We start from the raw sequence: 57,671 nt of genomic DNA, 5'->3' as shown, positions 1-57,671 counted from the left end.
GCTACTGCATCACTAATAATCTCGTTAGCCCATAGTGGAGCCATACCAAGACCTGCAACACAGAAAATCAAACCAGCTATGGCAAGACGCTCATCCCACGTAGCATCGTGAAGTTTATAAAACTCTGGATTTGGTACCTTCTGGAATAGAATCTTACCGACAACACGGAGAATATAAACAGCTGTAACTACGATTGAAGTACATGCAATGATGGTACAAACACGATGGAACATGTCTCCATTCTGGAATGCACCAACAAAAATTGTCATCTCTGCTACGAAACCTGAGAAACCTGGAAGACCAAGGTTAGCCAAACCTGCAATCACATAAGAAACTGAGAGGAATGGAATAATCTTCATCAAACCACCAAGCTTACGAACATCACGAGTACCTGCACGATGATAAATCATACCAATACAAGCAAAGAACAAAGCTGTCATCAAACCATGAGAAAGCATCTGAAGAACAGCACCTGTAATGGCAGTCTGAGTCATCATACACAAAGCAAACAATACCATACCACAGTGTGATACAGAAGAGTATGCATTAATATATTTCAAGTCAGTCTGTACACATGCAGAAAGAGCACCATAAACAACAGAGCATGTTGTAAGAATCAAGAAGATCCAGCCCAACTCATGAGCAGCTGCAGGCAGCAAGTACATAGCAATACGGAAACAACCATAACCACCAAGCTTCATCAATACACCTGCGTGCAACATAGATACCGCTGTAGGAGCAGAAGCATGACCGTCAGGTGACCATGTATGGAATGGGAATAAAGCACCTAGTACACCAAAACCAATAAAGAGGAATGGGAAGAAAACTTTCTGAATGTGAACAGGAATGTTATTCATTGCTGCAATTTCGGTTACCTCCATTGTAGTAGCACCACTAAAGTAGTAAATACCAAGGATACCGAAAATCAATAAACCAGAACCTCCCATCAACATCAAAGTCAACTTCATTGCAGAATATTCCTTAGGACCTGTACCCCATACACCAATCAATAAGTACATAGGGATCAACGCAACCTCATAGAACATAAACATGGTGAACATATCGGTAGAAATAAAGAAACCGAACACACCAGAACTCAATAAGGTGAACCAAAGGAAATACTCTTTCTTCATTGGTTGTAACTGCCAAGAAGCAAAAGTTCCTGTAAACACGATAATAGCAGACAAAAGAATCATCACTACAGAGATTCCGTCCACACCAACACTGTATGCGATATTCAATGGCTTAAACCAAGGAATGCTATATGTAAAGAGCATTGCATCAGTATTACCAGCATTTCGCATCTGAATAAATGTGACAGTAAGCCAAATAGCAAATACTAGAAGTACGCTGGAACCAGCTACCATCACGCCACGTACCTGATTGTCGCTCTTAGCGAACCACATGCCCAACAGCATCAGGAGTGGGATTACTACGAATAATGTCAATATACTCATTTTTCTGACTATTCAAATATTAAAGAATACAAAGTAATACCAATGTAAGTGCTACAGTACCCGTTATAAACCAAGCAGCATATTGGCGAACATCACCGCTCTGCCATGGACGTATGGTCTCACCAGCTTCCTGAGCACCCCAAGCCATGAAGTTGAATGTTCCATCAATAACATGGCGATCAAACCACGCAATTGGTTTAGAGAAACATCTGAAGACAACTTTATGGGTAAAGAACTGCCAAGCATTATCGATATAAAAACGATTGAGTGAAGCCTTATGGAGAGTAGGCATCTGACGCTTCAACATATCTGGCACTGGGTTCTCACCACTAGCATACATCCAAGTTGCAAGACCGATACCAATGCAAGCTACTACTATAGAAATCCAAGCTACAGATGGCCAAGTCCAAATAGCAAATGTCTGAATGGCAATATCCTCTGCATGGCCATCAGCTGAAACGAAATGACCAAAAGGTATCAGACCACAGGTACAACCAACAATACAAAGGAATACCAATGGTCCCCACATAGTAGCAGGTACTTCCTGTGGCTTACGACGATGTTCAGGATCCTGCTCATAATAGCTCTTACCCCAGAAGATAACATAGTACAAACGGAACATATAGAATGCTGTCATACCTGAAACCAATGTCATAAACCAACCCAAAGCTGGTGAAAAGTGGAAACAAGCTGCTACAATTTCATCTTTAGAGAAGAAACCTGAGAATGGTGGAATACCAGATATACACAGACATGCCAACAAGAAACACCAGTTTGTGATAGGCATATATTTACGAAGACCACCCATATAATCCTTAAAGTTGCTACCAATTATAACAATAATAGCACCAGAGCAAAGGAATAATAATGCCTTAAACATGGCATGTGTAAACAAGTGGAATAATGCTGCCATATAACCGACAGAACCCTCACCTTCTACAGCAGTACATACACCAAGCGCAACAAGCATATATGCTATCTGCGAAATGGTTGAAAAAGCAAGACCTCGTTTAATATCACGCTGGGTACAAGCAACAGCTGCAGCATAGAATGCTGTAAAAGCTGCAATGTAAGCAATCCAATGCAGCTGCTCAAGAGCACCAAACTCCACATAGATTGGGAAAAGAGAAGCTACCTGATATACACCTGCAACAACCATAGTTGCAGCATGAATCAAAGCTGATACTGGAGTTGGACCCTCCATTGCATCAGGCAACCAAATATGCAATGGGAACATTGCTGACTTACCTGCACCACCTATGAACATTAAGAATAAAGAGGTAGGAATAACCCAAGTTAAAGCTGGATTATTTGCAAGTTCTGCCAAACGACCGCTCAAGCCTGGGGTTACGTTCAAATCATAGTTGAATGTTCCAACATAGAAACTAAAGAACAAAATACCGATCAGGAAGAACAAGTCTGCAAAACGGGTCGTAATGAAGGCCTTCTTAGAAGCATGTACTGCAGCATGCTTTGGATAGTAGAAACCTATCAAAAGATAAGAGCAGACACCCACTAATTCCCAGAACATATACATCTGGAAAATATTAGTAGCAACTACGAGACCAAGCATACTCATGGTAAAGAGAGAGAGAAAAGCGTAAAAACGCTGAAAACCCTTCTCATAACCCTCAACCTCATAGTTCTCGTCACGCTCTGCCATATAGCCAAGTGAGTAAATATGAACCATGAAACTTACTGTAGTAATAACGACAAGCATCATTACACTGATCGGTGTAAGACGGAAACCGATATTAAAGGTAAGCAGTTCGGTAAACTTAAGCCACGTAAAATTGAAAACAGTAACCGTAGGATAGAGTCCATCAGCACCACGACCTATAGCAAAAAAGTATTCATAAGCAGTATATAAAGACATTGCAAACAAAACACCAAGCACGGAGGTACCAATGGTAAAGGCTACCTTTTCTTTCATCTTCATACCGCATAGACCAAGCACTAAGAAGCTCAGGAACGGTAAAAGAAGTATTAAAAATGAATAACTATATTCCATTGTTTTCTTTAGAATTTCATATTTTCAATACTGTTCACCTGATCACTGTGATAGTTGCGGTAAACATTAATAATTATAGCAAGAGCTACAGCTGTTTCAGCAGCACTGACTCCAATAGAGAACAACGTGAAGAAGAGACCTTCAAACTGTCCTGGGAAGAGAATACGATTGAATACTGCAAAGTTCATATCGGCAGAGTTCAACACTAACTCAATAGAGATGAGCATTGCAACAAGGTTACGACGGGTTACGAAACCATATACACCAATAAAGAACAATAATGTACTAAGTACTAAGAAACATTGATATGGAATCATTTCTTATCCTCCTTTCTTGCAATCATAATACCACCGATGATACAAGCCAACAGAAATACAGAGATAAACTCAAAAGGAAGTACGTACTGATACTTCTCACTTCCAAGAAGATGATTGCCGATAACATCCATGCTTACCTCTTTATCAGCCATCTGAGCTGCACAATCGATAAATTTATTTTTCAAAAGAACTACACCTACAGTAGCAATACCTAGAACAGCAACCAAAATGCCATTAATCATACGAGAACCTTTGATTTGCTCTACTAGCCCCTGAAGAGTGCGCTTAGATACCAACTGAATAGCAAAGATATACATCATTGTAATACCTCCAGCATAAATAGATAGCTGAGCTGCACCCAAGAAGGTGTAATCAAGCAGGAAATATATACCTGCGATACCAAAGAGAACGAAGAGCAGGAATGTAGCAGCTCGCATAATTCTCTTGGTCATAACACACATAATAGCTGAGCCGAGAATAACAACAGCCAAAATGCAAAATACAACTAAATTTGCCATTTCTGTTACTTCCTCCTACTTTGTTTTAGTATTAAACTTGCCGATTGTGAGTGGAGCGCCACCATCTATAATGTTTGGTAGACTTCCACCTGTATAAACCTCCTTGTCCAAATGAAGGGCAAGTTTAGAACGGTCGAATACAGAATTCTCAAAATCGTTAGTAAACTCGATTGCATCAAAATTACATGCATTAACACAAAGCTGACAAAACATACAGTCACCCAGGTCATACAGATAATCATCAAGAACCTTCTTCTTTTTACCAGTTTCAGGATCTTCCTGCATATGTGCAGTAATCTTGATAGTTTCATTAGGACATGCCTTTTCACACATAGTACAAGCGGTACATTTGTAGTCACCTACTTTCAAGCCACGCGCTTGAAGTTTTGGATCCTGCAAATCTGCGTCAGTCACACGCTTAAAAACGAGACGACCGCGATGACGCTTGCTCACGTGGAGTGTAGTCAGTCGATTCTCTGGATATTGCTCTGTACTCTTTGGTGTAAAGTACTCCTTAAGAGTAATCTTCAAACCTGTGGCAAGAGTCTTCATACCTGCAGCAATACCCTGAAAATATGATTTATCTTTATTTTCCATTTCTATACCTTATTATATTATTGTATGCACCAACCCAAAGCAACACATACAGTCATCAATACCAAATTAAGCAATGATAGTGGCATAAGATACTTCCACTCCAACTTCAAAATCTGGTCTACGCGCAAGCGTGGGAAAGTCCAACGAATCCACATCAGCAACCATACCACAGCAAAGGTCTTACCCAAGAACCAAACAATACCAGGAATCATATCCATGATACCATTGAAAGCATCAAGACCTGAAATATGGAAAGGCATCCAACCACCAAGGAATACAGTAGAAGCGATACCAGAGATTACAAAGAGATTCAAATACTCAGCCAAGTAATAGAAACCGAATCCCATACCAGAATATTCTGTATGATAACCAGCAGTCAACTCACTCTCAGCCTCAGCCATATCGAAAGGACCACGATTTGCTTCTGCGTTACCTGCTACTAGGAATATAAGAAAAGCAATGATTGCAGGAATAGCAGAAACATGACTTGGGAAAATCAACCAAGCATCATTTTGAGCCTCTACAATACCACTTACCTGCATGGTTCCTGTTAACACTACAGCTGAAATAAGGCTCAAACCTAATGACATTTCATATGAAATCATCTGAAGAGCACCACGCATAGCAGAGATGACAGAATATTTATTGTTACTTGCCCAACCTGCAACAAAGATTCCTAGTACTCCAATAGAAGAAATGGCTGTGATCAGGAATACTCCAACATTAAAGTCAAGTACATGTGCCCCCTTGTTCCAAGGCATGAAAGAGAATGTACCTACAGAAGCTATAATCACTAGGAAAGGAGCAATGCAATACAATAACTTATCTGCTTTATCAACAGCAAAGATCTCCTTAATCAACATCTTTACTACATCGGCAAATACCTGAAAAATACCCCATGGACCTACACGCATAGGACCAAGACGGCATTGGAAATATGCACAAACTTTACGCTCCATGAATATCAATACGATAGCCAATAAAGCATATGCAGTAAGGATGAATACACCTACAAGCACACATTCAATTAAAATCGACAAAAAATCTCCCAAGCCAAATGTTTGGCGAAGAAGTGTGTCGAACCATGTTGTTACTATACTAAAATCAAACATATTCTTTATCTTTTAGTTTTTTCTATTATTTTTTGAATTTAGTATTAACGATCCAAATCAGGAATTACGAAGTCGATAGATGCACCTGTTGCAATTAAGTCAGCAATCTTCTGACCCTTCAACATCTTATCAAATGCACCTGCCAATGAAAGACCCATTGGACGCATCTTGACACGATATGGACTCTTATCGCCACGACTGTCAAGATATACACCGAACTCACCTGCTCCACCCTCTACAGAGAAGAACCACTGCCCTTCAGGAACCTTAATGATAGGTTTCTGCTTGATATAGTATTCACCCTCTGGAATGTTATCTATGAGCTGTTCGATAATATCGAGACTCTGATAAATTTCATTGATGTGAATCATATAACGATCCATGGAGTCGCAGTTACTACCTACAACGTCATTCCATTGTACCTTATCATACATATCATAAGGATGATTCTTACGAACATCATTATGCCAACCTGATGCACGACCTGCAGGACCAGTAACACCATAGTTAATACAGTCTTCCTGATTCATATAACCTACACCTTCAAGACGCTGGTGTGTAATGACATTATCACCAAACACATCCAGATATTCCTTGACCATAGGACGCATATACTTACAGAAAGCTTTAGTATTTTCTACGAAATTAGGATCTATATCATCCTGAAGTCCACCTATTCTGTAATAGTTTTGGATAAGACGACCACCTGTTGTCTCTTCCATTACATTAAGCAGATGTTCACGATCACGCATACAGTACAAGAATGCTGTCAGAGCGCTCAAGTCCTGTGCACAAGTACCAAGGAACAACAAGTGGTTATCAATACGCTGAAGCTCATCCATTATTGTTCGAATGTACTTAATGCGATCATTGAGTTCGATACCCATAGCTTCCTCGATTACTCCTACAAGTGCATGACGATGATGCATCGCACATAGGTAGTTCAGACGATCTGTCAATGCCAAAGTCTGAGGATAAGTCATGTTCTCCATCATCTTCTCGATACCACGGTGAATATAACCTAAATGTGGATATACATTTTTGATAGTTTCACCATCAACGATAGTCTGTAGACGAAGCACACCATGAGTAGATGGGTGGTTAGGACCAAAGTTCATCACGAAATCATCATCATCAAAAAGACGATGCTTGGTCTCAACGAGATTACCATTCTTATCCAAATTCCATTCTGAGGTATAGTCACTCTCTGGCTCATCGGTCATAGGGAACGGATTAGCCTCAGGGCTCATATCGAAGTCTTTACGCAAAGGATAGCCCTGAAAATCGTTACGCATAAAAAGGCGTCGCATATCAGGGTGACCTAAAAACTTAATACCCAAGAAGTCAAAAACCTCACGTTCTAGAAGATCAGCACCATGCCAAAGCTTTAATACAGAAGGGATTACATATTCCTCACCAACCTGCTTTGCCAACTGCTTTACAGAAGTACGCTCATGAGTCTGTGTATTTTCGAGGATATAGATACATCCAAGACCTTCTTCTGCACCAAAATCTTCACCGATAATAGTAACCAGGTAATCGAAATGCTTTTCATTTTTCAATTTTGCCATTTCTGAGGCAAAATTGTCAAAGCCGAATTCTTTATTTTCTAGTTTCATGTTCGCTTACCTTAATTAATTATTTGTTTCAGTAGATTGTTCCTTATTCAACTGGTCGATTTCTTTTGCAAGATTTTCAACCTCTTCCTGGCTTGGCTGACCAGTAACAATGATTGGTTCCTTGTTACCAATTTTAGCATTAGAGAAATTCTCGTTGCTCAAACCGTGAAGACCACCATTACTCAAAGAAGCTTCCTTCTCTTCGCTGGTCATCTTATGGTTAGCACCACCAAAGAATTTTTCGACCTTAATCTTGCGTTGCAATTGCATCATACCATAGATGATTGCCTCTGGACGAGGAGGGCATCCTGGAATATAAACATCAACCGGTACCAACTCGTTGATTCCACGAACTACATTATAGCTCTTCTTAAAAGGTCCACCACTAATGGTACAGCCACCTACAGCAACGACATACTTAGGCTCTGCCATTTCATCGTACAAACGTTTGAAAACAGGTGCCATCTTATTGGTAATAGTACCTGCACACATAATCAAGTCAGCCTGACGTGGAGAGTTACGGGTTACCTCCCAGCCAAAACGTGACATGTCATAGCGAGCACAACCAATAGCCATAAACTCGATACCACAACAAGAAGTACCAAAAGTTAAAGACCAAGGTGAGTTACTACGACCCCAGTTAATTGCAGCATCTAACGATCCCAATACTACATTTGCACCACCCTCATTGAGTTCTGCGGCAATTTTCTCTAACGAGTCATTGTCCTTGAAATCCTCATAAGGCACACTCTTAATAGAGGCTCTTTTTCTTACTTCCATTCCAATGCTCCTTTCCGCCAAGCATAAGCTAAGCCAAATACTAATACGAGCAGGAAGAAGCCAATGCTAACAAGAGCCATTGCTCCAAACTGCTTTACGACTACTGCCCAAGGATAAAGAAAAACGGTCTCGATGTCGAACATCAGGAAAAGGATAGCAAACAAGTAATAACCTACGTGCATTGGTAACCAAGAGCTACCACGCGTAGGAATACCACATTCAAAAGCTTCACCTTTTACCGGATTATAAGAACGAGGACCGATTAACTTAGCAATGACAAATGCTGCCAATACCAAGGTTACAGCCGTCAACAAAACGGTAATAAACAAAGTAAAATACATAAAATTTATAACGTTATTATATTGTATACTGCTTATAGCGAACAGAGGCCAATCTGTCCAAAGCGATGCAAAGGTAACAATATTTTTTTGATTGCTGCCCTATACACTAAAAAAGTTGTCTTCCTAAATGAAAAAAGAAAGAATTATAAGCTGCTTACAATAAGCCAATACCCTTATTTCGGCTATTATTAAGCACCGTGATAGCTTATCAAGCCATCAATTGGACTAGAAATTACTTCTCCCATTTCATAACCTTCTTCACGAGCTACTTTTGAAAGAATATCAACAAAACTTCCAGCAATCCCCCCTACAAACCCGACACGGATTTCATGAATTTGAAGATACGATTTATACTGTATAATATTACGTCTAAAGAAATTTCGAAAGTTTTCTTCTACTAATTCTCTTAGTTCCTGTCTATCAATATGTTTAGCGATAAACTTTGCAATAGAAGCTAAAAAACGATTAGCAAGAGGCTGAGCATAAACACGATTAATAATCTCGGCATAAGTAAGTTTCGAATCATTCAGAAACTCCTCTTTAATTTCTTCCGACAAAAAACCTTTAAAAATACCATTTAAGAATAGTTTACCTAAAACAGCTCCACTGCCCTCATCTCCAAGAATATAACCTAAAGGCGGGGTGTTCATGACAATTTTTTCTCCATCATAACAACAACTATTTGCTCCAGTACCCAAGATACAGGCTATACCCTTTTGATGTCCACAAACTGCACGAGCCGCTGCCAGTAAATCACCATTTACCTCTATATTCATGACATCAGAGAAAACAGTTTGAAGAGCCCTCTTCACTTTTTCTGATTTTTGAGGAGTACACCCACTACCATAAAAGAAGATCTTATCTATTTTCACAGTATGGAGCACAGGAAGTAATTCGTCCTGTAAAACTCGCATAATATTATCTTCATCCTGATGAAAAGGATTAATACCCTGAGTATTTACTTTCTTGAGAACATTGGTTCCATCTATAAGAGCCCAATCTGTCTTAGTACTACCACTATCAGCTATTAAAATCATACTTGATGTTTATTGGTTCGACAAAAGTACAAAGTTTTTTTCAAGTTACAAAAGTTTTTAATTACCTTTGCACACATAATTTAGAGAATTATGAAAAAAAGAATATTTGTAATTTTAATACTTTTAATAGCATTTATATTACCAAGCAATGCCGTCTTGAAAGAAGATAGCATTACGACGACCCTTTACATCTTGCGTTCAGAACTTACCAATGCTCATCTTGAAATGGAGAAACAGGCCAAACAGACCAAAGATTCTCAAAAACAACTCTTTGAGCAGATTACACAAATTTTGAATCAGGCAAATCAGAATGCCTTGATGCTGTATTCTCAGAAAGATGGCTATATTTTCGATCTAGCCTACGCATGTCATGAAGCAACTGAACAGTTTAACAAATTCAAGACACAGAGTAAGCCTTTTCAAAAAATACTTCGCAAAAACAATATCGAAGTTGCAAGATATGATTCTCTCATCAATTACCTTCAAAAAATGCCTAAACAATTTCTTGATGAAAGAAGTCAGATTAACCGAAATGTGTGTCTCACACTAGCTGTTAACATCCGCCGACAACTAAAAGAGACGGAAGAACAGCTTCAACAAGATCAACGCATTTATGATATGATAGAAAGTCGCTTACAAAGCTTAAATGACTATGCAGACATTCGCTATCAAGAAATACAGAATAATATTTTCAATAACCTTGCAGACAATTATTTCAGTATTCTTCGTAGCTTTAACCGAGAAATGTACCAAACTGAAAATACGGTAAAAGAAAAATATAAGCCAACACCAAATTCTATTTCACAATGGGATTCAAAGTATATTGGTTTTCTCTTTATTATACTTATCACCTGGTCATTCATTTCGATATTTATTAATATTATTTTCTTCAGATTTATATTTACCTGGCTAATCAAGAAGAGCAATTTTACCAAGATACGTGATCGTTTCTTAGCCAAGCGAACACCTATCATTATGGCCATGACCGTTGTGACATTCGGAATTTTCCTTGGTATTATCCGAACGTCTCTTGCTCAAAACTTCTTCACCATGGCTAGTGGTTTGCTCATGCAGTATACTTGGCTACTAGGTGTAATTTTGATATCACTTCTTCTCCGAGTCGAGTCTGACAAGATTAAGAGTGCTTTCTTGATATATGCTCCTCTCATAGTTGTAGGCTTCATCGTCATTATTTTCCGTGTGATTTTGATTCCTAACACATTAGTAAACTTGATTTTCCCTCCTATTCTGCTGTTCAATTTAATATGGCAAGCTTACGTTATCTACAAAAAGCACTATAGAGTACCAAGAAGCGATATGTTTTTTTCATATATTTCGCTTACTATTTTTGTTGCATCTGTAATTCTTTCGTGGTCGGGTTATACTCTCGGCTCCGTACAATTACTTATATGGTGGGTGATGATGCTTACGTGTATCCTTACTCTCAACTGCTTGTCTCAATGGCTCAAAAGTTGGGGAGAAGCCAAAGAAATGGAAAAGAAATCCGTTCAAAAGAATTGGTTCTTCCGCTTAATATATAAAGTAGTCTTACCTTGTTGTGGAGTTTTCTCATTCATCGTTTCTTTCTACTGGGCAGCAGAAGTATTCAATTTAAGTGATACAGTATGGGAAATTTTCAAATATCATATTGTTGACTCCAAAGAGATTTCTTTCAGTCTTTATGGCATATGCATGGTTATCAATTTGTGGTTTATCTTTAACTATATCGTCAAGGTAGCCAACGAAATCATGGAAGCGAGATTTAAGGCAAAAGACCCAACGACTGCAGCCAGTCGTACTGTTATGACAAGAAACGTTACTCAGGCATTAGTATGGGCTATATGGCTGCTTGGCAGTTTACATATACTGCATGTCAGTTGGACATGGTTTGTTGTCGTGTCTGGTGGTTTATCAACAGGTATCGGTTTTGCCATGAAAGATATCCTCGAAAATATCTACTATGGTATATCGCTGATGGCTGGTCGTATCAAAATTGGCGACTACATTGTCTGCGATGGTATCCGTGGACGTGTAAGCAGTATTAATTATACCTCTACCATGCTAGAGGCTCTCGATGGTAGTATCATAGCTTTCCAGAACAGTCAACTGTTCACTAAGAACTATAAGAATCTTACTCGTAACCATGGTTATGAGTTGGATACACTTGAGGTTGGTGTAGCGTACGGTTCAAACATTTCAGAGGTTAAGAAACTTTTGAAAGAAAACGTCAGCAAACTTGACTGTGTATACAAGAAAAAGCCTGTTACAGTTCTACTCAAAAGCTTTGATGACAGCTGTATTACACTTAAGATACTCGTATGGGTAAACGTATTGACTAAAGCTCTCGATGATGGTGAAATTATGGAATGTATCTACAAGACACTCAATGACAACAACATAGAGATACCATTCCCACAACGCGAAATTACCATCAAAAGTATTACATCTGCTAACGTAAAAGAATTGGAAGAAAATACAACATCAGAAAACAAATAAAAAAAATGGAAAACGTCTTTATTTGTGGCCCATGTGTCATTGAGTCAATGGAATTACTTGACACCGTGGCTAAAGAATTAGTTAGACTCAACCAAAAATATGGTATAAATATCATATTCAAGGCCTCATTCGACAAAGCTAATCGCACTTCTATTCATTCTTTCAGAGGTCCGGGAATGGAAAAAGGTCTACAGATGCTTAACGAAATAAAGACAAAATATGGACTCCGACTGTTGACCGATATTCACGAAAGTTATCAAGCTGAGCCAGTGGGTAAAGTTGTCGACGTAATACAAATTCCAGCCTTCCTTTGCCGACAGACAGATCTACTGGTAGCAGCTGCCAAAACTGGTAAGATTGTAAATATCAAAAAAGCTCAGTTTCTCAGCGGACAGGACATGAAATATCCAGTAGAAAAGGCTAAGGAAAGTGGTGCTCAAGAAGTATGGCTTACTGAACGAGGCAATACTTTTGGATACAACAATTTGGTTGTGGATTTCCGCAATATTCCTGATATGCTAGAAATAGTTCCAACCGTTATCATGGACTGTACACATAGTGTTCAACGCCCAGGAGCTGGTGACGGAAAAACTTCTGGAGACCGTCGCTTTGTACCATCTATGGCCTTAGCAGCTAAAGCATTTGGAGCAACAGGATATTTCTTTGAAGTGCATCCCAACCCAGATTTGGGTTTGAGCGATGGACCAAATATGCTGCCACTAGACCAACTGGACTCTCTTATCAACAAAATACTTAAAAAGTAGCTTTAAAACGAAGACCCTAAAAGGTAAAGTAAACTTCGTAAAATCAAAGGAAATGGAGAATAAACAAGATAATCAAGAAGTAGAAGAAAGAATTCGTAAATCGCGCCAATATGGCGAACTCTGTTTACGCAATGAAGCCAAGGCCATACTCGATTTGATTCCTCAGATGGATGACGAGTTTGTCAAAGCCGTTGAAATGATGTATCATTGCAATGGCAAAATCATCGTGACAGGTGTAGGTAAGAGTGGTAATGTGGGCGCTAAGATTGCTGCTACATTAGCATCTACAGGAACTCCTGCATTTTTCATTAATCCACTTGATGTATATCACGGTGACCTAGGAGTCATGACTGCAGATGATGTCGTTTTGGCCTTAAGCAACTCTGGCCAAACTGACGAATTATTACGATTTATCCCAATGGTTCTCCACATGAATATACCTATCATATCCATGACTGGCAATAAAAATTCGCTCTTGGCAAAATACAGCAATGCCCATATTATGGTACATGTAGAGCGAGAAGCCTGTCCGCTTAACTTGGCTCCAACAAGTAGCACAACAGCAGCTTTGGCTATGGGCGACGCACTTGCTATCGCCTTGATGGAAGTACGCAACTTCAAACCTAGAGATTTTGCGCAGTTCCACCCAGGTGGCGAACTAGGCAAACGTCTATTGACTACAGCAGGCGATGTCATGAAAACAGATAACCTGCCTATTATTCCACAAGACATGCATTTGGGTGAAGCTATCATTAAAGTCAGTAAAGGACAGTTAGGACTCGGTGTATCCTTAGTAAACGACAAGATCGCAGGAATAATAACCGATGGTGACATTCGTAGAGCAATGGAACGTTGGCAGGCCGAATTCTTTGATCATACTGTCAACGAGATTATGACCATCCATCCGAAACAAGTATATACCTCTACTAAGATATCAGAGGTACAACGAATCATGCAGGAGCATCGTATTCATACCGTTTTGGTTACAGATAAAGAAAAACATCTGCTGGGAATCGTAGATCATTATGCATGCATGATCTAAATACGAAAATGTTTTAGGCGAATAAATTTTCGGAACGAAAAAAACAAAAATGAAGCATATAAAACAAATTATAATTGCGCTCCTCATACTTTGGGTAAACCTCACAGCTCATGCACAATCGTCAGATTCACTGATTGTGGCACAATTAAGATCCAAGGGGATAACCTTTTCTCATGATAATTCAATTACCCTTCTGACTAATGGACAAAGGAAATTTGATGATATGTTCTCGGCTATTCGACAGGCCAAAAGTACAGTGCATCTAGAATATTTCAACTTCAGAAATGATTCGATTACACGTAAATTGATTTCTATTCTTGGCCAAAAGGTAAAAGAAGGAGTTAAAGTTCGTGCCCTCTTTGATGGATTTGGTAACTCTTCTAATAATATGCCACTCAAAGAAAAGCATATTAAAGCCATTCGAGAAATGGGCATCGAGATAAAAGAATTTAATCCTGTTAAATTCCCCTGGATAGACGACATTTTTAATCGTGACCACCGCAAAATAGTTATTATTGATGGCAAGATTGCCTATACAGGTGGAATGAATGTAGCTGATTATTATATAAAAGGAACAGAAGTAGTTGGTGGATGGTATGATATGCACTGCCGTATTGATGGCAGCGAGGTAAACACTCTTCAGAAAATATTCTTGAAGATGTGGAAAAAAGTAACCCATCAAAATATACACTCTACAGAATTCTGGAGAGCCAAAAAAGCTGATTACTTTCAGGGATTACGTCCAGATACAACAGCGACAGCCTACCATAAGATGGTGGGTATCATAAATCGTGAACCACATATCAGCAATGATATTATACGATACTTTTATGTTAATGCTATCAATGACGCTAAAGATAGTATCAAGCTGATTAATCCGTACTTCACTTTAAGTCATAAACTTATCAAGGCTATAAAGAATGCAGCTAAAAGAGGGGTTAAGGTTCAGATTATGCTTTCTACAAAGAGTGATGTACCACTAACTCCTGACTGTGGATTCTATAATGCACATAAATTCATGAAAGCGGGCTGTGAGGTATACATGTTTACCAAAGGTTTTCATCACACCAAGATTATTATGGTAGATGGAAAATTTTGTACCGTAGGCAGTGCTAATCTGAACTCTCGAAGTTTAAGATGGGACTACGAGGAAAATGCTGTTATTATAGACAAGAATACAACCAAAGAGTTAGACACCCTCTTCGAAAACTATAAGAAGGACAGTTTCTTACTTACACCGAAGAGCTGGAAAGAATGGCGCACACCAAGTCAAAGACATCTTGGATGGTGGGCTCACTTACTTGCACCATTCCTCTAATATGAGATTATAAAATAAAACTCTACAATATGGAGCATCAATTTACAGGAAGACCATCAATAGCAATTATTGATAATAATACTTTAGCTAGCATGGGTCTAAAGAAAATCCTTCAAGACGTAATGCCTATCATGACTATCGAAACATATATAAGTTTCGAAGAGATGATTCAGGCTGGCGCTGACCGCTTTTTCCACTATTTCGTTTCCACAAACATTGTACTAGAAAATCGTGATTTCTTTACTCAGCATGCTCATAAAACTATCGTGCTTACATTACAAAGCGATGCCGAAATGAGTGGCTTTAAAACGCTTTGTGTAAACGTACCTGAAAAAGAACTTACTATGAATCTGCTCAGATTAGAGCAAAGAGGACACGCAGGAGGCAAAAATCTGCCAAAAATGCCCAAGGTGTTACGTAAACAGTTGCTATCCGACCGAGAAATAGAAGTTCTGTCTTTAGTGGCGCAAGGGCATATTAACAAAGAAATTGCCGAAAAACTTAATATCGGCCTTACCACAGTAATAACACACCGCAAAAATATTCAGGAGAAATTAGGTATGAAAAGCGTATCTGCACTCACCATATATGCTGTAATGCACGGTTACGTAGATATCAATAAGATATAACAACGCTGTAATCAAATCATATTTGTTTCTTATTGCGTAGTTCTAATACATCTTGAATTTGTATGACATAAACCGTCTTGTAGTTTGCTTTTTGCTGCTTGTAATACTAGAATACCTCAAATATTCTAATTTTGCAGTATTTCATAATTATCTAAATATCAACACTTTACCAAGTCGCAGATTTATTGATTTAATAAATACTTGGCCTTAGTATAGCTTTTACACGTTAAAAACATAGTGTTTATACTGCAAAACCATAATGTTTGGCTGCTCAAATGTATACTATTGCCCACATTTACTATGGTTTTACAGAAAGTAAGGGTAAAAATGTGGTAGCGAAATAACAAATAGTCAGCCTAGAAGTTAAAGATTTCGAGCTAAATGACAATTTTAGAGAGCTATGTTTTTTTGATATTTTATTTAACAAACTACCTATTACAGACCATTAGAGTCTGCTACCATTCAATACTTTTTGCTGCGACAGAACTCTATGCCTCTATATTATTTATCCTTTTAAAAATTAAATTCACATAAAAACATAAAATAAATAATCCCTTGTTTGCTAAGACACAAATAGGGGATTATTTTTTTTAACAGTCGCTAATATGCATTATAAAACAATTTATGTGCATAAAATACCTTGCGACACTATGTACACTATTGGAGACAAAAAAATTACATAGAAAAAAAAAATATATATACATTTGCAAAGTATAACAAAAAGGTATAAACAACGATTTATAAAGGATTTTTCAAAAATCACCAATACAAGTCTTTATAAGAAATAAAATTGACGTCAATAATTATACTGACCTAACAGACCAGAAAGGAATGCAGAATCCGAAAAGCTATAAAAGAAAGTAGGAAAATAATCAAACCCAAAGTAATGAAAAAAATATTAGCAACAGCATTTTTTGCAACACTCTGTTTAGCTTTAAATGCAAAAGAGGTTAACTATGAAATCATAACTTCATGTGGTGATGTTTATGAAATCAGTGAAGTTGGAGACGATATAACAATAGAAGATATCGTAGAATTTGCTATAGAAATTGATAACATTTTCTGTGGAGAATAAATTAGATCAGTCATTCAGAATGATCTGAATGACTGATTATGAATACATAAAATACTGATACAACATATGTAATATAGCATATTAAACACCATCATTACATATTTATCCATTAAAAATGGAAACAATAAGAAAAAGAAACATAATGAGAAAAGGGCTAATTATTTTAATTTATTGTTTTATTGCACTCAAAGGTATAGCTACAAACGAAAAAGCATCATATGAATGCATATATAGATTAACTTACCAAGTTGATACCATTCAAAAAAGATACTCAGAAGCATTAATGAGCCTCAGAGTTGCCGAGAATCAATCTTTCTTTTTTTCTCAATCTGGATATGAAAGAGATTCAAGTACACTCAATATAGAAAATTTTTCGGAATGGAAAGCTATAACAGATAGCATAAAAAGAAAATATGGAAAAATTAATTCAGCTTATTATATTCTGAAAAACTATCAAAAAAATAATCTTGAATATATAATAAACAAATACAAGTATACTGAAAACATCCCTGATTTCAAATGGCATTACACAAATGAAAAGAAAAAAATAGGTGAACACGAATGCCAAAAAGCAACATGTGCCTATATGGGACGAAACTACGAAGTATGGTTTACACCTGATATTCCGATCAGTGATGGACCATGGAAATTTTGTGGATTACCTGGGCTCATCTTGGAGGCCTATGATACCCAACATCACTATGAATTTAATTTTCTTGGCATGAACAAATGTGACGTAGAAATATTCGTCCCTGTTGTAAACTGTACCAAAACAACTAAAAAGAAAGTCATAGAATTAACCCAAAAAAGGATCGATGACCCTAATGCCTTTATGAAATTATTATCTGCAAAAACAGGCATTAAAGGAAAAACTAAATTTCCTAAAAAATTTTCTTATGCCACTATGGAACGTTTAGAGGCCTTTCCTAAATAAAAAAAATGATTAACTACCTAATATGAAGAACAAACTTTTACTAAGTATGGTCGTGATCTTTTGCATACACACAAAACTGTATGCTAATGATACATTACAAGCTACTACAGAAGTAAGATACATCGCAAAATGTACTAAAGATACTGTAAAGAACCTTCTTTGCACGGATACTCTTTGCTTGTGTTTGGCAGGAAACAAAACACTGTTTTATAATCCAGAAAAATATAGAACAGACTCTCTCCGCTATTACGATGCAGAAGCCTATCACCAGGAAATGGCATCTAAAATAATAAAATCTAGAAAACAATCTGCCAAAGCTAAATCGGAATACTATATACTAACAAATCATAAAGACTCTACCTATATCTATGAGGATAAAATAAGTGCATATACATATCAATATAATGAAAAGATACCTAATTTTAATTGGAAAATAGAGCATGTTTTCCATACTATTGCAGGACATCTATGTCAAAAGGCCACCTGTTCCTATATGGGACGAACTTATGTAGCTTGGTACGCCACAGACATTCCTTTAGCTGTGGGACCATGGAAATTCGCAGGTCTACCTGGCCTTATTATGGAAGTTGCAGACACAAAAAAACAATATAGTTTTCATTTTATCGATATGCGTCCATGCAATAAGAATATTTTACTGCTTCCTAAAAAAAAGATGAAGACAAACCTAATAAGTTTCTTAATAGAACAAGAAAAATATATAAAAGATCCCTTTAATTATTTAAGCAAAACTAGTGGAATAAACATTATTATTAAAGGACACGACAAAAAAACAGAGAAGAATCTTATAAAAGATACGCGCTATCGTCCTATGGAAATCGTAGAACAATAACGTCATTAAAATCAGGAAATAGTTGCTTATTGGCCTAGAATAAAAAATAAATGAATTTTTGGTATAATCTAATCGTCATCTTTTTCATGGGCATCATCCCTGCTCATGCTCAGGAAATCGAGTTGAAAGGAATTGTTACTGATCATGTGACTAAAGCTCCTATTAAAGGAGCTATCATCAACATACGCAATAAGAAAAACTCGACAATATTAAGTACAATAGCTGATGCAAATGGCAAATTCAAATTCAGAACAAACCGAGAGAAAATTTTTGGATGTAATATCTTGGTGAGTAGAATGGGATACCAATCTGCATCCTGTGCCATTAACCCAAAAACTATATACACCTTCGAATTAGAACCGAAAGCTTACGTCATTCAAGATGTATACGTGCGACCACAAAAAATTATTCATCATAATGACACAACAAGCTATATGGTATCCAGTTTTGTGACCAACAAGGATCGCACTATCGGTGATGTATTGCGCAACATGCCTGGTATCGACATTAACAATAATGGTACTATATCATATAACGGCAAAACGATAGATAAATTTATGATAGAAGGGCTCGATCTATTTGATGGCCAATATAATATAGCCACTCGCAATATTACGCATAAGATTATCTCTCGTGCTGATATAATAGAAAATTATCATAATGCCAAAGCTCTGAAAAACAGCAAGGAAGAAGGTGGGACTGTACTTAATCTTGCCGTAAAAGATAGTGCCAAAGGGCACTGGAGTGGCAATATCAAAGCTGCTTTAGGACTACCCAAACTATGGGAGAGCGAACTTTTTTGCACCAACCTGTCTGCCAGTAATCAAACGGCACTAACCACCAAAACAAATAATAGCAATAAGGATATCTTGTCTGAAAACAATACGCTTACACTAGAAGATTTGATAAGAAAAAAACAAGTCGAAGCTATAGAACCTTTGCTCAACATGGAACAAAACACGATAGGCATATTGGATAAAGATAGAAAACGAAACGCCACAACACACATAATCAATTTAGGCAATATTCAAAAAATAGGAAGCAATTCCACCTTTCGTTCAAAAATATACTATACTGATGACAGAAATATATCAAATTACGAACAAGGTACATCTTATTACCTTGCTGATAGTATTTTAACCCGATCGACTTCCGAACGGAGTATCCTGCACAGTAAGGCTTTAAGTGCCTCACTCTCTTGGAATAAAGACAGCGAGAAGAGTTCTTTCTCTAATGATCTGAAATACTCTTCTATCTGGCAAAAGAAATGGACATGGACAACTAATGACTATACATATAACTCAGAAAGTGAATATGATATTCACACGCTGGAAAACTACTTGCAATGGATTAAGCCTATAGGGAAAAACTACTTGAAGTTATATTCACAAAACAAATTCACACTGATTCCCGAAAAACTTACCGTTGAGTCAGATGAAGATCTAAGACAACAAAATATCAACAGAAAACAATTTCTATCTTCTACAAGATTATACTACGCACATAATATTAAACGATGGGCACTATCCATTGATGCTGAAGAAGTACTCTCAGCTTCTGATATCAACTGTTCGTATAATGAGAATCTGAACGATACCTGTCGTAAATCAGAATACTTCAACAATTATATCTGCATGAATATTACATCGGGACTCACCTATAAGCACCATGGCTTCAGAGGACAATTAGATCTTCCCTGGAGTTTCTATCACTATTTTGGCGATATATCCAAGACCAAAATCTTTTTTATGCCCAAACTTAGTCTCAGCATGCAACTTAATTCGAGATTTAAAATAAGAGCTAATGCTTCTGCTGGTACCTCACAACCATCAGTAACAAATACCTATAACGCCACGATTCTAACCGATTATCAAACATATCGTACTAATCCCAAACAATTATACGGAAATAAAAAATGCAGCGGTTTAGTGAGCATCAGCTATTCTGACTATATAAATATGCTATTTGCAAATATAAGTGTCAGTCACAGTAAAACAGAAAGACCAAATACCGTTTCCAAACAAATTGACAATAAGTATATTTACTATACAACAATAGAAGGCAAGAACCAATCGGAAAACATAATTGCAAGAGCCAACATGAGTAAACATGTGGATATAATCAATGGAAACATCAATGCCATATGCACATACACATCGAACTCTTCAAATATTCATCAAAACGGTAAAAATACATCATACCAAACCAAGAGTATAGAAAGCTCACTTGGTATCAACTCTAATATCAAAAACTGGTTAGATATAGATTACACACTGTCATATCGAGTAAACTCTCTCACCAATAGTACGTATTATAATTCTAACAAACTGCTGTTTCAAAAAATGGAATTATCTTTTCTACCAACAGAAGCACTAAATTTCTCCATTATAGCAGAACACTATGTGCACTATCTATATCAAGATAACACCAAACGCTCTTTCTTTGGTGACATCAAATGCTCATATAGACATAAAAAAACTGACTATACACTTTCTATTACAAATATATTTAATCAGAAATATTATACAAATACCAGTTATACCGATATCAGCAGTTCATACAATCGTTACACATTACGAGGCAGATGCTTTTTAGCAGGCTTTTCCACCTATTTCTAAGCGAAGCTATTATAACTTCACACTAGAAATATCTATCAGATTATTGACAATAGCATAAATAGTTAAGCCTGCAGGAGAATGAATCTGAAGTTTTTTGGCGATATTACGACGATGAGTAATAACAGTATTGATAGAGATACAAAGATGATCACCTATTTCTTTATTTGTCATACCCTGTACCAATGCCACAATAACATCCTTTTCTCGCTCACTAAGAGCTTCGTCTGAATGGGGAGACTTATTGAGCATATTAGAAATCTGATTGGTTACATTTTCTTGCTTGCTCTGCTTCTCCAATCTTCTAATAGCTGGAATAAAAATTTCATCCTCTACACTGGCATGTAAATTCAACCACTCTTCATTATTGTAAATGTCATAAAGAGTAGCAGCCAACTGGTTATTATGTAGACCGTCGGAAGGTAAATATTTAATAATAATATTTTTCAATTCTTTCAGCTGTGTATCCGTTTGTCCGTGATGCTTTGAGAATGTATCAATATCGTAATTATCATATGTTCTACCTTGCAACAATCCCTCTACATAAGGAAAGACATTCTTTTCCTCATAACGCATATGCTTGGTGATAGAATGAGCATATTCTTCGTACAACTTTAAAATCAAACGCGCAAGATTATCATGTTCATCCAAAGCACCTTCTAACTCTTTACGAATAAATGGTAACTGAAAATCAAGATAATAAGCATGGGAAGCCTTAAGATATTGCAATAAAGTAGGTATGGAAAGTTTATCATAATCATCAAAAAGCTGATAACCGTTGATAGTGAAATTAACAACAGCTAAAAAAGTGTATGTATCCACTTTTTGATTTTCACAAACCTCTCGAACCGTTTTATCTCCAAAGCCCAAGCTTATACCAAAACTACCCAGACTCTGTAATATATTGTAATTATCTCTGATGATAGAAATCATTTTATCATCAGCTTCATATACTTTTTGATTTTTCATATCTTTCAACACATGCCTAAAGGCTACAATTCATCATCACATTATCAAAGCGCAAATATAATATTTATTTTCGACATAGACAATACCTAAAAATAATGATAATCGGAAGAAATTTGATAAAACAATTACCTACCCGTACCTATGCATAGCTATGCATACCTCCTAAAATATAGTTCACTCCAAAATAGGTCATTAGGATACTCAAAAAGGCTAAGACCATAAATATATGATACGACAGTGGCTTTTGCAAAGCTTTCACACTCTTAGAATGGAGTGCTATAGCATAAATCATCAGAGTTATCAGTGCCCATGTCTCTTTAGGATCCCAACTCCAATAGGTACCCCAACTCACATTCGCCCAAATAGCACCTATAAAGATACCAAGCCCTAAAGTCGTAATGGCTGGATATAAGAATATCTGTGACAAAACCTGCAGTACCTTCATTTGCCGTTCGATAGTATTCTTCGTTTCTCGCTTTACCGAAGCTATCACATGCAACAATATGGCAAGTAGCCCACATATACAAATAATAGCAAGAAAAGCATAACTCATCATAATAACACTGACATGAACACTCAATAGCGGAGAATTTAGTACAGGCATCATTTGACCTATAGCCGGATCCATCTGACTGATATGACTAACCAAAAGGAAGAATCCACTAAGCATAAATCCGAATGTCGTTATCAACATGCGAAGAGAATGAAGGCGAATAGCCATCAGCATCGTAATGAGCATCGAAAACCAAGCAATAGATAACATCGACTCATACCCATTGCTCAAAGGCACATTTCCACTAATAATCCATCGCAATACTAAAGAAAAGGTTAATACCATAAAAGATAACCCCAACACGATTATCATACCTGATTCTATCACGGAATAACGTAGACCCAACCAGCACATATTACGAGACAGTAACTGTCTGATTACACCAAACAATCCTAAAAATCCAATAGTAAGATTGAACATAAACAGTATCGTTGCAATAGGTATCTGATTGTATATTCGTTCAGCTTTTACCTGAGTAATAGTAGGAAGACTTGTACCTGCATGATGCTTTTGATAAGCCAAGATTTCATTCACTTGCTGTAAAACATTTGTATTATTACCGATAAGTGCAGAACCATACAAGTGACGAAAACTCTTTCGCATGTAACGATAATCTCGAGAAGATACATATTTAGGATAAGCTATTTCCTGATGCGAGAACCACTCCGTTTTACCATTATGTGTTATAGGATACAACTTCAGAATATTACCCATCTTCAATTCTACGATAAGTTGAACCTTTTCATCTAACTTAATAGCCTGATCATGCAAAGCATCATGATGATTATCTCGGTATGACTCTTCTACCAAACGACGAAGAACATAACCCGAAGAAGGAAATAGATCAGCAATAGAAACATAACTATCCAATCCCAACTCACGTTTCAGTTCTCCACCTTTCACTTTGATAATTTTTTCTTTCTGCCACTGGTCACCCCAAAAAATAAAACCGGTAAATATCTGTTCAGGCGTACATCCCTTATAGGAGCGTTTACCAGATATTTTCTTAGTAAAATCGTAAGCAAACGTCTGCATTTGACACACACGATTATTATACAATACATACATCTCACCTACTCTACTTGCTACCTCTTTAGGAAAAACAGTTGTAGTTGAAGCAGAGCTAGGAAGAATAGAGGCATTTAAAAGGAGAAGCACGAGAAAGGCACCTCTTTGAATAAGTGGACTCCGGAGCAATTCACGAAATCGCCCTTTGGGATCTATTAACATCGCTATTAAAGAAAAAAACAGTAAAGCATAACCTACATAAGTTACAGGTATGCCAAAAGGATCACTATTAACCCGTAAAATACTACCTTTACCATCAGCATCATACGAACTTTGGTATAATCTAACCCCTTGATAGCTCATAATATGATTCATCGATACAGTTCCTGCCACTCTTTCATCTCCATCTATGAGCGTTATTTGAGATGAATAATCTGCTACAGCCGATGTACCATCATGATAAGATATACCAAAGTGATTCAACTGAATGGAAAACGGAAGTTGACGTGCTGATAAGTTATGCATATCATCACCCATAGGAAGATATTCATTTGTAGTTTGACCCAATCTAAGATGCACAGCTCCCTGATAAGAAGTAAGATGAGTGAGTAGTGCACCTAAGAGGATAACAACAAATGAAAGATGAAGCAAAACTATATTCCATTTTCGTAACTTACTTTGAATAATATAAACCAAACCTACTGCTACCAGCATAGCCCATAGCACACTAAACCACCACGAACCATAAATGGATGAAACCACAAAAGGTGTACCTTTATATTTCTCGATTACAGTAGCCATCGCCATGACAAGAATCAAAAGAACATATATACAAAAAAGGATTTTCTTCAATTTCATATTCTCTCAACAAACTATAAACTATCCCTGATTTTCGATTACGAAAACCAGGGATAAAAAACTAGATGGATCTTAAAAATTTAACCACAGCATCTCTATCAGCTTTTGGTAAATTATAGAATTTTAAAGCAGAATTATATGCATGACTATTTTTACTGTAACCATGCCACATAATCGCTTCTATCTCATTACGCGCACGACAGTCGTGCAAACGGTCTTCTGCACCCGTATTAATGAGTGACAAACCTCTACCCCATAAAGGTGTGGTACGACACCAACTGCCATGAATATCATTCTTCATATATAGTTTATGTTGAATCATATCACTATATGGATGAATGGTCTGATGAGGATATCGAGGAAGATCGCGTTCACCTATCAAACCTGGTTTCCAATAGTTATCATCACCTGTTTTCCAAGTAGGACGATGACAATTAGCACAACCGATTTCGTTAAAGACTTCCTTACCACGCTGTACCTCAGCATCATTCAAATTTCGAGCACGAGGTATCGCAAGTCCACGATGCCAAACCATAAAGTTATAAAACTGCTCATCAGTCTGATCTGCTGTAAAATTGTGCCATTGATTATCAAACTGATTAGTCGACGGACTTAACAGATGAAGAACTGCATCTGCAATGCCTTCCTCTGTACCATCTGCATAATAAGGAGATGTTGGGTCTGCTTTAATTTTTGCAATAACCTCCTTATTCTTACTCATAGCACTAGCCCAAGCATCAGTAGTATACAGATAAGGACGATCAGAACGACTTACATTAGTGATGTTCCATATAGCATTAGCACCAGGACCATCCTGCAATGAACCACGAGTCAATGCATATGTAAAGCGCTTCACCAATTTAGCATCTGCAGCAGACGTATTATCCGCATATCTACCTGTAGCAGCTAACTTACCATTAGCCACACTATACCATGCACCAGCTGCAAAATCATCGGCATCAGAATCCCAGAATGAAGCATTCACATACTCAGAAACATCCTTGCCTGTTCGCTTATAATAACTTGCAGTTTTGGCATATTGAGCCTTAATGGAATCATTAGGAATGGCATCGAGCAATCCAGTACCAATTACACCTATAGTCGACTCTAAACGAACTGCATAATTCGTAGGAACGGGATCTGTGTTGAAAGCCGATGAAGCTATCGTCACTTCAGGATAGATCAGATCATACGTCTCACCATCAGGGAATTGCATCGGAATTCCACTTTCCATAGCAGTAACATGATTCCAAGTAATATTAATTCCATCTTCACTGATTGGAGGAAGAAATGGTGTTACGGCTTGTGTCTGAGGCATACCGGTTACCTCTGAGATATACGGTCCATCATTAGAACCTTCTGATGTAGGATGATAAACTACCAAAAGATAGCCATTACCATTGCCATAACCCGTAGTATACTGGGCCATTCGCTTGCCATGGCCATACTCTGGATGACAATCGAAACATGAACTACGAACAGAAGCAGGACCTAAACCTTTGAAAGGAGCAGTAGACTGTGAATAATTACGCTCGAACATCTGCTCTCCTGAAAAAAAGGCATTAAAAAGATCCTGGTCAGCATCAACCGCTGGTGTCTGGTCTGAATAGGCATTTGATCCCGTATTCTCTGTTGTTCCTAGCTGCCCACCTGGATACCACTCGTCAGCAGTAAAGTTGCCTACGGCCTGTCCTACATAACTAGCCTCTGGCTGTTCGTTAGTAGCTATTGTTGTATCATCATCACTACAAGATACAAAATTAGCCGCTAACAAGACACTGGCCAGAGATGGAATAAAATAATGTTTTTGCATATATTGTATAATTAATAAGAATTTTAATCTTCTTATTCAGTAGCCTGCTTCTGCACCCATGCTCCTGCACTATTCAAGGCTTCATCCAAAGCCTGAATCTTGTCGATGCAAGTTTTAACTTGAGCATCACCAGGAGCATCGATAAAGGCCTTTCCACTATTCTTTGCTGTTTCCAAAGAAGCAATAGCTTCATTAAGAGCTGTATTCAAAGTCTCGTAACCTGAATAATTCTTGTTCTTCATGAAAGCCATAAGAGAATTAGATTCAGGAGTAGATGAATTGTCATCACGATTACCATATAGAGAATGCTTGATACTGTAGATATTATCCTGATAATCCTGGAAAGAACGCTTGCTATAAGGAGATTCGATATAATCAGCAGCGTCCTCTGCTTCTCCCTGACCCGTTGCAACGCGATAAGCCTGACCTAACTTCTGAGTGTAAACTTCCTGACAAATTTTTGAACAACCACCAACATAGATATTAGAAAGTGTTTCCTGCCAGGTAGTAAACAAGCCAACTGAGGTAGTAGCACCAATAACAGCCTCGCCATAGCTTACACCCTTACTGGTTAAACCTGCAAAGCGAGTTCCTTCTACTACCCAACTTGCTGTATTGATAACATTAAGAATAGATGAACTAGCACTAGAACCTATCCAACCATATGCCAGTAAAGAAGTCATATTACGAAGGTCACCAGAAATTGCAGCAGCAAAAGCACACTCATCAAGCGTTTTTACTGTTGTCAAACCTGTCTCTGTTTCATAATCAGCTGTCAAAGCTGCCAAAGTACGGTTGGCACCATTACGAAAGAGGATAAATTCCAAACCATGGAAGCCTAACACAGAACCAAAATCTTTATTCTGTTCATATACATACTTATCTGGCTGAGAACCATTAATACCCGCAATTATTGAAGCATTATTCAAAGCTTCAACTAGCTGTGAGTGGTCAAGTGGCCATGAATCGATATGTGGATCGATATCATTATCAGTCGCTGCACCATAGAGGAATGATTCACTCTGCTCCCAATATTTACGGGCGTTCTTAAAAGCTTCACAAGCGGCATCAATATCACTTTGTGTTAATGTTCCGGCCTTACGCTTGGTATAAAGATTCTGACAAGCATCATACAATGTCTGCGTATTTTCTGCAAGATCACTATAAGTTGGTCGAACAATATTATCAACATAATTAGCTACAATAGAGCTCATTACAGTGCTTGTATTGCTACTACCATTCCCATTGGTATCGTCATCGCTACTACATGAAGTGACCCCCAAAGCCAACACACTTGCCATGGCAAAAGCCAAGACATTCTTAAAAGTTTTTTTCATTGTTATACTATTATTGAAGTGATTAAACAGTTACTATTTAAAGGAAAAAGCCCTCATAAGTTACACCAATATTGATACTAGGTTCATCATTATACCCTGATTTTAAATTGCGATAATGATACTCTCCTTTAATACAAATTTGTGGCAGAGGATAATAATTAACACCTGCAGCTATAATGTTACGATTAGTCCACTGTTTGCTGGTAGCATGAACATATGAATCATAATACTCGTAATGACCAAAAATATAAAGTTTTTGCTTATCTGCACGAAGTTTGGCTATCTGAGAAAATATATCATAACCAACTTCTATCATTGAAGCTACTGCATGACTACCAAAATATTTGCCATTACCCGATTCATACGGCTTTACATTCGATGTATTAGGATATACATAACCCGTTATCTTATCTGCATCACTGACATAACCATAGTCTATGTTGCCTCGTGCTATCCAATTATATTTATTATAGGTAAAATCAAAAGCACCTAACCACACATTCCCTTTGATTTTTTTCGCCTCACCATATTCCATATCATGAGGCACAGAATTATGCATAGACTGACCATAATAACCACTAATTCCTAAGCGAAGACCTGGTACTGAATAATTGTCAAGTCTAACAGATACTGCATATTTATTAGCAACATCAAACTCGAATGGAGATTTCGCACCACCTTGAATCCAATTACTACGACTAAAATGATATGCATCTAAACCGGCAAGCAACTGTGTTTCATAACGAAATTTTCCGACTTTACCCCAAAGAGATACACCTGTCTGATGCCAAGTACAAGGTAATATTGTACTTTCACCTTCAGGCCTGTAAACAGTAAAGAAACTTAAAGGTTCATGATGAGCATTCGTTAATCCAAAAGGCACAACTATGTGTCCCATACGAAGATTAAAAGCACGCGAAAAAGTCTTCTGTAACCAGAACTGTTCCAATTCTACTTCTCCACCTCTCTCTGTTTCGTTTTCATATTCTATAGCTTCATCTGCTTCATATTCAATAGAACTGCCAGATCCACCATGCTCAAATTCAATTTCGCTACCAAACTTCCAACCTTTACCAAAGTCATAACTCAAATATATAACAGCATGCGGAATATCAAAACGACCATGACTTGGATCATTTTTATACTTCTCTGGCTGATTGTAACGATTACCATTATCACTATAGTAGTTACGAGAATAAGTTACCTCACCATATCCACCAATGCTGAGCTTGTTTCCACTAACATGATTCATTACAGAATCTGCTGCATTTACCTGAGCATTTGCATGTAAAGAAAAACCGACACACAGAATACTCGAAAAAAGTTTTAATTGATATTTATTCATGATTACTAGCAATAATACCTTTTCTCAAAAAAGTATGAAGTTGATGATTCACATTATCGAATGCAAAGGTACCTTTGCTTAATAAATCTTACAATACTCAAAAATTATGAAATATTTACATATAAAAAATCATCATTTCTAGGTACAGATAAGGAAAAAAATTAATAAATAATGCTATCCTAGCCGTTTGTGATACGTTTACATCCCCTTTTATGAGTAATACAAAAAGATGTAACCATCATTAATAAGGATGACTAAAAATTAACAGAAAAATATTGATTTGCAGGTCAAATTCATTTTTACTAATTTTGCAATAACCAACAAATACGAATAAGTATAAGGTAATAATTCAATAAAAAAATGAATAAGAAAATACAGTTTGTAAATGGTGATGTTGACATCAAAATTTTTGCATTTACAAGTGAGAATGACTTCGATGAATATATGTGTATGTTTACGGTTACAAATACCAAGCTCACATTTAATCAACAAGTTACACAGCTACTAGAAAGTTATAAAAAATTGACGACACAAGGGTATAGTAAGGAATTACCAAACTTACATCAAGCTGAAATCTGTTTCAAAAGATATTACCTCAGTGATATATCCAATCAAATAGATGAATTGAAATCAATTACAGGTCAAGAAGATTTTCCCGTTTCTATCGTTCAACAAGCTCCATTAAAAGGATGCAAAATTTGCATGTGGACATACATGATGACTAATATTCAAAAGGAACAAATCTCTAAAAATACCTACATGATATCACATCATGGATATGATGAAATCTGGACTACTCAAAATACTGCAGAGGGAGCAAATTCCTACATACAAACTAAAAAAATATTTAAGGAATATGCTAAGACTTTGAGAAAACATAAATGCACATTAGCAAACGATTGTATACGTACCTGGCTTTATGTAAATGATATTGATAATCAATATGCAGGAGTAGTGAAAGCAAGAAACGAAGTTTTCGATGAAGAAGGATTAACTGAAAATACTCATTATATCGCTTCTACAGGAATCGGAGGAAGAGATACTTGTTCTGATATATATTGTAAATTAAACGCATTAAGCATTCGAGGGCTGAACCCAAATCAAAAACATTACCTTTATGCACTCGATTATCTTAACCGTACGAGCGAATATGGTGTACGGTTTGAAAGAGGTACGTATATAGATTATTGTCAACGAAGAAAAGTTTTTATCTCAGGAACTGCTAGCATAGACCATCTAGGAAACATACTGCACATTGGTGACATTAAAGGACAAGTGAATAGAATGCTTGAAAACATAAACGCACTATTACATGAAGCTCAATGTAATTTCAATGATATTGCTGAAATGACCGTCTATTTAAGGGATATCGCTGATTACACTGTTGTCAAAGAGATGCTAATCGAAAAACTACCTGACACACCACTTATCATCGTACATGCACCCGTTTGCAGACCTGGTTGGTTAATTGAATCTGAATGCTTAGCATTAAAAAACATATAAAATAAAAAGGAGCCGTTTTTCAATTAGCAAACGGCTCCTTTTCATTTTATATATGTTATAGCAACTTATTTTGCATAAGCAACACTGCGTGTTTCACGAATAACGGTAATTTTTACCTGACCAGGATATGTCATTTCATTCTGAATCTTTGTTGCTATTTCACCAGAAAGCTTTTCGCTCTCTGCGTCATCCATCTTATCAGCACCTACGATAACACGAAGTTCACGACCTGCCTGAATAGCATAAGTCTTCGTTACCCCAGGATAACTCATAGCGATAGCCTCCAGATCATTCAAACGCTTAATATAAGCTTCTACAATTTCACGACGAGCACCAGGACGAGCACCTGAAATAGCATCACAAACCTGAACTATCGGTGCCAATAATGTCTTCATTTCGACCTCGTCATGATGGGCTGCAATCGCATTACAGATATCTGCCTTTTCACCAAATTTCTCTGCAATTTTAGCACCATACAAAGCATGAGGCAATTCACTTTCCTCATCAGGTACCTTACCGATATCATGAAGCAAACCTGCACGCTTAGCTTTTTTAGGGTTGAGTCCAAGTTCAGATGCCATTACAGCACAAAGGTTAGCAGTTTCTCTAGCATGCTGCAACAAATTCTGACCGTAAGAACTACGATATTTCATTTTACCTACAATACGAATCAACTCCGGATGCAAGCCATGAATACCCAAATCTATTGCAGTACGCTTACCAGTTTCGATTATTTCATTCTCTAACTGCTTTCTAACTTTAGCAACCACCTCTTCAATACGAGCTGGATGAATACGTCCATCAGCGACCAACTGATGAAGAGCCAAACGACAAACTTCACGACGAATTGGATCAAACGCAGAAATAACAATAGCTTCAGGTGTATCATCAACAACAATTTCTACACCTGTTGCAGCCTCGAGAGCACGAATATTACGACCTTCACGACCAATAATACGACCCTTTACTTCATCATTATCAATATGGAAAACACTAACAGAATTCTCTATCGCAGTTTCTGTTGCTACACGTTGAATTGTCTGAATAACGATTTTTTTAGCCTGTGCATTTGCATTTAATTTAGCCTCGTCCATCACTTCATAGACATAACTTGCTGCATCCAATTTAGCCTGATCTCTAAGACTATCTACCAAACGTTTCTTTGCCTCATCAGCACTTAGACCTGAAAGTTCTTCCAACTTTGCTCTCTCTTGCTCCTGCATTTTATCCAGTTCTTGCTGCTTGACAGAAAGCAACTTTTTCTCATTTTCAAGACGCTGCATACTCTGATCAAGCTCCATCTTACGATGTCCAAGAGTTTCTTGACGCTGGTTCAAAGAAATTTCACGTTGTTTAAGTTTGTTTTCTGTCTGTTGGATTCGAGAATTACGCTGTTGAACAGCTTTTTCTAATTCAGCCTTTTTATTCAAGAATTTCTCTTTTACTTCGAGCAACTTCTTCTCTTTAACAACTTCAGCCTCCTTATTTGCAGCAGCTACCATTTCGTTATACTTACCTGTGATAACATAACGAAAAATTGCGTAGCCACATGTCCCACCAACAATGAGTCCGACAATGACTCCTATAATTAATGCCATAATATTACTAATTTATATAATCTGTTTTTTAATATCTCATGTAGTATTATAGCCACTGTAAAAATCGATTTATGGATAGAAAAAAGACTAATTCAAGGCCTCCTCTATTTCAGAAGTGAGCTTACCAAGAATATCCTGGTATATCGAAGTATCATTGCGTCCTGCCTCTTTTTCATATCGCAATGCAATATCAATAAGAGCCATATACAACAATTCCTTATCACTTTTACGACCTTTGAAAATATCTGCGTATGTATTCACAGTATCAGTAATAAGTTTTGCAGCCTTACGATAATACTCTTCATCGTCGCGAACGACATTCACGGCGATTTCTGTATCATATACATGCAATCTTATCTTTAATTTTTCTTTACTTTCTTCAGCCATCGCTCCGATTATTTATCACTCAGCAGCGTAATACATTTATTAACGTCTCTTATCATCTTGGCAATTCTTTTCTGAGCGCCCTCCATATCACCATCAGTAATAGTGAGCATCTTTGCCATTTTGAGACTATTGTAATTCGCTTCACTCTGACGCAACCTTTCTTCCAATTCTAATATTTTGGAATCACGTTCATCTACCATCGCATATAACTCCAAATTCTCCTTTTTAATGTCTTTATATTGGAGAATCATCTGTCTGACACGAGTAGAAAACGTATTTATAGTTTTTTCATCAGCCTTCATAACGATTACAATTTGGCTACAAATATAATTTTTTTTATTGAAAAGACCAAACTTTTTCGATTATTTCATAGCCTTCTGAGCCTTTTCCAGATCTTCTTCAGATGGCTTTGGCTCTTTTTTTGCCAACATAATCAACTGAAATACGAATTCTGAAATCCACTTTTGGCTAAAACCTAAACGCTGATTATATTTTCTTACAGCACCTACGGCCTTAACCACACTTATATCGGTCCAGTTATTTTTTGTAAAGATATCGTTTACCTGTTGTTCGGTCATCGAATAAAGAGCCTTTTTAAAGAGAGAAGGTAAACGAAGCTTAAATTTCATCAGATTTCCCATCAACATCATCATGTCCTGAGTAAAATTCTGGAACTGAATCAAATATACGTTTACATCCTGTATATGCTTACAATTTTTACGAATACTTCCATCAACTTCCTTAAAAAAGCCATCGCTAGTACCATAAATTTCTTGCATCATTTTTTTACAACGATTCTTCTCACCAAGACCCAATTTGTTATTTTGAGTCGGAACACGAAGAGTCGTTTTGAAGGTTCTCAAATCAGGCAATGCTGCTAGATTAGTTATATTAAGATTTGCAGCAAGAGATGCTTGAAAATAGACTCTGACAAGAGTCATAAAATCTTCCATACCACCAACTTTTTGTTGGTTATCTTTCTTTCCAAATATCTTAGAAAAAATACTCATATCTGTCTTTTATTTTATATTATTTTACACTTTTTCGAACGCAAAGTTACTGTTTTTATATGAGAAAAACAAAATATAGGTAAACATTTTCTAAAAAGACGTTTCTATATCACGAAAAAATATTATCTTTGTAATCATAATATAAAAAGAAAAATATTCCTGTAATTTGAACGACGATATATATATGAAAGGAATTGTATTAGCAGGCGGATCAGGCACACGTCTCTATCCTATCACTAAAGGAATCTCTAAGCAACTGATTCCCATATTTGACAAACCAATGATTTACTACCCAATATCAGTTTTAATGTTGGCTGGTATACGCGAAATATTAATCATTTCTACTCCACATGACATCTCTGGTTTTGAAAGATTATTAGGAGATGGTCATGAAATCGGCGTTCATTTTGAATATGCTATACAGCCTTCTCCTGATGGTTTAGCACAAGCATTTATTATTGGAGAAAAATTTATTGGTAATGATAATGTTTGTTTAGTATTAGGTGACAACATTTTTTACGGTGCAGGCTTTTCTAGCCTATTACAAGAAAGTGTTAAAGCATGCAACAATGGTAAAGCTACTGTTTTTGGCTATTACGTCAATGACCCAGAAAGATATGGCGTCGCAGAATTCGACAAAGAAGGCAACTGCCTGAGCATTGAAGAAAAGCCCCAAAATCCTAAGAGTAATTATGCTGTTGTCGGTCTGTACTTTTATCCTAATTCCGTTATAAAAATAGCTAAAGATATCAAACCAAGTGCTAGAGGAGAATTAGAAATCACGAGTGTTAACCAGGCATACCTTACAGCAAAAAAACTAAAAGTACAAACTTTGCAACGTGGTTTTGCTTGGCTAGATACTGGTACTCATGACAGTCTTAGTGAAGCTAGTACATTTATCGAAGTAATAGAGAAAAGACAAGGGCTCAAAATTGCCTGTCTAGAAGAAATCGCATTTAAAAAAGGCTGGATTAATACTAGCCAGCTCTTGGATGCAGCAAAACCAATGCTAAAGAATGAATACGGAAAGTATCTATTGAAATTGGTTGAAACCGAATCAAAATAACGAAGAAGAAGAATAATGGCAGATAATTCAAGCAATGCACAGTTAGAAGCACTGAAAGAAGAGGTGGAAAAGTCAACATTTGACTTTTCACAAATCTATGCTATGCTCATTCTAAACTGGCGATGGTTCTTGATTTCCTTTGTAATTTGTGTAGGAAGTGCACTCATCTATTTACGTTTTCTTACTCCTGTTTATCAATCTACAGCCAAATTATTGATTAAAGATGAGGGTAACCGAGGAGGAAGCTCATTACAGAACTCAACTAATCTGGGAACCATTTCAACAACGAATGGCTTTGATAATGAGATAGAAATTATTACCTCTCATACACTTGCTATGGAAGTTGTTACTGACCTAAAACTATACACTAACTATTATAGAAAAGGCAAAGTTAAGTCAAAACTCATATATAAGACTCAGCCTTTTAATGTAGATATGGACATTGACAAAGTAAAGAAATTAAATGTCCCTATCAGTATTCGTGTAGAACGAATTATGAAAGGATACAGAGTAAATGTAAATTATAGAGTGCCGTTGGCTGAAAATGAGTCTTCACCATCCTATAGTATTGATAAAACTATAAGGGCTTTACCTACAACCATTCCAACTCGTGCAGGTAACATTTATATGACAAAAAATCCATTAAGCATGGAGCCAATGAAACTTGGTGAAGTCTATAATGTATCTATAACATCACCTAAAATGGCTGCATATGGTTACGTTGGATCTTTAAAGGCATCTCAGAACTCCAAGACTACATCTATTGCCCGTTTAACTATAAGCGATATTAATGTTCAACGCAGCCTTGATTATCTTAACCAGTTGGTTATCTGTTATAATCGACAGGCTAATGAGGACAAAAATGAAATAGCCTTACGCACCGAACAGTTTATCAATAGCCGTTTGGAAATCATTAATAATGAATTAGGGCAAACAGAAGGTTCTTTAGAAAAATTCAAAAAGAGCAACAAAATGGTAGAGTTGAACATGAATGCAAATCAAGCTCTGAGTAATGCAGGTGCATTCGAGCAGAAATTAGCAGAATCTGAGACTCAAATTTCTCTTTTAAAATCAATGATAAATTGGCTTAACTCACCTAAAAATAAATATCAGGCTCTCCCTACAAATGTAGGATTGCAGGACGCAACTGCCATTTCGCTTATTAACCGGTACAATGAAATTGTACTCAACCGCAATCGATTATTAAGAAGTGCAAGTGAAAGTTCTCCTACAGTAACTCCGTTGACAGCTCAATTAAATGAATTTATTTATTCTATAAAACGAGCTTTGAATCAATCACTTAATAGCCTCACCATTCAAAAAAATGATATAAGTAGCCAGTTTAATAAATATCAGACAAAAGTAAGCGAGACCCCTACTCAAGAGAAGGCTTTAACACAGATCGGTAGGCAGCAAGAAGTAAAATCAAGCTTGTATATCATGCTACTCCAGAAACGTGAGGAGAATTCTATCTCACTTGCAGCAACTGCGGACAAGGGTAAATTAATTGATATGCCACAGTTTATTGGCAAGATTAGTCCAAACACCAATAACATAATAATGATGGCTATTCTTATTTCTATCGGTGTTCCTGCTGTAATTTTATTCCTAATTCAGTTCTTCCATTTCAAGATTGAAGGTCATCAGGATGTAGCTAAACTGACGAAACTTCCAATTCTAGCAGATGTACCTATCGCTAGTGAAAGTGCTAAGACACGTGCAGATATAGTTGTACATGAAAATCAAAACAACTTAATGGAAGAAATTTTCCGAAGCATGCGTACCAACCTTCAGTTCATGATGAAGAAAGAAGATAAAGTCATCATGTTTACATCAACCACATCTGGCGAAGGTAAAACTTTTACTGCAGCAAACCTTGCTATCAGCTTTGCTTTACTAGAAAAGAAAGTTATCATGCTCGGTTTGGATATTCGTAAACCTCGATTAGCTGAATTATTCGAGATTGATGATCACGAACATGGTATTACTAACATATTAGTCAGAGACGAAGCAGAATGGGATGCCATAGAAAAGCAGATTCTATCGTCACAGATCAACAATAATTTAGACTTACTGATGGCAGGACCTACTCCACCTAACCCTACTGAGTTATTGGCAAGAGAATCTTTAGATGCCATTATCAATACTCTAAAAGAGCATTACGACTATATTATTATTGACACAGCTCCAGTTGGTTTGGTTACAGATACGTTACAAATTAGCCGTGTCTGCAATACAACAGTATATATGTGCCGTGCAGAATATACACCAAAATCAAGTTTCAACATGATAAATTCTCTGGCAAGAACGGGGAAACTGCCTAATGTAAGCATTGTCATCAATGGTATCGACATGTCAAAGAAAACAAATAGTTATTATTATGGCTACGGTAATTATGGCCAATATAGCAACTACGGAAGGTATGGAAATTTTGGTAACTATGGCAATTACGGAGATTATACCAACAGTCAATATGGTAATCTAGATGATGACTCTTTTAAAAAATAACAAATAGTATATGACTATAGCTGTAGATTTTGACGGAACAATCGTCGAAAATAAGTACCCCAAAATCGGTGAAGAACGCCCATTCGCTATTGAAACATTAAAAATGCTTATTCAAGAGCAGCACAAACTTATCCTTTGGACCGTTAGAGAAGGAAAGTCGTTGGAAGAAGCCGTGGAATGGTGCAGACAAAGAGGGATAGAGTTTTATGCTGTCAATAAAGACTATCCTGAGGAAAAAGATGATTCATCCAATCGCTTTTATTCTCGAAAAATTAAGGCGGACATATTTATAGATGATAGAAATATAGGAGGCTTACCGGATTGGGGACAGATTTATAGTATAATCCATGATGGTATTTCATACCGAAAAATAATACAAAATACTTTAGGATACATCCAAGAAGAATATAGACCAAAGAAAAAACATTGGTGGCAAATTGGATAAAATAAAAAGAGCCTTGAAATTTTTACAACTTCAAGGCTCTTAATATCTTCGTGGGTATTTCACGCCAAATCAAAGCTCTTGTTTCCTTGGGCGCTAAAGAATAAAACAATCGATATAAGTGAATCTTAGAATATAAGGATTCGCAGAAATAGGCAAATCCCGACCGCACAGCATGTTTTCTGAAATAAACGCCCATATTTCCACGCAAAAAAATTTCAGCCATAATGGGTTCTACAAACCGATAATCATTTGCATCAACAGGAATTGGAAATTCATTTTCTTGTAATCTCAAAGTCTGAATACATACCGCACCAAAAGCAGAGAAAGCTTTTGTAAAACCAAGCTTATCCAAATGGCTTTTAAGAAGATGTTTGTCTAATCCATTACTAAAATGGTAATGACATAACACTGCCATGTCACACAAATGACGAATTCCAATGCCAACTTCTAAAAAATGATGATAAAGATGAAGAAATGTATAGAGAATTTCAAATTCTGGAGCTAAAACCGGAACAGAAATTCCATTCATTTTTCTGCGCACTATCTTTGTACATTTAACAATAGTATCAAATTCTTTTTGTACCCTATTAGAAGCAAAATGTAAAAGCAGATAATGCATTTCAAAAATGACATGATTATGGATAAATTCAAGATGCTTATTAGCATCACCTTCGTCATATTTTACATTCCATTCTTGCTGTAATAATGTCTTGGCTCTTTCAAAATCTTCCGGCATCACATAAAAGTCAATATCTCCCCCTATTCGAAGATGTCGTATTGGATATAAACATTCTATGGTTTGACCTTTGACTACTACAAAACGAATCTGATGAAAATCTAATAAGTCAACTAAAGCTGAAAGTCCTGCATCAATTTTCAAATTCAACTGTTTATTCTCATGATCAAATCGCAAAGTCTCTAAAGCATTATCTCTTTTTAGTATAACAGCATTCGTTTCATCTAAAATCGAATTTGACACCAAACCTCTCACTGCCTGTTGATCAGCCATCTGCATCAATGCTCGATATCGTACATTATCTAGAGGACCAAAATGGGAATGCTGATTCCATAAAGAAACTTGAATAAGCCTCAAAAAAAGCTCACGCTGACTCATGCCTTCTTCTCAAGAATAGAATAAAAAGAGTTTATTGAAGAAAATTCAGGTACTATACTCTTCATTTTCTTAACACATGCCATATCATCAAACGTATGAGATATTTTAATAAGATCATCTATCTCTTTGGATACATCCTTATACTCATATTCACGTACCTTTGCGATCTTAATCTTATCATTAAACGAAGGTAATGTATTTTCTTTAGAAGACAATGTTTCCTCGTATAGTTTTTCACCTGGACGAAGTCCTGTAAAAATAATAGGTATATTTTCTGCTCCTGACAAACTAATCATCCTACGAGCCAAATCTACAATTTTAACAGGCTCACCCATATCAAAAACTAGAATTTGACCACCCTTACCACGCGTACCTGCTTCAAGTACAAGTTGACAAGCTTCTGATATAAGCATAAAAAATCTGATAATATTAGGATCTGTAACCGTAACTGGCCCCCCTTGTTGAATTTGTTTTTTAAACAACGGAATAACAGATCCATTAGAACCTAACACATTGCCAAATCGAGTAGTTACAAATTCAGTAGAAGAAACTTTATTGTAAGATTGCGTATAAATTTCACAAATACGCTTACTACATCCCATCACATTTGTTGGATTAACTGCCTTATCTGTAGAAATCATCACAAACTTTTTTACTCCATATTTTACACTTAAATCAGCTATTATTTTTGTACCTCCCACATTATTTTGTACACAAATACATGGATTATCTTCCATCATTGGAACATGCTTATACGCAGCAGCATGAAAAACATAATCTGGTCTGAAAGAGGCAAAAATAGACTCCATACGTTCTTGATTACATATAGAAGTTACTACCGTTTTAGCCTTAACATGAGGAAAACGATGATTCATCATTAGACGAATATCGTGCTGAGGTGTTTCCGCCTGATCTATCAGCATCAGTTCCGCAGGCTTGAATTTAGCGATTTGTCTAACTATCTCACTACCTATACTGCCAGCACTACCTGTTACCAGAATTTTTTTATCTTGCAACATCAGCCCTATGCTTTTTAAATCCACATGTATCTGAGCTCTCGGTAACAAATCTTCAATGCTAACCTCTTTCAAGTCTGATACATTTACTGAACCTTTTGTCCAAATATCTCCATCCTTAGGAGCCATATAAATTGTAACCCCCGCATTGATTAGAATATCCTGTACTTTTTGATCATCACGAAACTTATGATTTTGCAAAGGCGAAACTAATACGGTTTGAATATTTTCATCCTTTAGATATTTAATTAATCCATCACCTGGATGAAAAACAGGCTCACCCATCAGCATTTCTGCCTCATTGTTAGGGTCTTGTGAGATGAATCCCTTCAAGAGATATTTCATTGGTTTTTCTGATCGTATCGATTTTGCAACACCAACACCACCACCTTGAATACCATAAATCATGGTACGAGTAGCGTTAGCATCTCTGAAAGACACATCATAGAGATTTTTAATCAAGACACGGGCCAAAACCATTCCCATCATAGCAACCACATACATAGCCGCTATTTGACGACCTTGCAGACGAATAAAATCTAAATTCCAACTATAAACAAAATAATGCATGACCTCAGCAATGGTTAGTGATACTAACATAGCATCCACTAAAAGTCTAAGTTCTGCAAAAGATGTGTATCGAATAATGCCGGAATAAGTATGGAATAATTTAAAACCTATCAAATTAAAGCACATATAGATGCCAATAGTTTTAGATAATAAGACTATATTACCTAAAGTAACAGCACCACTATTGTACATCCAAAAAACAAATAGACCGGATATATAGCAAATTGACAAATCCATAATCAGTATACACCAATATGGAAGTGCATTTTTGCTTAAATACCAAGAAGCTATTTTATCGAATAAATTCATAGACAATTTTTAATTTCTTCAATAACACGTTTAGCATCTTCATCTGTCACATAAGGTCCAGATGGTAGACATAACCCTTTAGGGAAAATACGTGAACTAACACCATTTCCATAAAATGGTGCATCTTTATAAATTGGCTGTGTATGCATTGGCTTCCAAAGAGGACGTGTTTCGATATTAACAGAAGCTAAATGATTTTGAATTTTCATCACCTCAGAAGAAGGTTCACCAGGACAGTCATCTACAACATTTTTAAAAAAAATGGTATTTAGCCAATAATTAGAATCCATATAACTCTCGGGAGAAACTTTAATGACTGCTTCATCAAGACTTTTAAAGCCTTCGACATAGACATCTTTCAAATGACGATGATGCGCTAAATGCTCATCAACTATCGTCATCTGACCTCGACCTATACCCGCACAGATATTACTCATACGATAATTATAGCCGATTTCGGTATGAAGATAATATGGCTTAGGTTGACGAGCTTGTGTAGCAAAATATAATACACGATCTGCTGTTTTCTGATCAGGACAAATCAAAGCACCACCTCCGGAGGTTGTAATCATCTTATTACCATTAAAACTCATAATACCGAAAGTGCCAAATGTACCGCATACTTGTCCCTTGTAAGTTGAGCCAAAAGCTTCTGCTGCATCCTCAATAACAGGAATTTCATAACGATTGGCGATATCCATAATCTCATCGATATAAGCAGGCATACCATATAAATAAACAGGGATAATAGCCTTTGGCTTCTTACCCGTTTTTTTTATTCTATCTTTTATAGCATCTTCTAGAAGATTGGGATCCATATTCCAAGTTTTTTCTTCAGAATCAATAAAGATAGGCGTTGCACCTTGATATACGACAGGATTGGCAGATGCATCAAATGTAAACGATTGACAGATTACTTCATCACCAAGCCCTACTCCTAAAGCCACTAAAGCCAAATGTATAGCAGATGTTCCAGATGACAAAGCTACAACAGAATGCTTTCCACCGATGAACTTTTCCAAATCGTCTTCGAAACCATCTACGTTTGGTCCCAAAGGAACTACCCAATTGGTATCAAACGCTTCTTGAATATATTTCATTTCATTGCCAGACATGTGAGCCAGACATAATAAGACTTTTTTGCTTTCCATATAGATGTCCTTTCTGCTATTTACTTCTTCGTTAATATTCCTCTATGCTATAATTAAACAAACGAGCAAGTTTATAAATAAACCAAGAATTAATAATTCTATTCATATTATTGATTTTCCGACGACATCGCTGAGTTCTTTCCCACCTAAAAACTGGATAAAAATCTTGTTTCTTACACTGATGTCTCAAACGCTTAAATTCACTATGCGAATAATTAGCAACTAGCATTTGATTTACCACCATAACCTTGTCCCTATTTATATGATCGATACAAAGATTATAAGCTACAGGATTATTTTTAATATTATACCGCAACATGTAACTAAACATATGCGAATTTGCTTTTAATCCGTCGCGTACTAGTTTACGTGCCACTTCGACCTTTTTATTCTTTCGATAATCATATAGATCTTCACCTATCCAATAAGAATCGCGATTAACACATATAATTTGACTATTGGCCATGATAGCATGACTAACAAACAAAGGATCTTCAAAATAGATGTAGTCATGCATGAAAACATGGTGTTTATTCAAGAATTCTACTCTAAAAATAAATCCACGTGATGTTCTAGGCAATCCAAAATGATTCACATAATGTCGCCCCGTTCCAAGGAAGTCCTTATTGCAATCATAACGAATAATATCTATATATTGATGTTGACTTGCAACATGAAGCGCATAATGGAGTCCGTTGCTAATAAGCCTATCACAAGCATATACCACCATTACCCATTTACCTGTAGCAAGAGCTAAACCATAATTGATAGCTTCGGCTTTTCCTGCATGTTGCGGATGTACTGAAATATAATTTGAATTCTTAGCCGCAATCTCATCACATATTTTAGGCGAACCGTCTTGTGAACCATCGTCAACTAAAATCACCTCATAGCTATCATCAGGCATTCCCTGATTTTCAATAGTTGCGACACACTCTCGCAGATTCAATTCCTCATTATATACAGGTATGACAATAGATAGATTGATACCTGTAGCCTCATCTGCCATAATGATATCGTTCACATGTATTTTCTGTTGTTTCATGTACCTATCAGATATTTTCGCCATTGTATATCATCCTCTTGCCCAATACTGTACAGATTATTATCTGCATATCAGTCCAAAAAGAATAATGGCGTAAATAATATAAATTCAACTTAACTTTATCTGGATAAATGACTTCATCGTTATATCGATGAGGATCATCTACTTGACTCAGCAATTCTTCCTCATTACGATATTTCAAACTTGCAGGTCCAGTTATCCCTGGTTTTAATTTTAATATATCTCTTTCCTCACCCTGTAGTGCATCTGCATATCCTGGCACATCAGGACGAGGACCGACAAAACTCATGTCACCGATTAGAACATTCCATAATTCTGGAAGTTCATCTATCTTATATCTACGAAGCTTCAACCCTAAAGGAGTTATTCTACTTTGCTCTTCAGAAGCTATCGACGTTGCACCACCCTTACTTGCAGTAGCCGCCTCTTTCTTGATTGTCATAGAACGGAATTTATAAACCGTGAACAATTTTCCATACTGCCCTACACGCTTCTGCTTGAACAATACAGGTCCTGGCATTTTGATCTTAATCAAAATAGCAACAATCAACAACATAGGACATAATAAAACTAGCCCTATAAGTGACATTATTTTATCAAAAAACCACTTTATGACCATTTTTGGGCAAATATTGTACATAATAATCTCCACTAGGAAGGGTATCTAATATGATTACATCATTAACCGCTTGAGCAGATTTCAGCGATGCCAAATTATTAGGAGAAATAGTACCAAAAGTTCTCAATCCTAGATATTGAGCTATTTCTGTAGCTTTAGCATTCATTTTTTTACTTATTCCTTTACCTCTCCATCGATAGTCTACCATATATCCTCTAAAACATTTTCCCCACCAGAAACTTCGCATCATAAGATAACCAACGATTTCCTGTGTATCATACTTTCTAACTATAAAAGCGAGAAAAGAATGATCGCTAGCTAATACTTTTAAATCTTTAACCTCAAACCCATGAGGTTTGAAATAATCGAAGGATTCCGTAGGTTGGGAGTCAAACCATTGACTCATTTCTATGCAATTATCAGAGGTCATTTGCTCCATTTGGAACTCATCTTCATCATTTAGGAAGACTACCATATTCTTCAACTTCTTTCCATAACGAAGTAAGAAAAGAAGAGAATTGAATAACCCGATTATAAACCATAACCAAGGCAACTTATCACGTAATATATGAGCTAACTTATAAAGCAATTCTACTAGTTATTATTAAGACCTACCAATTCTAAATACAAATTCAATATCTCTTTCCAAACATCTTTCTGTTCATATCGCGAAGTAATCATTCCACGTGCATTTCGCCCCATACGCTTAACCTCTTCGGGATGTTCTATGAACCACTTCATCGTTTCGTACAAAGCATTTTCCATTAAACTGTCCCTTTTTCCCTGTTGAGCATAAGGAGCTCTGATAATTTTACCATTCAAATTATCCTTAATTATCTCATTACATCCATTAATATTTGTAACAATACAAGGAATATCAAGAGCACCCGCCTGTATAGGAACATTGGGAAATCCTTCACGATAGCTTGGGAACACCAAAGCATCAGCAGCAGCGAGATAGGGTCTCACATCTTCCTGCCATCCCACAAATTTCACATGCTCAGAGTTCCGCAAAAAATCTTCATTATCGCCATATAGAGGATTACCTTTCTCAAAAGAGCCGACTAATAACAGTTTAACCTGTTTGCTTCGTTTTTCGCTTATCAATTTTTTCATGGCCTCAGCCAACTCATTCATACCTTTATCTCTGACTATTCTACCAACAAAGATAAACACGAAATCATCGTCTGTAAATCCTAATGCACTTCTGAAGTTTTCTTCTAAACACTTTCTAGAAAAATAAGAAGTATCTATACCATTAATATTTCCGTAATGAAGCACACGTAATCGCTTGTTCGTGATATGATCTGCATGCAACGTATGTAAAACTCCATGTCCTTCTGGTATTACCTGAGTTGCACAAAAGCAAGAGATTCGCTCCATGGTTTTCAAAATAAATCTGAAAAAACCAGTTGTGCCCTGATAACGAAGTCCAGTTACCAAATAAATACGATTAGGAACACCAGCAAACAATCCTGCTAATAAAGCCAACAGAGACCCCTTTGGGGTATTACAATGCAATATATCCGGTTTCTCTTTTCTGAAGAAGAAGAAAAGTGCAATAAGTGAACGCAAATCCTTTAAAAGCGAAACTTCACGTTCCATGGGGATGTTAACCATTCTAACACCTTCCCTTTTTCTCACCTTGTCCAACAATCCTGTATCCGATGCCACTCCTATAACATCAAAAACTGAGGACATATATTTTAACTGTCCAGGAATTAACTTATCTAAAGATAAATCTACTGTCGTGAGGCGAATTAACTTTTTCTTCATAATAGATGACGACTTCAAATTCAAACGTATTGCAAATATACGTAAAATTACTTGAAGATACTCTATAATTCGACAAGTTTCTGATAAACTTTTTGATATTGAACTATCATTTGATGCATATCAAACTGCCGTGCACGCTCATAACACCGTTTAGCTATCTGCTTATAGTAATCAGGGGCATTTGCTAAACGTTCTATTGCCTGTGCAAGCTGTTCATCATTACCCTCTTGAAACAATATTCCCCAATGTTCGGTAACTTCACGAAGTCCATTTACATCAGAAGCTACAAATGGCTTACTGGCACTCATACCTTCTATATTACTCAAAGACAAGCCTTCCCAATGTGAAGACATTACAATAATATCAGCAGCTTGAAGCAACTGAGGTATATCTGTACGTAAACCTAAAAATCTAACATACTGCGATACTTTCAAACTTGTAGCTAACGCTTCTACAATTCGTTTTCTTACTCCAACACCTGCAAACCAAACTTCATAATCACCTCGTTTTAATCGAGCCAAAGCCTTTACTAAAGTGTCCTGATCTTTCTGGTCTCTAAATCCGGCAACCATCAATAATGCTTTTCGATTCTGTTTTAATCGGACCATCTCCAAATCCGGCTGTGCTTCATGAATAGATTTTACATCTACACCATTCGGTATAGTAACTATTTTTTCATACAGAAAAGAAGACTTATTTTCCCAGGTACTTCCCAAATATTGTCGTAATAAATGCTCTGCTATAACGCTAATACAAACTATAGTGTCGTATCTATGATACATCCACCTATCTATGATGCGAAGCGCTGTGTAATTACGCTTACGATTGGTAGTATTATGTTCTGTTGTCACTAATTTCTGTCGACTAAACAGATTGGCTAAACAAGCAAAGAGTTGGGGTGAAGAATTATGCGTATGTACAATATCAAAATGCCTCATGAGCTGATGCAAGTGAAAAATATGCATTAGGCTATATGAGGAAAAACCCAATATATGAACTTTACAAGGAGCACTTTGTAATAATGGAGAATTTTCTCCATCAAGTACAGCAATTTCAACATCAAAACCTCTTTCGATTAAGCCTCTAGAGAGTTGTATGACTATCTGCTCTGCTCCCCCTACACGAAGTGAGGTTATTACCTGCAAAACTTTGATGCTTTTCATCATATCACATTAATCGTATATCTTATTAAATTCAATAAGCCACGCATTTTATACTTCCAAGGTATATCAAGCTGTAACAATTCACGATAATAAATTCGAGAGGCTTTAGGACTTTCTCTGCGTATTTTTACTATTTTAGAAGTTAATCCTCCTTCAAGATAATCTCGTATATAGATTACTTCATTAAAAAATCTCAGTTTATATTTTCTCGCAATCCTATGCCAAACTAGTGCTTCAGGGCAGAACTTTTCACCAGGAATTTCTGGAAAAGGAAATTCTCGGAATACACTTGTTCGAAATACCTCGCACAAATCACCAGTAATGTGATACTTATAACGAGCGTCTACTTCATTACAATCCAAATATCCATCATTAGGCAACGAGGATATTAATTTTCCATTACGATGGGCCATAACACCGCATACACCACCAAAAGAGGAATCATCCTTAACGGTATCATAGACCTCTGCTATTTTTTGCAAAGCATCACTCATTAACTCATCATCCGAATCGAGCATGACTATAAGTTCACCTTTCGCATTTTTTACACCAACATTCAAGGCCGTATGCTTCCCTCCATTCTTTTTTTTATAATACCGAATTGGAAAAGAAGAATACTTCTGCATTTCTCCAGCAACAACTTCTGTATCATCTTGGCTACCATCATCTATAATCAGCCACTCAAAATCAATATAAGTTTGTTTACTGAGAGATTGGTATGCAACATTCAATAAAGAAGCACGATTATAAGTAGGAGTTAAGACCGTTATCAACATAAATTAGTTATATTATTGAAAATGAATAGGTGCCCTGTACATCTTTTCATCATCATATTTCCGATCATATTCATATTCCTCGTGAATTTTATCACCCTCACGAAAACCATTAGAAAAAAACGTTTTATACGGATAAAGCAATACTCCCCATGCAAAGACAATACGCTGAAACAAAAAGAATCCAACAACTATCAATACATAAGCATATTGTCTATTATTAGGTGTATGAGTACATACAAAGGTAACCGTGGATATCACACCGATCATGAAATACCAACTCATACGACCTCCATTTTCTGATTTGATAAAGAAGAGCAAGATCGCACAAAAGACCAATGCCATATTTAATAATACTATATACTTTTTCTCATTAGGAATTTCGATGTATCGAGATAATATGATATATAAAAAGAAGACTGCTTCTAACAAATATGGCAAACGGAATCCTGTTTCTGTAGCTGGATTATTTTTTCGTTCCGGATCGGCCTCTCCGTACGCATTAAAAATAGCAGTTCCTAATCCTGATATACCAAAAAGGAAGCACAACACCATAACTATAACTATTTGATTCACTGAATATTTCCTAATGGGAACAAAGTACATCGGAAGCAAGACTACTGCTGAGTTATGGCACCGAAAAGCGATATACCAACAAATCAAAAAGGGAATCGGTTGACGATTAATAATAAAGCGAACACACATCCATCCTATCGCAGCTCCCATTACTTGACGCAAATAGGTAAAAGTAAAAAAGAACCAAAGACTCAAAAAGAGCATAATCGCAAAGGGATAGTCTGAACAATATTTTCGAATAGAATCAAAAATAAAGACATATAAAATCATCGTATATATCATAATAAAGATATACCGATTTTCTGTAATATGTGCAATGGCTATATTAATCCATATATAAGCTGTTTCTTTCGGCCATTGCTGGAAAATATAGGCCATGTGAATATTCATATCTCTTGACAACGTATTAGCAACATCATCAAAAAGTTCAGCATATATATAACGATCATATCCTCCTAACATATCACCAAATCCAACAAAACATGCCAAAAAAAGCATAAAAATGATCAGAATTGGCATTTGAACAGAAGTTACTCCATTCTTACGATTCACATCATTAAATAAGTATAAGAATACTGACGCAAAAAAGATTATAAAATAAATAATCATTTATTAACTCCAAAAATTATGGCAAAAAATTAAGATACTGTGAAATATATGCGCTCAAAAGGACACTTGCCTATTTTAGCAGCATATTCTGGGAAAGCACTCGGCCACATGCCTGGTCCTACTATGTTATAAACCTTTCGAGCTCCTGCTATTAAATAATAATCTAGAAACATTTTCAGATTATCACTTTCTTTTGTTTGACTTGTTGTACCTATATGCTTAATATCTCCGGGTATTACATATGTATCGGGCAAATGATGCTTAACAAACTGGGTAAAATGATTGCTGTCCGTAGCTAACATCACGCGACAATCTGAATGTTGTTCCCGCACATGCCTAAATTGAATCAAAGCTTGTTCTTTTAATTTTCGTTGCTGTGTTTCTTCTAATGTTGGGTTAATAGCATATTCTACTTGGTCTCCCAATAAATTTAAAAAACGAAAATGGATAACAATATATTGCTGTCCTATATCTTCTTTATAAGCATCCAAATACTTTTGCAAATATGGTGTAGGCTTAAAGAGTTCATGATATAGCTGGCCCCAATCAAAATTCAAATGACACTTCTTATTGATATAATCTAATGAGTTGTATCCATAATAAAAATGGGCATCACAATTACGTCTCTTGAGTAATCGTCTAGGGTTAGCATATTCACCATATAAAAACAGCGGGCGAGAATCAGGATAATGATAGCATATATCTGTTGGCTCTATTCGCCAATCATAAAGATTTGGCTCTAGATACTTATCCAAACGAAAAGGAGAACAGAAGCATATTTTGAAAGGCTTATGTAAAACTTTGGACGCGGCATAAATAGAAATTGCACCTTTTAATCGATCAAACATTCCGCCATGAGGAAATCTGCCATCTGCCATAAATATCATCCGACCATTTTCTTCTCGCCCTTCTTTACTCTTTTCGCGATAATACTTAATTATGAGTTTAGGCTCTCGAATTAAAATGTCGAGTAAATATACTAATACTTCTAGTAACATAGTTGATTAAATCTATAACTTTTTCAACAAGACCAGCAGGTTGAACAAAAACTTATGATTTGCTATTTTCAAAAATAGATTATACTTCCATTTCCCTGTATCACCAATGGGATAGATTCCTGCACTTTGAAGTTGGGATATCACTTGATTCACATCTTCCTTGTTCCACTGTAACGGTAGTATACAGTATAACAAACCGGCTGCAGAAGTATTAAGAATACGGGAAAAAGGCTTAAATATCTTTTGCTCGCGATATTGCGCTATAAAGTTTTTAAATAACGTAAGCACCAATATCGAACTTTTAACATGTTGGAGATTGTTCTCTTTCGTATTTTCACGCATCACGCTATGCTCATTGTCTGTACAATACTGATAAGCCAAGATATTAGTTTCATGCAGCTCGTTTACATGAGGATAAATTTCAAGTAGAAAAAGCCAATCTTCTTGAGAAAACAATTTACTATTAAATCGAATATTATGGTCTTCGATAACTTGTCGCTTTATAATTTTAGCCCATAGATAGCCATTAGGCTCTCTTTGAAGTAAATAGTTTACACCATTTCCTTGAAACAAATGGTCTGAATATGGAAGAATAAGTTTGTCTCTACTAAAACGCAATGTAAGAAAATCTATTATCTTATGCTTTCTTAGATACTCCTTAATCAAAATAAGACTATCTGGACATATATAGTCATCGGCATCAACAAACCAAAGATATTCACCTTTAGCATATTGCAGCAAGACATTACGCGTCGCAGCAACTCCTTCGTTATTTTTACTGAAAACCCGCAATTCGGGATATTTTTCTTTATACTTTAAAGCTATTTCTAAAGAACGATCCTTTGATCCGTCATCAACAACAATAACTTCAACATCCGATATATCTTGTCCGAAAATAGAATCAAGACATCTTGGCAACCACTCCTCTGCCTGATAAACGGCAATCAATATTGAAAGTAACATAATTACAAAAATGAAGATTAATCAGGACAAATTTGATGAAACAATTTTATCCATTTTGCTTTTATCTTATCTAATCGATATCGATTTGAAGATTCCAAAGAATGGGCAGCTATTCGCTTTCTTAACTTTTCGTCTTCAATAAGTTCACAGATGAAGTCGGATAAACCACGGATATCTCCTACCTGGGATACTAAAAAACCATTATAACCGTCCTGGATAATCTCGGAAACTCCCTGATTACAAGCAAATGACACTAATGGCAATCCACACGCAGAAGCTTCTATTAGTGCTAAAGGAAAGCCTTCGGAACGGGAACTCATTATAAATACAGAATGAGATGCATATTCCTTTTCTATATGAGAAGAATTTCCGCATAGGTGTATGACATCCCGCAAACCAAGACTATCTATTCTATGTTGCAACACTTCACGCTCATCACCTTCGCCATATATATCCAATACCCAGTCTTTATACTTTTGATTGACTAATTTCCAGGCATCAATGAGATAATCGAAACCTTTTTCCCAAGTTAACCTACCTACAGCAATAGCACGTTTTATCTCACATGAAGAAATGAGACATGAATCAATCGTTATTGGGTTATTGATAGAAATGGTTTGTCTGCAATACTTCTTCCATATTATTTCATCAGATTTAGACAAAACAACAATTTTATCGAATTTGCGTGCATAATAAATTCGCTTCCACGTTTGAAGATAATAAATAATCCAAAATTTTATTCCGGAATAATGCTCACTCCAAATCATTTTAGACACATCAAAAGCAAAATGAAACCACATTATCTTTCTACTTCCATCTTGTATTTGAGGAAGAAAATACATGTCAAGACCAGCCAAAGATATGACGATATCCTGATGATGATCAACTAGATAAGCACTTAGTAATTTTTTATAGTTCTTTTTTCTATCTGTATCAGGTACCCCTAGTTCTACTATCTGAATAGTATCATGGAGTTTGAACACAAGAGGTTTCTGCTTTTGATTAGCTATAATAATTGTTATATCATAGGTATCACAAAGCATATTTGCACAAACCGAGAGAATACGTTCCATTCCTCCTCGATTATAAAAGCCCTCAATGCAATAAGCTAGTTTCATTTGTTTTCTTAAAATAATAAAGACAAAATATTAATCGAAATTTTGCCTAATCTTGCTTTCCCAGATTTACAACATCCATGTAAAGGTAATACCTTATAGCGTTTTGATTCCTTTACAAACTGTATAAAATCATTAAAAGAAATATCCTTATTACATGCAAGTTTATAAAACTCTGACAAATACATAGAATTAACTAATTTCTGAAAAAAAATGCTCAAAGCAACTGAAATGTGTCGGGACTGAGAAAAGGTATATAAATCAGAGCAGATGACCACATTTGAAAAAGCAGACTTCATCAGTTTTTCTCTATTTATCTTTCTATCAGTAGATTGAGAATTATAATAATATGTATAAGCCCAAACGTTTCTAAACATTATACGACCTGCCAATGCACACAATTTCCAACAAAAGTCAGAATCTTCGTGAATAATACCTTTTATAAATCTTATATTGGAGTGCTCTACAAAACTACGATTAAAAATTTTTGCACAAACAGATGAAGGATAATAACCATGCAACAATAAATATTCGCCAGAAAAGACTTCCTCCTCTGAAAAGTTCCATGTTCTAAGTTCTGTAGGCAAACTACCATCAGGGCGCATAACCTTCATTTGCATCATATAAATATCCAATTGCTCCTCTTGACATTTCTTTATAGCCTCTGCCATTTGCCCTGATTGTAGATAATCATCGGAGTCAACAAAGATCAAATAATCACCTTGCGCACGTGAAATGCCTATATTTCTTGCAACACTTTGTCCTTCATTTTCTTTATCTATTAAGATTATATTTGCATGTTCTTTTGATAAAATACATGCCTGTTGGTAGGACTGGTCTATAGAACCATCATTTATAATGATAACTTCAAAATCCGAATCCATAATATTCTGCTGATACAAAGACTCGACACATCGCCGAATATAATTTTCAGCATTATACATCGGAATAATCACAGATAATAACATAAGCGATTATTGATTAGAATATTCGTCAATTGCCTTACGCAAGGCTTTTATATAGCCTCGTCCATATCTCAAATCGGGTTCCATATAATTACCCTCTCCCCATTCATTCCATGATTTCAAAATTAACATCTGATCAGACTCCGGCTTATCTTTTATAGCATCTAAAGCCTCTTTTACATGTTTATAGAAAAACTCTGGCTCTGAATTGTAATATATCGTACTCGCTCCTGTTTTCCCACTACGCGGACTATGATCCCAATTCGGAAAAATTTCTGGTATTACTCCTATTTCCTTGTCTTTTGGAAGAATAAATTTTTTATATTTTTTTCTATAATCTAATGCACCCTTTGGTATTCCGCGAAATTTTTGATTCCACAGTCTTCCCAGACGAATAAGACATTGTTTGATAAAAGGCATTTGGTTATATTCATCATATAAGACATTAAGTATACGATTTACCGTAATCGCATCATATCCTTTTTTTCTATACTGATCTAGAGTAGCCGATTCAGACCAGACATTTGCCACAATATATAGGTCTTGAAATCCTGCTTCTTTAGCCCAGCGTCTAAAATTTTTGAGATAATCTACTGGCACTTCATCTGGTCTAAATATAAACAAAAATGGCTTGCCATCAACTTTATAATATCGATGATCACGAAAAGCTTTAAGCAGAAATTCAAAATGCATTCTTGCATCTTCTTCACCAGGATATTCTTGTTTCATAAGAAGTTTATCTGGCGAACTTTTATCCCATGTTTTAGCATACCAACTATGATTTGCCCACGCTAAAGCAAAAGGGAAATCTGGATGTCCAGAATCAAGAACTTCTTGAAAGACATCCGATAACAAACGTTTTCCATTCCCAAACCAATAATGCCAATATAAAAAAGCTGTCACACCTGCTTCTTTTGCTAGCTCGACTTGCTTTTCTCTAACCTCAGACAACCTTAGATCATAAAATCCAAGTTCAGAGGGAACTTTGGGCTGATAATGCCCTTTAAATAGCGGCTTGGCTGATGCAACATTTGTCCATTCTGTAAAACCTTTACCCCACCATTCATCATTTTCTATTGTCGGGTAAAACTGTGGTAAATACAATGCTAAAATTTTAGGATTCATAAATTACTTTTTATAGTTAAGTATCTTTTCTTTAGCGAAGTTCTGAATCCAAGATCGTTCATGATGGTTTAATGCGAATAGCCAAATAGAGACGAGCGAACATAAAACAGAAAAGATACATACAAAAATAAAATTATAAAATTCTTGCCCAATGAGACCATTTAGCAAGAGCGGAATAATAGGTGCAGTAACAGTTACCCCTATTATTGGTAAAATAACCTCACGAATATACCTCGAGTACTGATGGTGTATTAAAGGTAAAACTATCCAAACTCGGATAAAAATTTCTAATATTTCTGATATCAGTAGAATAACAAACACCCAGTAAGAATCTGCTTGTAAATATTTAAAAACAAGATATGATATTGGTATTACAAGAAGCTGAATTACATTATCATAAATTTGATATTTTTTGAGCTGACCTGTTGCTAGTACTGATACCCATAAAGGATTAGATAAGGTTGTCAATATAGAATATATTAGGATAATTCTAAGGTATACTACGGTATGTTCTGGTACATGATTTAACCAAAATTTCAATATAACAGGTGCTTCTACCAAAACGGGTATGCTCATTACCAACATCAATAAATAAGAGAATTTACTACTCATATTCAAAAGCTCATGCATCCGCTGAAAATTGCTTTGCGCATAACTTTTTGTTATCTGTGGATTTATGGCCGTTTGGAAATTAGTAACAAATTGGGCCATTACTCCCTGCACTTGAAGGGCTATTCCACGAGCTGCATTAACGATAGGACCAAAAAAGACATTTAATATAAGATTAATTCCTTGAGTATTCAAAATCCACGCAAAATTTCCACTTAAAGTCCAACCGGAAATTGATAAAATATCCTTAATCTGCTCTTTATCTATACGTGGTTTGGCATGTACTTCAGGAAAACGTTTATTACAATAGACTACATATATTATTCTATCAATTATACACACACCTACCATTAACATACCATAAATAATCAATTTGTCATACGGTATTATGGATAACGAGAAACATATCAATAATTTCAAAATGACATCCATTAATGATATATAAGCAAATGCAGACATCCGCTCGTGAGCTATTATAGCTGAATTATATGGCACACATATAAAATTTAAGACTGTTGTGAATATCGTAAATTGAAGTACCCAAAACGCAGCATCCATTCTATCTGCAGGTATCGACATTTTATGATATAAGAACCATAGACCTATAGTTTCACCCAACAAAACGACGAAAAAACACATGATATAATAAACAACTTTCAAATTTCCAAAAGCTGCTTTAATCTGCCTTATATCCCCTTTACCAATGGCCACAGTTATCGTTCGTGAAGTAGCATTGCTTAATGAAGAAGAAATGATACCAAACATCGCAATAATTCCACCTACCGCATTATATATACCAAAATCAGATACACCCAGTGTATTCAAAATCACACGAGAAGTATAAAGACCGATCATCATCATTAAAATTGCTCGGCCATAAAGCATAAGTGTATTTCTTGCTATAGTCCTATTGTTTGTTTTCTCCATTATTTTCTATTTCCAATAGGCTTTAAAAGAATGATTCGCGACCTGTTGATCTTTCGGTGGCAACTGCATATAATTACCATAGTGTTTTTTTAAATAACTATCATAATCAGCAATACACTGATACTGTCTGTTTTCAAATGGTAATTCTACATAATGCTTGAAAACATCAGCAAACATTAATTCTTTTTCACCATAACGTCCTACAATAGCTCCAGCAAATTTTGATGTATTAAAGTTATACTTTTGTTGAAAAGCATCATAGTCTTTTACTATTGATTTTCGAGAACGATATAAGCATTTCTTAATTATATTCTTTAACATATTCGAAATCCAATTACCTCTAGTTGTTCGAATACTTACTGATATTTCACACTTCAGTTTATTAAGCTTTTCAAGGTAAAGAGGTAATTCTTCTGGTGCGGGGAGACCATCAATAGGGAAAATATCTATAAACACGCTGTACGTTATGGTATATTCTTGAACGATTGTACGTGTATCTATTAACTTTGCAAAAGAGAAACCACATGTATCATCTGTTCTATAATCATATAGTTTATAGTATTCATGCTTGAAATAACGCATAAATTTTTCATAATCAGGTCGTGGCATCATAATGTCAATGTCGTCATCCCAAGGAATATATCCGTGATGACGAACTGCACCTAAAAGAGTTCCACCTCCCAAGGAATAACGAAGATGGTTCAAACGGCAGTAATTATCCACAGCATCAAGCATTGCCAATTGAACTTCGTGTAGCTCTTGTAATGTCATTTCTTTCATGATTCAAAACTATTAAGAGTGCGTATTAGTCCTTCTTTCAAATTAACCTGAGGTAAAAATCCAAGTTTTGCTATTTTACTATTGTCTAATGCTACTCGTGGATAATTACAATATCCCGCCTTCGGTTTATCTTTAGAAAAAATAACCTGGATATCATCCTTTGAAATTTCACAAATCATCTGGGCCACCTGGTATATAGGATAAGGTTCCGTTTCATTTGACAGGTTATACGCTTCACCAGCTTGACCATCAAAGGCTAATTTGAATAGAGCTATTGTTGCATCGCTTAGATACAAAAAAGCACGAACAGCCTCGCCACTACTATTTAAAACGATATTTTCATGGCGAACAGCATTGCCTATAAAATCTGCCATCACTCTTCCATCATTGACAATCTTCATACCAGGCCCATAGCTATGAGCTATACGTGCTATGGTCGTATCTACGCCATACTGTAAAAAATAACTTCGGATAATAGTTTCTGCTGCACGTTTACTTTCAGGATAGCACGAACGATTATCTAAAGGATCAAGACTACCAAAAGAATTCTCAGACAGACTATCTTCATCTACCTTGCCATATACCTCACGAGTTGAGGCAAAAATGACTTTGCATCTTTCATTTTTACGGGCCAGTTCCATAATATTAAAAGTACCTTCCAAATTAGACCGAAGAATATCTACTGGTTGGTGATTAATATAATATGGACTTGCATTACCTGCAAAGTGAAATATATAATCTATTCTGTCCATATACTTTATTGGGGCACATATATCTTGATGGACTATTTCAAAATAATCTTTATCTAAAAATTCTTCAAATAAGCAGTTAGTCTTATCTATACTTCTGGTTAATGCTAATACGCGGATATTTTGATGAAAATGTTCTATATGATATAATAAAGTATAAGTAATATAAGTAGCGAGCATACCATTAACCCCCGTTACTAATATTGTCTTATTCTCTAACTTTTTAAAATTCAGAATAGAAGATGATGCGATTTCCTCTAAGTCTTTCTGAACTATCGGATGTAGATAACTAAACATAAAACGAAATTAAAATCCAAAAATTTGTTGGTTTTCATGAACCTCTACCATGGCACGAAACACAAAAAAATCTGTTGGTGTCGTAATCTTGATATTTTCCATAGGACCAATAATGGTTGACATGCTATAACCATAATAGCTCATCATGGTACAGCTGTCAATAAAATCATGTTTGCCTTCTTTGCGAGCTTGAAGATGAGCATGATAAATATCTTTCAAAATAAAGCTTTGTGGAGCTCTAGCAATCAAAGAATCTTTACGACTAGGAATGAGCATAGAATCATCCGATTGTTTCACCACTAAAGTTTCTGTAGCAGGAATACACGTAATACAAGAACGTGTTTTTTGCACTTGTAGAATATTGTCTGTTATCGTCTTTTCTGTTATTAAAGGTCGTACACCATCATGAATCATCACAATACTATCTTCTGGGAAATGCTTATATGCTGATTGCAATCCATTAAAGATAGAATCCTGACCAGTTTCACC

At 36.1% G+C, this 57,671-nt stretch carries 51 protein-coding genes (2 of these 51 running past the window's edge); 13 read left to right on the top strand and 38 right to left on the bottom strand.

Annotated features, from left to right (window positions below; all coding sequences use genetic code 11):
• The 10 genes from L6469_RS00950 to L6469_RS00905 form a co-directional block, all read right to left on the bottom strand.
• Nucleotides 1-1,457: the 5' portion of a complex I subunit 4 family protein gene (locus L6469_RS00950; RefSeq protein ID WP_006282546.1), read on the bottom strand. The gene continues 49 nt to the left of window position 1, outside the view; only the first 1,457 of its 1,506 coding nucleotides appear in the window; the start codon lies at nucleotides 1,455-1,457; its stop codon lies beyond the left edge, outside the window.
• A 19-nt stretch (nucleotides 1,458-1,476) separates the two neighbouring features.
• Nucleotides 1,477-3,468 carry an NADH-quinone oxidoreductase subunit L gene (locus tag L6469_RS00945; protein WP_027454111.1) on the bottom strand — a complete coding sequence of 664 codons (1,992 nt, stop codon included), beginning with the start codon at nucleotides 3,466-3,468 and terminating at the stop codon, nucleotides 1,477-1,479.
• Between the two features lie 8 nt (nucleotides 3,469-3,476).
• Nucleotides 3,477-3,785: an NADH-quinone oxidoreductase subunit NuoK gene (nuoK, locus tag L6469_RS00940; protein WP_006282427.1), complete on the bottom strand. Its 309-nt coding sequence runs from the start codon at nucleotides 3,783-3,785 to the stop codon at nucleotides 3,477-3,479.
• Nucleotides 3,782-4,303: an NADH-quinone oxidoreductase subunit J gene (locus tag L6469_RS00935; RefSeq protein ID WP_006282428.1), complete on the bottom strand. Its 522-nt coding sequence runs from the start codon at nucleotides 4,301-4,303 to the stop codon at nucleotides 3,782-3,784. The genes nuoK and L6469_RS00935 overlap by 4 nt, the downstream gene beginning before the upstream one ends.
• Before the next feature lie 15 nt (nucleotides 4,304-4,318).
• Nucleotides 4,319-4,900: a 4Fe-4S dicluster domain-containing protein gene (locus L6469_RS00930; protein ID WP_006282429.1), complete on the bottom strand. Its 582-nt coding sequence runs from the start codon at nucleotides 4,898-4,900 to the stop codon at nucleotides 4,319-4,321.
• Nucleotides 4,901-4,917: 17 nt separating this feature from the next.
• On the bottom strand, nucleotides 4,918-6,012 hold the full coding sequence (gene nuoH, locus L6469_RS00925; protein ID WP_006282430.1) for an NADH-quinone oxidoreductase subunit NuoH: 1,095 nt from the start codon (nucleotides 6,010-6,012) through the stop codon (nucleotides 4,918-4,920).
• 44 nt (nucleotides 6,013-6,056) lie between these two features.
• Complete coding sequence (locus tag L6469_RS00920) at nucleotides 6,057-7,631, bottom strand: NADH-quinone oxidoreductase subunit C (protein ID WP_006282431.1); 1,575 nt, start codon at nucleotides 7,629-7,631, stop codon at nucleotides 6,057-6,059.
• Nucleotides 7,632-7,646: 15 nt separating this feature from the next.
• A complete protein-coding gene (locus L6469_RS00915; protein ID WP_006282432.1) occupies nucleotides 7,647-8,411 on the bottom strand; it encodes an NADH-quinone oxidoreductase subunit B in 765 nt (254 codons plus the stop codon).
• Nucleotides 8,402-8,752 carry an NADH-quinone oxidoreductase subunit A gene (locus L6469_RS00910; RefSeq protein ID WP_006282433.1) on the bottom strand — a complete coding sequence of 117 codons (351 nt, stop codon included), beginning with the start codon at nucleotides 8,750-8,752 and terminating at the stop codon, nucleotides 8,402-8,404. The genes L6469_RS00915 and L6469_RS00910 overlap by 10 nt, the downstream gene beginning before the upstream one ends.
• Nucleotides 8,753-8,940: 188 nt before the next feature.
• Entirely contained in the window at nucleotides 8,941-9,789 is an 849-nt protein-coding gene (locus L6469_RS00905) for a hypothetical protein (protein WP_006282434.1), read from the bottom strand.
• Nucleotides 9,790-9,879: 90 nt separating this feature from the next.
• Between L6469_RS00905 and L6469_RS00900 the strand changes: the two genes are divergently transcribed.
• The 9 genes from L6469_RS00900 to L6469_RS00860 all read left to right on the top strand — a co-directional run bounded on the left by L6469_RS00900 (nucleotide 9,880) and on the right by L6469_RS00860 (nucleotide 21,515).
• Nucleotides 9,880-12,285 (top strand): mechanosensitive ion channel domain-containing protein, encoded by a 2,406-nt coding sequence (locus L6469_RS00900; RefSeq protein ID WP_237851101.1) that lies wholly within the window; start codon nucleotides 9,880-9,882, stop codon nucleotides 12,283-12,285.
• A 5-nt stretch (nucleotides 12,286-12,290) separates the two neighbouring features.
• Entirely contained in the window at nucleotides 12,291-13,049 is a 759-nt protein-coding gene (kdsA, locus tag L6469_RS00895; RefSeq protein ID WP_006282436.1) for a 3-deoxy-8-phosphooctulonate synthase, read from the top strand.
• 52 nt (nucleotides 13,050-13,101) lie between these two features.
• Nucleotides 13,102-14,091: a KpsF/GutQ family sugar-phosphate isomerase gene (locus L6469_RS00890; RefSeq protein WP_006282437.1), complete on the top strand. Its 990-nt coding sequence runs from the start codon at nucleotides 13,102-13,104 to the stop codon at nucleotides 14,089-14,091.
• Between the two features lie 49 nt (nucleotides 14,092-14,140).
• A complete protein-coding gene (gene cls, locus L6469_RS00885) occupies nucleotides 14,141-15,409 on the top strand; it encodes a cardiolipin synthase (RefSeq protein ID WP_006282438.1) in 1,269 nt (422 codons plus the stop codon).
• A 29-nt stretch (nucleotides 15,410-15,438) separates the two neighbouring features.
• Nucleotides 15,439-16,038, top strand: coding sequence for a response regulator transcription factor (locus tag L6469_RS00880; RefSeq protein WP_006282439.1), 600 nt, complete (start codon nucleotides 15,439-15,441; stop codon nucleotides 16,036-16,038).
• A gap of 886 nt (nucleotides 16,039-16,924) precedes the next feature.
• Complete coding sequence (locus L6469_RS00875) at nucleotides 16,925-17,113, top strand: hypothetical protein (protein WP_039871155.1); 189 nt, start codon at nucleotides 16,925-16,927, stop codon at nucleotides 17,111-17,113.
• A 115-nt stretch (nucleotides 17,114-17,228) separates the two neighbouring features.
• On the top strand, nucleotides 17,229-18,047 hold the full coding sequence (locus tag L6469_RS00870; protein ID WP_006283512.1) for a GLPGLI family protein: 819 nt from the start codon (nucleotides 17,229-17,231) through the stop codon (nucleotides 18,045-18,047).
• A gap of 22 nt (nucleotides 18,048-18,069) precedes the next feature.
• Nucleotides 18,070-18,897 carry a GLPGLI family protein gene (locus L6469_RS00865; protein ID WP_074802922.1) on the top strand — a complete coding sequence of 276 codons (828 nt, stop codon included), beginning with the start codon at nucleotides 18,070-18,072 and terminating at the stop codon, nucleotides 18,895-18,897.
• Between the two features lie 50 nt (nucleotides 18,898-18,947).
• Nucleotides 18,948-21,515: a carboxypeptidase-like regulatory domain-containing protein gene (locus L6469_RS00860; RefSeq protein WP_006283510.1), complete on the top strand. Its 2,568-nt coding sequence runs from the start codon at nucleotides 18,948-18,950 to the stop codon at nucleotides 21,513-21,515.
• Nucleotides 21,516-21,524: 9 nt separating this feature from the next.
• Here the strand turns inward: L6469_RS00860 and L6469_RS00855 are convergent, their stop codons facing one another.
• From L6469_RS00855 to L6469_RS00835, 5 genes are all read right to left on the bottom strand, one after another.
• Nucleotides 21,525-22,481: a LuxR C-terminal-related transcriptional regulator gene (locus tag L6469_RS00855; RefSeq protein ID WP_039871152.1), complete on the bottom strand. Its 957-nt coding sequence runs from the start codon at nucleotides 22,479-22,481 to the stop codon at nucleotides 21,525-21,527.
• Between the two features lie 139 nt (nucleotides 22,482-22,620).
• Complete coding sequence (gene ccsA / locus L6469_RS00850) at nucleotides 22,621-24,900, bottom strand: cytochrome c biogenesis protein CcsA (protein WP_006283508.1); 2,280 nt, start codon at nucleotides 24,898-24,900, stop codon at nucleotides 22,621-22,623.
• 61 nt (nucleotides 24,901-24,961) lie between these two features.
• Nucleotides 24,962-26,713 carry a di-heme oxidoredictase family protein gene (locus L6469_RS00845; protein ID WP_006283507.1) on the bottom strand — a complete coding sequence of 584 codons (1,752 nt, stop codon included), beginning with the start codon at nucleotides 26,711-26,713 and terminating at the stop codon, nucleotides 24,962-24,964.
• A gap of 32 nt (nucleotides 26,714-26,745) precedes the next feature.
• A complete protein-coding gene (locus L6469_RS00840; protein WP_006283506.1) occupies nucleotides 26,746-28,050 on the bottom strand; it encodes an imelysin family protein in 1,305 nt (434 codons plus the stop codon).
• 37 nt (nucleotides 28,051-28,087) lie between these two features.
• On the bottom strand, nucleotides 28,088-29,395 hold the full coding sequence (locus tag L6469_RS00835) for a hypothetical protein (RefSeq protein WP_006283505.1): 1,308 nt from the start codon (nucleotides 29,393-29,395) through the stop codon (nucleotides 28,088-28,090).
• 360 nt (nucleotides 29,396-29,755) lie between these two features.
• On the opposite strand from L6469_RS00835, the gene L6469_RS00830 reads away from it, so the two are divergent.
• On the top strand, nucleotides 29,756-30,898 hold the full coding sequence (locus L6469_RS00830; protein WP_074802919.1) for a Rid family hydrolase: 1,143 nt from the start codon (nucleotides 29,756-29,758) through the stop codon (nucleotides 30,896-30,898).
• A gap of 65 nt (nucleotides 30,899-30,963) precedes the next feature.
• Here L6469_RS00830 and rny read toward each other — a convergent pair whose 3' ends face one another.
• The 4 genes from rny to L6469_RS00810 form a co-directional block, all read right to left on the bottom strand.
• Nucleotides 30,964-32,496 carry a ribonuclease Y gene (gene rny, locus L6469_RS00825; RefSeq protein ID WP_237851099.1) on the bottom strand — a complete coding sequence of 511 codons (1,533 nt, stop codon included), beginning with the start codon at nucleotides 32,494-32,496 and terminating at the stop codon, nucleotides 30,964-30,966.
• Nucleotides 32,497-32,583: 87 nt separating this feature from the next.
• Nucleotides 32,584-32,883 (bottom strand): cell division protein ZapA, encoded by a 300-nt coding sequence (locus L6469_RS00820; protein WP_006283501.1) that lies wholly within the window; start codon nucleotides 32,881-32,883, stop codon nucleotides 32,584-32,586.
• Between the two features lie 8 nt (nucleotides 32,884-32,891).
• Entirely contained in the window at nucleotides 32,892-33,185 is a 294-nt protein-coding gene (locus tag L6469_RS00815; protein ID WP_006283500.1) for a hypothetical protein, read from the bottom strand.
• Nucleotides 33,186-33,245: 60 nt separating this feature from the next.
• Nucleotides 33,246-33,893 (bottom strand): hypothetical protein, encoded by a 648-nt coding sequence (locus L6469_RS00810; RefSeq protein WP_006283499.1) that lies wholly within the window; start codon nucleotides 33,891-33,893, stop codon nucleotides 33,246-33,248.
• 184 nt (nucleotides 33,894-34,077) lie between these two features.
• On the opposite strand from L6469_RS00810, the gene rfbA reads away from it, so the two are divergent.
• From rfbA to L6469_RS00795, 3 genes are read left to right on the top strand one after another with little or no spacing between them, the layout of a single operon-like run.
• Nucleotides 34,078-34,959, top strand: coding sequence for a glucose-1-phosphate thymidylyltransferase RfbA (gene rfbA, locus L6469_RS00805; RefSeq protein ID WP_006283498.1), 882 nt, complete (start codon nucleotides 34,078-34,080; stop codon nucleotides 34,957-34,959).
• 15 nt (nucleotides 34,960-34,974) lie between these two features.
• A complete protein-coding gene (locus tag L6469_RS00800) occupies nucleotides 34,975-37,467 on the top strand; it encodes a GumC family protein (protein WP_006283497.1) in 2,493 nt (830 codons plus the stop codon).
• A 10-nt stretch (nucleotides 37,468-37,477) separates the two neighbouring features.
• The gene (locus tag L6469_RS00795) at nucleotides 37,478-37,912 is read left to right on the top strand and encodes a BT0820 family HAD-type phosphatase (RefSeq protein WP_006283496.1); all 435 of its coding nucleotides are present in this window, start codon (nucleotides 37,478-37,480) and stop codon (nucleotides 37,910-37,912) included.
• Between the two features lie 22 nt (nucleotides 37,913-37,934).
• Here L6469_RS00795 and L6469_RS00790 read toward each other — a convergent pair whose 3' ends face one another.
• The 19 genes from L6469_RS00790 to L6469_RS00700 form a co-directional block, all read right to left on the bottom strand.
• A complete protein-coding gene (locus L6469_RS00790) occupies nucleotides 37,935-39,026 on the bottom strand; it encodes a nucleotidyltransferase family protein (protein WP_006283495.1) in 1,092 nt (363 codons plus the stop codon).
• Nucleotides 39,023-40,921 carry a polysaccharide biosynthesis protein gene (locus tag L6469_RS00785; protein WP_006283494.1) on the bottom strand — a complete coding sequence of 633 codons (1,899 nt, stop codon included), beginning with the start codon at nucleotides 40,919-40,921 and terminating at the stop codon, nucleotides 39,023-39,025. Before L6469_RS00785 ends, L6469_RS00790 begins: the two co-directional genes overlap by 4 nt.
• Nucleotides 40,918-42,072, bottom strand: a complete 1,155-nt coding sequence (locus tag L6469_RS00780) for a DegT/DnrJ/EryC1/StrS family aminotransferase (RefSeq protein WP_006283493.1) — start codon at nucleotides 42,070-42,072, stop codon at nucleotides 40,918-40,920. Before L6469_RS00780 ends, L6469_RS00785 begins: the two co-directional genes overlap by 4 nt.
• A 31-nt stretch (nucleotides 42,073-42,103) precedes the next feature.
• On the bottom strand, nucleotides 42,104-43,117 hold the full coding sequence (locus tag L6469_RS00775; RefSeq protein WP_006283492.1) for a glycosyltransferase family 2 protein: 1,014 nt from the start codon (nucleotides 43,115-43,117) through the stop codon (nucleotides 42,104-42,106).
• Between the two features lie 7 nt (nucleotides 43,118-43,124).
• Nucleotides 43,125-43,757, bottom strand: coding sequence for a sugar transferase (locus tag L6469_RS00770; protein WP_006283491.1), 633 nt, complete (start codon nucleotides 43,755-43,757; stop codon nucleotides 43,125-43,127).
• Complete coding sequence (locus tag L6469_RS00765; protein WP_223918702.1) at nucleotides 43,735-44,232, bottom strand: GNAT family N-acetyltransferase; 498 nt, start codon at nucleotides 44,230-44,232, stop codon at nucleotides 43,735-43,737. Before L6469_RS00765 ends, L6469_RS00770 begins: the two co-directional genes overlap by 23 nt.
• A gap of 119 nt (nucleotides 44,233-44,351) precedes the next feature.
• Complete coding sequence (locus tag L6469_RS00760; RefSeq protein ID WP_039871150.1) at nucleotides 44,352-45,533, bottom strand: glycosyltransferase family 4 protein; 1,182 nt, start codon at nucleotides 45,531-45,533, stop codon at nucleotides 44,352-44,354.
• 62 nt (nucleotides 45,534-45,595) lie between these two features.
• Nucleotides 45,596-46,699, bottom strand: a complete 1,104-nt coding sequence (locus L6469_RS00755) for a glycosyltransferase family 4 protein (RefSeq protein WP_006283488.1) — start codon at nucleotides 46,697-46,699, stop codon at nucleotides 45,596-45,598.
• The gene (locus L6469_RS00750) at nucleotides 46,696-47,472 is read right to left on the bottom strand and encodes a glycosyltransferase family 2 protein (protein ID WP_006283487.1); all 777 of its coding nucleotides are present in this window, start codon (nucleotides 47,470-47,472) and stop codon (nucleotides 46,696-46,698) included. Before L6469_RS00750 ends, L6469_RS00755 begins: the two co-directional genes overlap by 4 nt.
• 12 nt (nucleotides 47,473-47,484) lie before the next feature.
• Nucleotides 47,485-48,654, bottom strand: a complete 1,170-nt coding sequence (locus L6469_RS00745; RefSeq protein ID WP_006283486.1) for an EpsG family protein — start codon at nucleotides 48,652-48,654, stop codon at nucleotides 47,485-47,487.
• A gap of 29 nt (nucleotides 48,655-48,683) precedes the next feature.
• Nucleotides 48,684-49,652, bottom strand: a complete 969-nt coding sequence (locus tag L6469_RS00740) for a hypothetical protein (protein ID WP_006283485.1) — start codon at nucleotides 49,650-49,652, stop codon at nucleotides 48,684-48,686.
• A 12-nt stretch (nucleotides 49,653-49,664) separates the two neighbouring features.
• A complete protein-coding gene (locus tag L6469_RS00735; protein ID WP_006283484.1) occupies nucleotides 49,665-50,615 on the bottom strand; it encodes a glycosyltransferase family 2 protein in 951 nt (316 codons plus the stop codon).
• A gap of 17 nt (nucleotides 50,616-50,632) precedes the next feature.
• Nucleotides 50,633-51,733, bottom strand: coding sequence for a glycosyltransferase family 4 protein (locus L6469_RS00730; RefSeq protein ID WP_006283483.1), 1,101 nt, complete (start codon nucleotides 51,731-51,733; stop codon nucleotides 50,633-50,635).
• Nucleotides 51,734-51,741: 8 nt separating this feature from the next.
• A complete protein-coding gene (locus tag L6469_RS00725) occupies nucleotides 51,742-52,698 on the bottom strand; it encodes a glycosyltransferase family 2 protein (protein ID WP_006283482.1) in 957 nt (318 codons plus the stop codon).
• Between the two features lie 6 nt (nucleotides 52,699-52,704).
• Nucleotides 52,705-53,820 (bottom strand): glycoside hydrolase family 99-like domain-containing protein, encoded by a 1,116-nt coding sequence (locus L6469_RS00720; protein ID WP_006283481.1) that lies wholly within the window; start codon nucleotides 53,818-53,820, stop codon nucleotides 52,705-52,707.
• 3 nt (nucleotides 53,821-53,823) lie between these two features.
• Entirely contained in the window at nucleotides 53,824-55,356 is a 1,533-nt protein-coding gene (locus tag L6469_RS00715) for an MATE family efflux transporter (RefSeq protein ID WP_006283480.1), read from the bottom strand.
• A 6-nt stretch (nucleotides 55,357-55,362) separates the two neighbouring features.
• Entirely contained in the window at nucleotides 55,363-56,127 is a 765-nt protein-coding gene (locus L6469_RS00710; RefSeq protein ID WP_162091564.1) for a LicD family protein, read from the bottom strand.
• A gap of 5 nt (nucleotides 56,128-56,132) precedes the next feature.
• Complete coding sequence (locus tag L6469_RS00705) at nucleotides 56,133-57,182, bottom strand: NAD-dependent epimerase/dehydratase family protein (protein ID WP_006283478.1); 1,050 nt, start codon at nucleotides 57,180-57,182, stop codon at nucleotides 56,133-56,135.
• 9 nt (nucleotides 57,183-57,191) lie between these two features.
• Nucleotides 57,192-57,671, bottom strand: the 3' portion of a protein-coding gene (locus L6469_RS00700) for an IspD/TarI family cytidylyltransferase (protein ID WP_006283477.1). It continues 240 nt past the right edge of the window; the window shows 480 of its 720 coding nt (coding positions 241-720); its start codon lies beyond the right edge, outside the window; it ends in the stop codon at nucleotides 57,192-57,194.

It is taken from the genome of Segatella baroniae B14 (assembly GCF_022024235.1).
Taxonomy (GTDB): Bacteria; Bacteroidota; Bacteroidia; order Bacteroidales; family Bacteroidaceae; genus Prevotella; species Prevotella bryantii.
Note: the sequence above shows the minus strand (reverse complement) of the source record. Positions and strands in the feature narration are given on the sequence as shown.

Bases quoted from the DNA above. Each gene is read 5' to 3' on its own strand.
- L6469_RS00710 (WP_162091564.1), bottom strand. From the start codon at position 56,127: ATGACATTACAAGAGCTACACGAAGTTCAATTGGCAATGCTTGATGCT.
- L6469_RS00815 (WP_006283500.1), bottom strand. From the start codon at position 33,185: ATGAAGGCTGATGAAAAAACTATAAATACGTTTTCTACTCGTGTCAGA.
- L6469_RS00720 (WP_006283481.1), bottom strand. From the start codon at position 53,820: ATGAATCCTAAAATTTTAGCATTGTATTTACCACAGTTTTACCCGACA.
- L6469_RS00820 (WP_006283501.1), bottom strand. From the start codon at position 32,883: ATGGCTGAAGAAAGTAAAGAAAAATTAAAGATAAGATTGCATGTATAT.
- L6469_RS00855 (WP_039871152.1), bottom strand. From the start codon at position 22,481: ATGAAAAATCAAAAAGTATATGAAGCTGATGATAAAATGATTTCTATC.
- L6469_RS00870 (WP_006283512.1), top strand. From the start codon at position 17,229: ATGGAAACAATAAGAAAAAGAAACATAATGAGAAAAGGGCTAATTATT.
- L6469_RS00750 (WP_006283487.1), bottom strand. From the start codon at position 47,472: ATGTTGATAACGGTCTTAACTCCTACTTATAATCGTGCTTCTTTATTG.
- L6469_RS00890 (WP_006282437.1), top strand. From the start codon at position 13,102: ATGGAGAATAAACAAGATAATCAAGAAGTAGAAGAAAGAATTCGTAAA.
- L6469_RS00735 (WP_006283484.1), bottom strand. From the start codon at position 50,615: ATGTTACTTTCAATATTGATTGCCGTTTATCAGGCAGAGGAGTGGTTG.
- L6469_RS00865 (WP_074802922.1), top strand. From the start codon at position 18,070: ATGAAGAACAAACTTTTACTAAGTATGGTCGTGATCTTTTGCATACAC.
- L6469_RS00775 (WP_006283492.1), bottom strand. From the start codon at position 43,117: ATGAAACAACAGAAAATACATGTGAACGATATCATTATGGCAGATGAG.
- L6469_RS00910 (WP_006282433.1), bottom strand. From the start codon at position 8,752: ATGTATTTTACTTTGTTTATTACCGTTTTGTTGACGGCTGTAACCTTG.
- L6469_RS00840 (WP_006283506.1), bottom strand. From the start codon at position 28,050: ATGAAAAAAACTTTTAAGAATGTCTTGGCTTTTGCCATGGCAAGTGTG.
- L6469_RS00845 (WP_006283507.1), bottom strand. From the start codon at position 26,713: ATGCAAAAACATTATTTTATTCCATCTCTGGCCAGTGTCTTGTTAGCG.
- L6469_RS00930 (WP_006282429.1), bottom strand. From the start codon at position 4,900: ATGGAAAATAAAGATAAATCATATTTTCAGGGTATTGCTGCAGGTATG.
- L6469_RS00810 (WP_006283499.1), bottom strand. From the start codon at position 33,893: ATGAGTATTTTTTCTAAGATATTTGGAAAGAAAGATAACCAACAAAAA.
- L6469_RS00800 (WP_006283497.1), top strand. From the start codon at position 34,975: ATGGCAGATAATTCAAGCAATGCACAGTTAGAAGCACTGAAAGAAGAG.
- L6469_RS00755 (WP_006283488.1), bottom strand. From the start codon at position 46,699: ATGATGAAAAGCATCAAAGTTTTGCAGGTAATAACCTCACTTCGTGTA.
- L6469_RS00935 (WP_006282428.1), bottom strand. From the start codon at position 4,303: ATGGCAAATTTAGTTGTATTTTGCATTTTGGCTGTTGTTATTCTCGGC.
- L6469_RS00880 (WP_006282439.1), top strand. From the start codon at position 15,439: ATGGAGCATCAATTTACAGGAAGACCATCAATAGCAATTATTGATAAT.
- L6469_RS00785 (WP_006283494.1), bottom strand. From the start codon at position 40,921: ATGAATTTATTCGATAAAATAGCTTCTTGGTATTTAAGCAAAAATGCA.
- L6469_RS00790 (WP_006283495.1), bottom strand. From the start codon at position 39,026: ATGAGTCAGCGTGAGCTTTTTTTGAGGCTTATTCAAGTTTCTTTATGG.
- rny (WP_237851099.1), bottom strand. From the start codon at position 32,496: ATGGCATTAATTATAGGAGTCATTGTCGGACTCATTGTTGGTGGGACA.
- L6469_RS00730 (WP_006283483.1), bottom strand. From the start codon at position 51,733: ATGAAACTAGCTTATTGCATTGAGGGCTTTTATAATCGAGGAGGAATG.
- rfbA (WP_006283498.1), top strand. From the start codon at position 34,078: ATGAAAGGAATTGTATTAGCAGGCGGATCAGGCACACGTCTCTATCCT.
- L6469_RS00905 (WP_006282434.1), bottom strand. From the start codon at position 9,789: ATGATTTTAATAGCTGATAGTGGTAGTACTAAGACAGATTGGGCTCTT.
- L6469_RS00765 (WP_223918702.1), bottom strand. From the start codon at position 44,232: ATGGTAGTCTTCCTAAATGATGAAGATGAGTTCCAAATGGAGCAAATG.
- L6469_RS00745 (WP_006283486.1), bottom strand. From the start codon at position 48,654: ATGATTATTTATTTTATAATCTTTTTTGCGTCAGTATTCTTATACTTA.
- L6469_RS00705 (WP_006283478.1), bottom strand. From the start codon at position 57,182: ATGTTTAGTTATCTACATCCGATAGTTCAGAAAGACTTAGAGGAAATC.
- L6469_RS00835 (WP_006283505.1), bottom strand. From the start codon at position 29,395: ATGAATAAATATCAATTAAAACTTTTTTCGAGTATTCTGTGTGTCGGT.
- nuoK (WP_006282427.1), bottom strand. From the start codon at position 3,785: ATGATTCCATATCAATGTTTCTTAGTACTTAGTACATTATTGTTCTTT.
- L6469_RS00830 (WP_074802919.1), top strand. From the start codon at position 29,756: ATGAATAAGAAAATACAGTTTGTAAATGGTGATGTTGACATCAAAATT.
- L6469_RS00945 (WP_027454111.1), bottom strand. From the start codon at position 3,468: ATGGAATATAGTTATTCATTTTTAATACTTCTTTTACCGTTCCTGAGC.
- L6469_RS00795 (WP_006283496.1), top strand. From the start codon at position 37,478: ATGACTATAGCTGTAGATTTTGACGGAACAATCGTCGAAAATAAGTAC.
- L6469_RS00900 (WP_237851101.1), top strand. From the start codon at position 9,880: ATGAAAAAAAGAATATTTGTAATTTTAATACTTTTAATAGCATTTATA.
- ccsA (WP_006283508.1), bottom strand. From the start codon at position 24,900: ATGAAATTGAAGAAAATCCTTTTTTGTATATATGTTCTTTTGATTCTT.
- L6469_RS00875 (WP_039871155.1), top strand. From the start codon at position 16,925: ATGAAAAAAATATTAGCAACAGCATTTTTTGCAACACTCTGTTTAGCT.
- nuoH (WP_006282430.1), bottom strand. From the start codon at position 6,012: ATGTTTGATTTTAGTATAGTAACAACATGGTTCGACACACTTCTTCGC.
- L6469_RS00725 (WP_006283482.1), bottom strand. From the start codon at position 52,698: ATGTTATTATCTGTGATTATTCCGATGTATAATGCTGAAAATTATATT.
- cls (WP_006282438.1), top strand. From the start codon at position 14,141: ATGAAGCATATAAAACAAATTATAATTGCGCTCCTCATACTTTGGGTA.
- L6469_RS00760 (WP_039871150.1), bottom strand. From the start codon at position 45,533: ATGAAGAAAAAGTTAATTCGCCTCACGACAGTAGATTTATCTTTAGAT.
- kdsA (WP_006282436.1), top strand. From the start codon at position 12,291: ATGGAAAACGTCTTTATTTGTGGCCCATGTGTCATTGAGTCAATGGAA.
- L6469_RS00780 (WP_006283493.1), bottom strand. From the start codon at position 42,072: ATGGAAAGCAAAAAAGTCTTATTATGTCTGGCTCACATGTCTGGCAAT.
- L6469_RS00915 (WP_006282432.1), bottom strand. From the start codon at position 8,411: ATGGAAGTAAGAAAAAGAGCCTCTATTAAGAGTGTGCCTTATGAGGAT.
- L6469_RS00920 (WP_006282431.1), bottom strand. From the start codon at position 7,631: ATGAAACTAGAAAATAAAGAATTCGGCTTTGACAATTTTGCCTCAGAA.
- L6469_RS00860 (WP_006283510.1), top strand. From the start codon at position 18,948: ATGAATTTTTGGTATAATCTAATCGTCATCTTTTTCATGGGCATCATC.
- L6469_RS00715 (WP_006283480.1), bottom strand. From the start codon at position 55,356: ATGGAGAAAACAAACAATAGGACTATAGCAAGAAATACACTTATGCTT.
- L6469_RS00740 (WP_006283485.1), bottom strand. From the start codon at position 49,652: ATGTTACTAGAAGTATTAGTATATTTACTCGACATTTTAATTCGAGAG.
- L6469_RS00770 (WP_006283491.1), bottom strand. From the start codon at position 43,757: ATGGTCATAAAGTGGTTTTTTGATAAAATAATGTCACTTATAGGGCTA.